Below are 55,896 nucleotides of genomic sequence, written 5' to 3'. Positions count from 1 at the left end.
ATCTCGCCGCGGCCGGCATCGTGGTCGCGGGTTCGGTGGTGACTGCGGCAGCTTGGTTCCGCGCGGACTCAACGCCAGTACCACCGGCAAAGACTCTCAAGCCCGCAAAGACGGACACCTTCGACGGTCCTTCAACGGGCCCTTTGCCTATTATCGAGCCAGGTGAACTGACACCGGCTGAACCGCTGGACAGCAAGCGCATGGTTGCCCGGGCCTGGCGCGAACGCCGTACCCTTATGCTCGGGCTGCTGGTCCTGGGACTGGCCCTGGCAGAAGGCGCAGCGGGGGACTGGGTGGCCTTGGCATTAGCCGACGGCCACGGTCAATCCGACGCCGCCGGAGCTGTGGGGTATGGAATCTTCGTGACGTTCATGACAATGGGCCGTTTTGCCGGGACCGTGGTCCTGGACCGCTTCGGCCGTGTTCCCGTGATGCGTTGGTGTTCCGCTACGGCTGTGGTCGGCCTGGCACTCTTTGTCTTCGCACCTGTGCCCTGGCTGGCCTTTGTTGCTCTCGCCATTTGGGGGCTTGGTGCTTCGTTGGGTTTCCCAGTGGGCATGTCCGCCGCTGCGGACGACCCCGCGCATGCTGCGGCCCGGGTTTCGGTGGTTGCCACAATCGGGTATGGGGCTTTCCTTTGCGGACCGCCCCTATTGGGTTTATTGGCGGAGCACTTCGGCATCCTCCACTCCTTGCTCGCCGTCCTGATCCTGCTCCTCGCGAGCTTTTTCCTGGCACCTGTCTCGCGGAAGCACACCCCGGAGTCCGTGGCAGCAGGCAATCCCCGCTAGGCTTGATTGGTGACCCAGACGATGCTCTCCGAACTGACCACGGCCGCCGTGGGTGGCCCTGCCGGCACCTTTGTGGAGGCCCGCACCGAGGCGGAAATCATCGACGCCGTCCGTTCGGCGGATGCCGCGGGCGAGAAGTTGCTCATCATCGGTGGAGGTTCCAATCTGCTGATTTCCGACGCCGGATACCCGGGCACCGTGCTCAAGATCGCTTCGCAGGGATTCACCGTCAACTCCGAAGACAGCTGCGGCGGAGTCTCGGTAGTGGTCCAAGCGGGGCACAACTGGGATGCCCTGGTCGAGCATTCCGTGTTGCACGCATGGTCCGGGCTGGAGGCGCTCTCGGGCATCCCGGGAGCCACGGGTGCCACTCCGGTACAGAACGTGGGCGCGTACGGTGCCGACGTCTCCCAGACCATCGCGGCCGTCCGTACCTGGGACCGCGAACGTAACGCCGTGCAGACCTTCACCAACTCCGAGCTCCGGTTCGGCTACCGGGATTCCATCCTCAAGCAGACCACGGTCGAGGGCTCGCCCCGCTACGTGGTTCTGACGGTTGAGTTCCAGTTGCCGCTCGGACGCATGAGCGCGCCTATCCGCTATGCAGAGCTTGCCCGGTCATTGGGAGTCGAGACGGGGAAGCGTGCGTATTCCAACGATGTCCGGCGTGAAGTCCTGCGGCTCCGCGCTTCCAAGGGCATGGTCCTGGACGCTACGGACAGGGATACGTACTCTACCGGTTCCTTTTTCACCAACCCGATTGTTCCGGCCGCTGCGGCTGCGTCCTTGCCGGAGGGGGCGCCGCAGTACCCGGCCGGGAGCGATGGCCTGGTCAAGCTTTCTGCGGCCTGGCTGATCGACCAGTCAGGATTCGGGAAGGGCTTCGGACTCGACCCCGCGAGCGTGTCAGGCGGCCGTGCCTCGCTGTCCACTAAACACACCCTGGCCATCACCAACAGGGGAGGGGCCCGCGCGGAGGACATCGTGGCGATCGCGCGCGAGGTGCGCCGCGGCGTCGTCGAACGTTTCGGCATTGAACTGCATCCGGAACCTCTGCTGATCGGCGTTTCGCTCTAGGGACTCGCGCGCTTCAGCGTTTTCCGGTGGGAAGCACTTTGTTGAGCAGTAGGAACGTTAGTCCGCAGCTGGATGCCCCCAGAAGGAAGATCTGGCTGAATGCGTTGCTCTGCGGGGATGGACCCCCGGGCGAAATCCAGCCCGCGGCGGCGAAGCCCATGACGCCGAGGAGCATGACGACGGCGGCAAGCAGGAAGCTGCGCACCTGATCCGACGCGCCTGTCTGGAAGGCTGATTCGGGATCGTCCACGTGCCGGTGGGATGACGGCTGGCATGCTGCAGCAAGGCCAAGGAGGATCGCAGCGGCGCCGGTTGCGAGCAGACCGACCGCTTGGACGGTCTGCATCGACGGGGACAATCGCACTCCCGCCCCGACTGCGATTGCCAAGCCGCAGACAAGCCCGACGGCGGCGGCGCACCAACCAGCGGCTGCTAACCGCCGGCTAAGCGGCCGCAGCAGCGGACCCAACTCACCGAACAGCATTCCCTTAGCGTAGGAGCACCTGCTGGAAGGCCCCTGTGAGCGGGATGGGAGTTCCGCTTGCCTGGCATTGAGGAGCAAAGCTGTGCGCTTTGCCGTCTTATGGTGGGCCCATGGGAGCCTCGGCAAAGATCCGTGTAACGCCCAAAGTCATGGGCAGACTGCGCGTTGCCAACCAGGGATTGCTCGGCGGCTTCAACAGCGTGGAGGAATACGTGTCCGCGATGGGAGCCATGCAGGCTCAGGACCTTGCATCGGCGTTCTGGGCGGTAGGGCAGCGTGTCCCTGGTGCTGCCTCTCGAAGGTGTTGGAAGCCTTGGAGAACGGGACGGTGGTCCGGTCATGGCCCATGCGAGGCACGTTGCACCTGGTTCCATCGCAAGATCTGCGTTGGATCCTGGCTATCACCACGGATCGGTCCATGCGTTCTGTTGCCACACGGCATCGGCTCAGCGACTTCGCGTGGTGGACGCAGATCCCCAAGGCCGAGGTCCGGGTGGCCCACGAGGCCATTCGCGGCCAACTCGTTGAGCTCGTCTTCCGGGGAACGTCCTATTGGCTTTCGCCCGCAACAGCGGCCCTGCTCGACGACGGCGTGCCGGGCTCCCGTACGGTCCTCGCCTTGCCGGGATTCGACGAATTCCTCCTGGGGTATACGGACCGCAGCCTCCTCCTCGCCGCCGAGCATTTCCAGAAGGTCGTTCCAGGCGGCAACGGTGTCTTCAAACGGATGATCGTGTCAGGCGGACAAGTGGTGGGCACGTGGTCCCGCAGCGGCACGTGGTCCCGCGGCACGGGGTCCCGCGGCATGGGCAGGGGGCCGGCGTCGAGCCCGAACCGTTCGCCCGGAAGGCCTGGCCCCGGCCGCTCGGCGGTCTTTCGAGCTGCAGGCGGCGAAGTACTTGAGGTTCATGGCGAGTTGACGGGTCCCCAACTGACTCGCATTTGTTGTCGTTATGAGCGCTCATAACGACAACAAATGCGAGTCATTTGATGAAAAGCAGGACGCCTAAAGGGTACCGGTAGCGATCTTCAACATGCGACGAAGTGGCTCGGCCGCGCCCCAGAGAAGCTGGTCGCCCACGGTGAAGGCGCTGATGTATTCCGGGCCCATCTCAAGCTTGCGGATGCGGCCCACGGGGATTTCCAAAGTGCCGGAGGCAGCCACCGGCGTGAGGAACGACATGGAGGCTTCCTTGGTATTGGGCACCACCTTGGCCCACTCGTTGTCAGCATCCAGGAGCTTCTCGATTTCGGCGACGGACAGGTCCTCGCGCAGCTTGAGCGTCAGTGCCTGGGAGTGGGAGCGCATAGCCCCGATGCGGACGCAGAGACCGTCCACGACCACATGGTCTTTGCCCGGCTTGCCGTTGCCGGTGCCGAGGATCTTGTTGGTTTCCACCCCGGCTTTCCACTCTTCCTTGGATTGGCCGTTGCCGAGGTCCGCGTCGATCCATGGGATCAGGGAACCGGCCAGCGGTACGCCGAACTGGGTGGCGTCGACGCCGGAGCGCTGCGTTGCCAGGACCTTGCGGTCGATTTCCAGGATCGCCGAGGCGGGATCGTCCAGTTCGCTGCTGACTTCGTTGTTGAGGGTGCCGAACTGCTTGAGTAGTTCGCGCATGTGGCGGGCACCGCCACCGGAGGCCGCCTGGTAGGTCATGGAGGTACCCCACTCCACCAGGTTGTTCTTGAACAGGCCGCCGAGGCCCATGAGCATGCAGGAGACCGTGCAATTGCCGCCGATGTAGTCCTTCACGCCGGCGGACAGGCCAGCGTCGATGACATCGCGGTTGATGGGGTCCAGCACGATGATGGAGTCGTCGTTCATGCGCAGCGTGGATGCTGCATCGATCCAGAGCCCGTCCCAGCCACGTTCACGGAGCTCGCCGTGGACCTGCTTGGTGTAGTCGCCGCCTTGGGCAGTGACGATGATCGGCAGCTTGGCAAGCGTCTCAAGATCGAACGCGTTCTCGAGCTTGCCCGCACTGCCTTCTGGCGTTCCAGCGAATGACGGCGAGGCACCTCCCGCGTTTGAGGTGGAGAAAAATACCGGGTTGATGTTGGCGAAGTCGCCTTCGTCCTGCATGCGCTGCATCAGGACGGAGCCGACCATGCCACGCCAACCGACCAGTCCAACGGACGGATTAGCTGCTGTAGTCATTGAACTAGTTTAGGCTTTCGCTGCTCCCAGCCGCTCTCGGTTACGTCACGGGGACCCAACTGACTCGCAGTTGTTGTCGTTTTGAGGGCTCATAACGACAACAACTGCGAGTTACTTGGGAAAGTTGTCGGGTTCTTGGAGGATCGCCGCTTTGCGGGCGCGAAGTGCGTAGAACGCGCCGAAAGCGAAGACCTGGGTCACCAGCACCAGGACGATGACCCCCAGGATCTTGTTGCCGCCCAAGATCATGGTGAGGCCGATGATCGCGGACAGCAGCGCGAAGAGCGGCAATAACATGTAGCCCAGTACGAACAGGGTCTCGGGTTTCTTCAGCATTCTCAGTCTTCCGTCCGGCGCCACGTGGCGATCCGGTAGTTGGTGCCGTTCTTGGAGGTCAGCCAGCCTTCCGCGGGCTGCGTCGACACAAGATTCCAGGCGTCGCTGAACTCCGGAGCGAAAGTGTCGCCGTCAATGTCCGCATCGATCACGGTGACTACTGCGACATTCGCGATGTCCATGGACTGCCCGTAGATTTCGCCGCCGCCAATGATCCAAACGTTCTGGCCGCCCGGGGCGAACTGGGACTCGAGAAGGGCGGCGTCAAGGGAGGAGACGACGACGGCGCCGCTCGCTTCGGGCGAGTCGGCCCAGCTCTGCTGCCGGGTCACCACGATATTGGTTCGGCCCGGCAGGGGACGGTACTTTGCAGGGAACGACTCCCAGGTCTTGCGGCCCATAATGACCGGATGCCCAGTTGTTAGCGTGCTGAAGTGCTTCAAGTCTTCGGGGACGTGCCAGGGCATGGTCCCGCCCTTGCCGATCACGCCGTTACCGGTCTGTGCCCACACCAAACCGATACCGTTGATTGCTTCCGCGGTCTCACCGGAGGACGCCGACTCCGGGGGAGTTTCGAGAGTGCTCATACTGCCACTGGTGCCTTGATGGAGGGATGGTGCCGGTACCCGACCACGTCGAAATCCTCGAAGGCGTAGTCGAAAATCGAGGAAGGCTTGCGGTTGATGCGCAACTGAGGGTACTCGTAGGGTTCCCGGGAAAGCTGCTCCGTGACTTGCTCGACGTGGTTGTCGTAGACGTGGACATCCCCGCCGGTCCAGACAAAGTCGCCAAGCTCAAGACCCAGCTGCTGGGCAACCATGCAGGTCAGCAATGCGTAGGAGGCGATATTGAAGGGGACGCCCAGGAACATGTCGGCGGAACGCTGGTACAACTGGCACGATAATCTGCCGTCGGCAACGTAGAACTGGAAGAACGCGTGGCACGGCGGCAAGGCCATGTCCTTGATCTCGGATACGTTCCATGCCGAGACGATGTGTCGTCGGGAGTCCGGGTTGGCGGCCAGGTTCTTCATGAGTTCGGCGATCTGGTCAATGTGCCCGCCGTCGGGTGTTGGCCAACTGCGCCACTGCACCCCGTACACCGGACCAAGCTCCCCATCGGCATCTGCCCATTCATCCCAGATGGTGACGCCCTGCTCCTGGAGCCACTTCACGTTGGATTCGCCACGGAGGAACCACAAGAGTTCCAGCGCCAGCGATTTGAAGTGCACTCGCTTCGTCGTCATGAGCGGGAAACCCTGGCTCAGATCGAAGCGCAGCTGGCGGCCGAAAACGCTCCGCGTGCCGGTACCCGTGCGGTCCGACTTGTGCGTGCCGTTGGCCATGACGTCACGCAGGAGGTCTTCATAGGGGGTTGGGATGCTCACGCAACCAGCTTACTGGAGTCAGTCGTCGAAGGGCTTGATCTGTTCCACAGCTACCACCCGATGGCCGTTTCCCTGGGCCACATGGCACACGATCATCTCGCCGGGGGCCAAGTACGGATCTTGCGCGGGCAGGGCCTCGCGAAGCTCCGGGCCCATGTGCTCGCCGAGTGTCTTGAAGATGGTGGGGAGTGCCGGCCTGTGGGTGCACAAGGCAACTCCCCGCTGCTTGTCGAACAAGCCGTCGATGACGGCGGACGTCTTCTTGGGGCTCCGCTGGTGATGGTGCTCCGTCAAGGCCTCCACGAGTTTCACCTTGGCCCCGGCCGCCTTGGCGTACGGGGCGATGGTGGAAACGCACCGTGCCCAAGGACTGCTCACGATCCGGAGGGGCTTCCACACACCCAGCAGCCGTTCCACCGCGAGGGCTTGCCGCAGGCCCGTCACTGCCAGAGGGCGGCTGCCTTCGGCTTTGGTCCAGGAGGACCGTGGCTTGGCTTTGGCGTGGCGCACCAGAATCAGGGGCCACGTCTCCAACTCATCGTTCAGGTGCGCCTTAGCCAGTGCCTGAAGCGGGGCTACATCGGTGGGGTTGCTCAGGAACCGTGCGGCTTTATCCGGAACTGCCCACATGTAGGCATCCACTTCCTGACCGTCGGGTTTGATGGTGGATCCGTTGACCTGGGTCGCCCAGTAGTGAACCACCTTCAACCCTGCCGCCACATGGTAATGGGTCGGCGGAAGGGGGATCCCCAAGACAGCCTCGAGGCCGATTTCTTCCCGGGTCTCCCGGACGGCGCACTCCGGGATGGTTTCCCCGGCGTCGAGCTTGCCCTTGGGCCAGGACCAATCGTCGTACTTGGGCCGGTGGATCAGCAGGACCTCGAGGGCACCCTTGGTGACGCGCCAAGGAACAACCCCGGCGGCCGTGACGGCGATCGGCTCCCCGGGATGGTCGGTTTGGTCCGCAACAGGTGTATCGCTCTTCACCTTTCGCTGCCTACCGCCGGGCCACTGCACGTTGGCGGGACCGGGATGCGAGAAGCCATGACTGTATGTCCAGCAGCGGCGTGCCGTCTTCGGCCTGGTGGAACCTGGTCCAGTGACCTTGGTTGTCCAGATGCCAGCTGGCCGTGCCCGGGTCCATGTAACGGCGCAGCAAGTCCACGACATCGGCGGTGTCTTCGCGGCTGGCGAGCTGCACCAGCGCTTCGACCCGCCGGTCGAGGTTGCGGTGCATCATGTCCGCGGAGCCGATGTACACCACGGGATCGTTGGCGTTGGCGAAGGCAAACACGCGCGAGTGCTCCAGGAAACGGCCCAAAATCGAGCGGACTGTGATGTTTTCGCTCAGTCCGGGTACTCCGGGACGCAGCGAGCAGATGCCACGCACTATGACATCCACCTTGACGCCCGCCTGCGACGCCCGGTAGAGGGCGTCGATGATGGCCTCGTCCACCATGGAGTTCACCTTGATTTGAACCCTGGCGGCGATTCCCGCGCGAGCGTTGCGGATCTCGGTCTCGATCCTGTCGATCAAGCCGGAACGCACCGAGCGCGGCGCCACGAGAAGGCGCTTGAAGGTGGACTTGGGCGCATATCCCGAGAGCTGATTGAAGAGCTTGGACAGGTCCTCGCCCACCTGCTCATTGGAGGTCAGCAGTCCCAGGTCCTCGTAGTAGCGAGCCGTCCGCGGATGGTAGTTGCCCGTACCGATATGGCAATACCGCCGGAGGCCATCCACTTCCTGGCGCACTACCAGGGACAACTTACAGTGTGTCTTGAGTCCCACGATGCCGTACACCACATGGACGCCGGCCTGCTCCAGCTTGCGGGCCCACGAGATGTTGGCCTGCTCGTCGAAACGCGCCTTGATTTCAACGAGGGCCAAGACTTGCTTGCCGGCCTCCGCGGCGTCGATCAGGGCGTCGACGATGGGGGAGTCACCGGACGTGCGGTACAGGGTCTGCTTGATGGCCTGGACTTTGGGGTCGGCCGCGGCTTGCTCCAGGAAGGCCTGGACCGACGTCGAGAACGAGTCGTACGGGTGATGCAGCAGGATGTCGCGGCGACGCATCGCCGCGAAGACGTTCGCGGCTTTGGACGTCTCGGATTCGTTCAAATACCGCGAGGTGTGCGGCACGTGCTTCGGGTAGTGCAGGTCAGCCCGGTCGATTCCGCTGATGACAGACAAGCCACGAAGGTCCAGCGGTGCGGGAACGGAGTAGACCTCGGATTCCTCGACCCCGAGTTCGCGGACCAGGAGGGCGCGGATGTTCGGGTTGATGTCGGTGGTGACCTCGAGCCTGACGGGCGGGCCGAAGCGCCGGCGCAGGAGTTCCTTTTCAAGCGCCTGCAGGAGGTTCTCGGCGTCGTCCTCTTCAACCTCCACGTCCTCGTTGCGGGTCACGCGGAAGCTGTGGTGCTCCATGACTTCCATGCCGGGGAACAGCTTGTCCAGGTGCACCGCGATGACCTCTTCGAGCGCGATGAAGCGCGCCACCCGGCCCGGGACGGCGCCGGCACGCGGGCCGTCGATCGAGATGAGCCGGGGGAGTTGGTCCGGAACCTTGAGGCGGGCGAACAGTTCTTTGTCGCTCACGGGGTTACGGACAATCACGGCCAAGTTCAGGGAAAGCCCGGAGATATACGGGAACGGGTGGGCGGGATCGACGGCGAGGGGGGTGAGGATCGGGAAGACCTTCTCGCCGAACATGACGCTCAAGCGGTTCTGGGCCTCGTCGTCGAGCTCGTCCCAGCGCATGAGGTGGATGTGCTCATAGGCCAGAGCGGGCCGGATCTGCTCGGCAAAAACGCGGGCGTGGCGTTCCTGCAGCTTGCGGGCGGCATCGCCGATTTGTTCCAGGACCTCTATGGGACTTAGCCCGGCAGGAGAGGGCACTGCGAGTCCGGTGGCAATGCGGCGTTTCAAACCGGCAACGCGCACCATGAAGAATTCATCCAGGTTCGAGGCAAAGATGGAGAGGAAGTTGACCCTCTCCAGCAGGAAAAGATCCGGATCTTCTGCGAGCTCAAGAACGCGGGAGTTGAAGGCAAGCCAGCTCAGTTCGCGGTCCAGGAAACGGTCCGGCGAGATGTCGCCTTCCGGCTCAAGGGACGGAGCAAATTCAGGGATGTCGATGCGGTCCTGAGTCGCCCGGGCCGCCGGGACTTCGGAGGAGCCGAAGCGGGGAGGCAAGGTTGCGCCCTTGACCTCGGTTTTGGTGGTTCCGACCGGGTCCGGATTCATCGGGCTCTCCTTTGTTCAGAGCGGGTTTGCTTCAACCCTACTAGGATTCCACGTGCCGGAATCCTGGACGACCTAGCCTTTCAGATGTGCCTTGGTTCCGGCCTATTTCCGGGTCAACGGCGCATACATGACATCTACGTCCCAACGCACGAATCCGAGCTTTTGGTAAAGGGCGACGGCGGCGGTGTTGTCAGAGTCCACGTACAACATCACGGAATGCAGTTCGTGGCCCTGGAGGTACCTGATCCCGGCGACAGTGAGCGCCTTGCCGAGGCCTGATCCTTGAGCCTCGGGGGTCACGCCTACCACGTAGACCTCTCCGATCGCCGGATGCGGCCCTTGCCGCGGGTGAACCTTTGTCCAGTGGAAGCCGAGCAGTTCCCCCTCTTGGTTCACGGCCAGCAGGAAGCCTGCGGGATCAAACCAGTCCTCGGCCATGCGGGCCTCCAGATCGGCCCGGGTCAGGGACCCCTGTTCGGGGTGATGCGCAAATGCGGCCCTGTTGGCAGCCAGCCAAGCGGACTCGTCCTGTCCCGGCACGAACGCGCGCAGCGAGACTCCCTCAGGCAGGCCGACGTCGGGCAGTTCCGCGCTGGAGGACATGAGCCGCATCTTCCACAGTTCACGCACCGGGCCGTAGCCGTAGCGGGCGGCGAGGTCCGCCGCGGCCTCATGGTTTCCATGGGACCAGGCGTTCAGCCCTGCGAGTCCGCGGCCGTCCCGGAGGGCGTCCAACAGCCGGCCCGCGGCACCTTGGTTGCGGTAGCTAGGGTGGACCGCCATTTCCAGGACGCCGGTCCCGTCGTCCGCTTCGACCACGACGGCGATTCCCGCCAGATCCTGGCCGCTTGCGGGATCGGACTGCTCGTCCGGGGCATACAGGGCCAGGGTAAGCACTGAGTGGTCGCCGGCATCGGCCCCGCGCAGCATGACCAGGGTCTGTTCGGACAGCGGGGGGTTGCCGTCAGACTCCTCGGCGGCTGCAGCGAGTGACTTGATGTCTCTCAACAACTCACCATCCGAGGCGCCTTTGACGACGAGGACAGGCCAATTCTCCGGGTGCGCAGGACTCATGCTGCAAGGTTATACTTCCGCAGCCGGTTTGGCGGGATGGATTTTGCAGGCACTCCCGTGGCCGTGTAAGGTCTATAACTCGTCCGGCTTTGCGAAGCGGGATGCAAGGGGGATCCACCAGTGGGGTGGCCGCGATACGTTCGACCCGTATGTCCTCCACTCAAGCCGAAAACGGCAAAGAGAAGGCCCGGACTCGGTGAGTCCGGGCCTTCCTGTCTCTCTTGGGGTTTCAGGGACCTAGGCCTCCGAGAGTTCGTCTTCCGGCAAGCGGACCAAGGTCAGCCGGTAGCCGACGTTGCGGACCGTGCTGATCAGGTTTTCGTGGTCCACGCCCAGCTTGGCTCGTAGGCGACGGACGTGGACGTCCACGGTACGCGTGCCGCCGTAGTAGTCGTAGCCCCACACCTCGGTGAGGAGCTGCTGACGGGTGAAGACCCTGCCCGGGTGCTGGGCCAGGTACTTCAAGAGCTCGAACTCCTTGAAGGTTAGGTTGAGCGGCTGCCCGTTCACGCGGGCTGTGTAGCTGGCCTCATCGATGATGACCCCGGCCGCGCGGATTTCGGTGTTGGATTCCTCTTCGCCGGGGACCGCGCGGGCCATGGCCAGGCGAATACGGGCTTCGACCTCAGCCGGCCCCGCCGAATCGAGGACGATGTCGTCCACGGACCACGCAGAAGAAACGGCAGCCATGCCGCCTTCAGTGAGGATGAGCATCAAGGGCGCGCTCAACCCCGTGGCCTTGAGCAGCTGGGTCAGGGAACGTGCCCCGACCAGGTCCTTGCGGGCATCGAGGAATACGACGTCGGTGGGATCGGTATCCAGCAAGGCCGTTGGCTCTGCCGGAAGGATGTGGACCCGATGGTTCAAGAGCTCCAAGGCAGGCAGGATGTCTACCGACGAGCCGGTGCTGTTCGTCAGGAGCAGGATGTGCGACATAGTTCCTCCAATGGGCGGTCCGCGCATCATCGGGCGTCTGAACCGGGTTTCCACCGGCCGGCAGCTGCTTATGGGGCGTGGTCCCGTTGTAACGGAAGCGTTGCAACAAGAAGCGCTGTTGACAACCGAGTATACCCAAAGGCCTCTGCAACGTCAGGGATTCGTGTCACCTTCAGCTCCTGTTTGCGACATATTTGTCTCGCATAAGGCAGGATTGGCAGGAGGTTAGAGGCATAGTGAGGTCAGGGGCGCAGTGAAGTCTTGGAGCATCGGGGTGGTCGGCCTCGTGGCGCTCGCGGTTTTCGTGGCCAGCTCGTACGGCCCCACGGAATGGTTGGTTGCCGTCGGGATCCTGGCGTCGGCCGTCGTCGGCGTCGGCTGGCCCCACTTTCTGGCGGTCCCCGCGAAGAAGACGCTCGCCACGGTGATCGGGCTCAGTGGCGCAGGTTCGGCGTTGGCTGCGGGCCTCATCCCGGCCCCCGGATTCCTCGACGCAACTCCCGCCTTCATCGGAGCAGGCGTGATCGCCGTGTTCGTCGTGCAATTGATTCGCGGAACCGGTCAAGCCCAGCGGCTCGAATCCACCCTCGGCAGCTGTGCGGGCGTCTTGCTGAGTTGCCTCGGCGCAGGGTGGATCGCTGGTGCGAGGTTCAACGGCATCAAGGAAATGGTGTTGGTTGCCGCGCTGAGTGCCGCAGTCGCCCTTCTCGCAGGCCTGTTGCGCTGGCCGGACCGGGTCGTGGCGCCTTTGGGCATCCTGGCCGCCGGCTTGATAGCGCCATTGGCAGGCTTGGTGTTCTCGGATATTTCGATCATTCCAGCGATCGTCGTGGGCGTCGTCGTCGGCTCGGTCTTGGTCAGCTTCCGTCGGATGGTGACGCTTCGGCTTGGCCGCCTGAATCTCCTGGCTGTCCTGGGAATGGGCGTCGCGCCCGTCTGGGCTGTCGGTGCCCTGTCCTACTTCATCGACAAACTACTCATCTACTAACAGTTAGGATGGCATCATGTCCGTACTTGCATTTGAAATCTTCTTCCTTGTCCTCCTCGGCTTGGCCAGCATCTCGATGGCGTGGTTTGCCGGTTTTGTCGTTTACCGTCTCTTCAAGGGCCAGAAGTAACGCTTCTGTTCCTTCTGGCCCACTGAGGTATCTGTCGTGCCCATCGAAATTCCTTCCGACCTGACTCCCGAACTGGTACCCCTTTCCTGGCTCATTGGTGAGTGGGAAGGCCGGGGACGGCTTGGAAGCGGTGAAGACGACTCGGAACACTTCATCCAACACGTTTCGTTTACCCACCACGGTCTGCCGTACTTGGAGTACCGCGCCGAAAGCTGGCTCAGCGACGAGGACGGCACCAAGTTGCGCCCACTCACCGTGGAGACGGGCTTCTGGGCGCTGGAGCGGAAAATGCTCGACGCCGACGGTGGCCCGGGCCTGATTCCCGCGGAGATTGTCCCGGTATTGAAAACCGCCGACGACGTCGAGGCCCACCGGAACGCCGATGGCGGGTTCGATATCACGGTGACGATTGCCCATCCGGGTGGTATCAGCGAGCTCTATTACGGCCAAATCAAGGGGCCGCAGATCCACATGACCACTGACATGGTGATGCGCGGGGGACACTCCAAGGAATACACTGCGGCCACACGTATTTTCGGCCTCGTGGATGGCAATCTGTTGTGGCGCTGGGATGTGTCCACGCCGGAAAAGTCGTTCGAGGCGCATGCTTCGGCTTTCCTGAACAAGCTTTCCTAGGAAGGCCGGCTTCAAGGTCTCGCTGAAGAGGTCTCACTAAGCGTCCCGTGTTCGCGGTTCGAACCACCAGCGGCTCGAACCACCAGCAGCTCAAACCACCGAGGGAGCAGCAAATGAACGGCGCAGCAAAACCTACCGGCTATGACGATCTCAAGGCGGTGTTCTTCAACGGGACGCTCAAGCCGTCCCCGCAAGTGAGCAACACCGACGGGCTCATCGCCATCAGTCGGCGGATCATGGAAAAGCAAGGCGTCAGTACCAGCGTCATCCGCACGGTGGACCACGACATCGCCGCCGGAGTGTATCCGGACATGCGAGAACACGGCTGGGCCACGGATGAATGGCCGGAGCTCTACCCGGCGGTGTTGGAGGCCGACATCGTGGTGGTGGCTGGCCCCATCTGGCTGGGCGACAATTCCTCCCAGACCAAGAAACTCATCGAGCGTCTCTACGCCCATTCGGGCCAGCTGAATAGCAAGGGCCAGTGGGCGTACTACCCAAAGGTCGGCGGCTGCCTGATTACCGGCAACGAGGACGGCATCAAGCACTGCGCAATGAACATCCTCTACAGCCTCCAGCACGTCGGTTTCACCATTCCGCCCCAGGCCGATGCCGGGTGGATCGGTGCAGTCGGTCCCGGCCCCAGCTATCTCGACGAAGGATCCGGCGGCCCGGAGAGCGACTTCACCAACCGGAACACCACCTTCATGACCTGGAACCTGCTCCACTACGCCCGGATGCTCAAGGACGCGGGTGGCATTCCGGCCTACGGCAATCTCCCGGATGAATGGAAAGCCGGTACGCGCTTCGATTTTGAAAACCCGGAATACCGCTGAGCCCCAAGGACTTCTACTACATATGACTTACAAGAGCCCCCTTTTGTTGCGCCCCGGAGCTGTAGAAGGCGGCGGCGAGGACTCCGGCGTTGCGGCCCACTACGGCGAGCCCTTGCGGGAGCAGCGCGCGCTCGCCGCTGGCACCGCCGTCGTCGATCTTTCCTACCGGGGCGTGGTCACGGTCACCGGGCCGGACCGCCTCAGCTGGCTCAACACCCTGTCCTCGCAGCAACTGACCAATCTCCAGCCAGGCGTCTCGAGCGAACTCCTGCTCCTCACCATTCAGGGCCGCATCGAGTTTGACGCCCGTGTGGTGGACGACGGCGGGACCACCTGGCTGCTGGTCGAGGCAGCTGAGGCTGCCCCGTTGGCGGAGTGGCTCAACAAGATGAAGTTCATGCTGCGCGTCGAGGTGGCTGACGTTTCTGCTGACTGGGCGGTCATCGGCTCAACCAAGGCGGTTGACGCGTGGTCCGGGAGGATTGTCTGGGAGGATCCTTGGCCCCATGTCGGCGTCGGCGGCTACTCCTACAGTGTGGTGAAGGAGGGCTCCCACCCCGGTCTTGAGCGCCCGTGGTTCGAGTACCTCATTCCCGCCTCCGAGCTTGAAGCGGCCGTGGATGGCATGCCACTTGCCGGTTCTTTGGCCGCGGAGGCGCTCCGCATCGCCGCTTGGCGTCCCCGGCTCGGCGCGGAGACGGACGAGAAGACCATTCCGCACGAGCTCGATCTCCTGCGGACCTCGGTCCACTTGTCCAAGGGCTGTTACAAGGGCCAGGAGACCATCGCCCGCGTTCACAACCTGGGGCATCCGCCCCGGCGGCTCGTCTTCCTGCAACTGGACGGCTCGCAGCACACCCTCCCCGCGGCAGGCAGCTCTGTGCTTTCCGGGGAGCGCAAGGTGGGTACGCTGACGTCCGTGGCTCAGCATTACGAAATGGGAGCTGTGGGCTTGGCGTTGATCAAACGGTCCGTCGATCCGCAGGAAGTGCTGACGGTGCTGGACGGTGAGGAGCCTTATCCGGCCGCCCAGGAAATAATCGTAGCGCCCGACGCCGGCCAGGTGGTGGGGCGTCAGTCCGGATTCCTGAAGGGACCCCACCGATGAGCGAAACTACGGGCGCTGAAACCCGGACAGGTGCCGACGACGAGGCCGTTGCTTTGGCGCACACGTTGTTCGATGCCGCCCGCGAGGGCAACTCCGAGCTCTTGCGCAGCTACCTCCAGGCAGGTGCTCCTGCGGGAATGCGCAATGCTGCCGGCGATTCGCTCCTGATGCTGTCCGCGTACCACGGCCACGCTGAAACCGTTCAGTTGCTGCTTCACCACGGTGCCGAGGCAAACGTTGCCAACGATCGTGGCCAGACGCCTTTGGCCGGCGCGGTTTTCAAGGGTTACACCGAAGTGGCCCGGGTGCTGCTTGACGCCGGGGCCGATCCCGACGCCGGAGCGCCCACTGCGCGTGAGGCCGCCCAAATGTTTGCCCGTACGGAGATTCTCGAACTGCTCGGATAGGCCAGCCAAGGGCCGCCGGGCTTTGCTTGGCGCGGTCGCTGGCTGGTAGCTTGCCGTCATATATTCCATGTGGAATAGTTGTTGTGGAATAGTTCGCACGGAAGATCGGGACATGGCACGAACCGCACTGACCCCCCTTGGCGTCGCCGCACTGGCCCTCCTTGTCGAGGCGCCGATGCATCCCTACGAGATGTACCAGCTCCTGATGGCCCGCCATGAAGACCGCTTGGTCAAGGTACGGCCGGGTACCCTTTACCACGCGGTGGGTCGCCTTGAAGAAGCAGCTTTGGTTGAGGCGACAGGAATTGACCGCGCCGGCAACCGGCCCGAGCGAACCACCTACCGAATCACCGAAATCGGCCGCGAAGCATTGACCGAGCGCCTGCAGAACATGCTGGCGGAACCCGTCAACGAATACCCGAGCTTCCCCCACGCGATCGCCGAGGCACATAACCTGCCGTCCGGCGTCGTACTTGAACTACTGGACCACCGCGTGGCGAACCTGGAAAAGCAACTCGACTTCCTGCTGAGGGGTGAAGAAGCTGTCGCTGCCAAAGGCATCGAGCCGAAATTCTGGATCGACGTCAGATACCAACAATCCATGCTGCGGACGGAAATCGACTGGATACGCAGCTTCCAAAATGATCTCCGCAGCGGGCAGTTGCCATGGTGACCGCCCATCCAACGCATCGTTGCTCAATAAATCTTGCAAAAAATTCAGCACAGTCAAAGGAATCCCATGGAAAACGTAGCTAAACCGTGGCCCGCACTGTGGTCCCTCGTGGTCGGGTTCTTCATGATCCTGATCGACACCACCATTGTTTCCGTCGCGAACCCGCGGATCATGGAGGGCCTGCACACCGACATCAACTCCGTCATCTGGGTGACGAGCGCCTACCTCCTCGCGTACGCCGTGCCCTTGCTGATCACCGGAAGGCTGGGTGACCGCTTCGGGCCCAAGAACCTCTACCTGATCGGCCTCGTAGTCTTCACGCTTGCGTCGTTGTGGTGCGGCCTGTCGGCTGACATCGGAATGCTGATCGGGGCCAGGGTGGTGCAGGGAATCGGCGCAGCGATGATGACGCCCCAGACCATGGCCGTCATCACCCGGATCTTCCCGCCGGACCGCCGCGGTGCAGCCATGGGCCTCTGGGGAGCCACTGCAGGCATGGCCGTGCTCGTGGGCCCGATCCTCGGTGGTGTGCTGGTTGACGGTCTCGGGTGGGAATGGATCTTCTTCGTCAACGTTCCCATCGGCATTGTCGCGTTCGTCCTTGTGACCCGGCTTGTACCGAAGCTGACCACGCACAGCCATAAGTTTGACGTCCCCGGTGTGCTGCTGTCTGCAGCCGGCATGTTCCTGCTGGTGTTCGGCATACAAGAAGGCCAAAGCTACAAGTGGGGCACCGTGACCGGTCCCGTTACCGTGTGGGGCCTGATTATCTCGGGCTTGGTTGTCTTGGCTGTGTTTGTCTGGTGGCAGTGGCTGTTGGAGCGCCGCGGCGGCGAGCCCTTGCTGCCGCTGGGCCTGTTCAAGGATCGCAACTTCTCCCTGGGCAACACCACCATCATGGCGATGGGCTTCACCATCACCGCGTTTCCGCTGCCCACGATCTTCTACTACCAAGTGGTGCGTGGGTTGTCCCCAACCCAGTCCGCGTTGCTCATGATCCCCATGGCCGTGATCTCCGGCGCGCTGGCCCCTTTCGTGGGCCGGCTGATCGACCGCATCAACCCGCGCTGGTTCGCCGCTTTCGGACTTCTCTGCCTGTCCGGGGCACTGTTCTGGACCGCGACGCTCCTGAAACCGGACACTCCCATCTGGATGTTCCTGCTCCCCAGCGCCCTCCAGGGTGTGGCCAACGGCTTCATCTGGGGTCCGGTCTCCAACGCCACCACTCGCAACCTCCCACCGCGCCAAGCCGGTGCCGGCTCGGGTGTCTTCAATACGACACGCCAGATCGGGGCGGTGCTGGGATCGGCAGCGATTGCTGCCCTGATCCAGTCCCGGCTTGCCGCTGAGCTGCCCGCGGCTCCCCCTGGGGCCGCCCCGGCTGGCGAAGGGGGATTCACGGGCCAGTTGCCTGAATTCCTGCATGCGGGTTTTTCGACGGCGATGAGCCAGTCGGTCTTGCTGCCTGCTTTCGCGATTTTGCTGGGAGCAGTAGCGGCGTTGATGTTTGGCAAGCCCAAAGCGGTCCAGGGTTGGGGCTCCCCGGCGGCTGCCGGCGAGGTCAAGCCGGAGACCGTTTCGCAAGACGGCTAGCCCGCGCGAACTGGCAGACGATGCCCCCAAAATACGATTTTGGGGGCATCGTCTGCCAACTCGCGGCGGCCAAGGGAGCCTTAGCGGAGCAATACAGAGGTCTGGACGCCGCCGTCGACGAATCCCAGCCTCCGGGCAAGCGCGAGAGATCCCCGGTTATCCAGGGCCGTCTGCCACTGGAGCGTCAAACCGGAGGCAAGAGCCTCATGGGCCGCAATCGAAGCAGCTAAGGTTCCGAGCCCTTGCCGGCGCAATTCCGGTGGCACCAGGACGCCCATATCCGCGAGGATCCCTTGCCACTCGGCATAGGCGCCGCAGGCCACGGGTTTGCGGTCCGGTTCGTTGCCATCCATGACCGTGAAAAGGTGGTCCATCCTGGAGAGATGGACTTCATTGACATCGTCCGGAGGGCATCTGCCCTCCAATTCAATCGCCTCCGGATGACCGTGGGAGACGGTGACTTCACCGCCCGGCTGGAAGAGGGGAAGATCGTCGGCGAACAGCAGCGCGGACGTTCCCAAGCCATGGCCGCCATGCTCCCGGCTGATCCGCAGGAGCGCGGAATGCTCGCTTAGTTGATCATCTGAGAGCCCGACGGCGGCAGCCACCGCCCATTCCGGGGCCACCAGGGCGGAGCGGCCAAAGAGCCTCACGAACGTGATGGACGGGGCGTCGTTGTCTTCCCGGACGAGCCGCTCGCCAGCGCGGGCTGCCGGTGAGCCGGAGACAAAACTGAAGGCCTCGTCGTCGAACCCCAAATGACGAGCCCAGGCCAGCAACACAATTTCGGCCGATCCCGCATCAAGTTCCATGACATCGAGTCTATGCAGTCCGTGGAGAAGGAAGGGGCAAGCAGGCGCCGGAGAGCACCTGTTTGCCCCTTGAAGAACGGCTTAGCCGAACAACACCGCGGCTTCGTCGTACCGGTTCTGCGGGACGGTCTTGAGTTTGCCCAAGGCGGCTTCGAAGCCCACATGTTCGATGTCCGTGCCTTTGAGGGCCACCATGGTTCCCCAGCGGCCTTCGACGACGGAATCGATGGCGGCCATGCCCAGGCGGGTGGCCAGGACCCGATCGAAGGCTGAGGGCACGCCGCCGCGCTGGATGTGGCCCAGGATGGTGGCACGGGTCTCGATGCCGGTGCGGGCTTCGATTTCCGGAGCGAGCTGGTCCGCGATGCCACCCAGACGGGGACGGCCGAAGGTGTCGAGGCCGCGTTCGGAATGCGGAGCCTCCATGTGGTCCGGGACGAAACCTTCGGCAACAACAATCAACGGCGCCCGGCCACGGTCGTGGGCCTCCTGAACCCACTCGGTGACCTGCTCGATGCTGACCTTTTGCTCGGGGATCAGGATGGCGTGTGCGCCAGCTGCCATCCCGGCGTGCAGGGCGATCCAGCCTACGTGCCGGCCCATGACCTCGGCGATCATGCAGCGGTGGTGCGATTCTCCGGTGGTGCGTAGCCGATCGATGGCCTCGGTGGCGATTTGGACGGCGGTGTCGAAACCGAAGGTGTAGTCGGTGGCGTCGAGGTCGTTGTCCACTGTCTTGGGAACGCCGACGATTTTCAGCCCGGCGTCGGTGAGGCGCTTCGCGGCGGCCAGGGTGCCTTCCCCTCCGATGGCAATGATGGCATCGATGCCCAGACGGTCCATGTGGCCCTTGATGACCTCCGGGCCGCCGCCGTTCTCAAACGGGTTGGTGCGGGAGGTGCCAAGGATGGTTCCGCCCTGTTTGGCGATGCCGCGGACCATGGTGCGGGGAATGTCGATGACGTCACCCTCCACGACGCCGCGCCACCCATCCCGGAAACCGACGAATTCCTGGCCGTGGATGGCAATTCCCTTGAGCACGGCGCCACGGATGACGGCGTTTAGTCCGGGGCAGTCGCCACCGCTGGTAAGGATTCCAATTTTCATGAGGGCTCAAATCCTGGTTAGGAGGTATACGTGTAGAGCGCCACGCTGAGCTCACAATGATTGTAGGCAGCAATGTGGGGTGGGACACAAACCATGACCGGTGCCTGGAGTGAAGCTCATGAAACACCATGGACATATCACGCGAAGAGCCGGCCCAGTGAACCTGCCGGGCCGGCTTGCCCTGATTCTTGCCTTACGAGCGGCGGTTGAGGAAAGATTCCAGCGCAATGGTGCCGTTCTGGTTGGGAAGCAGAAGCCACGCCACCACGTAGATCACCACGGCAGGACCGGGTAGAAGGCAGAAGAGCAGGTAGCCGACGCGGACATAGGCTACGTCTACATTCAGTTTGGCGGCAACGCCACCGCAAACTCCTCCGAGCCAACGCTGCGGTCCGCGCTTCAGGCCCATGCCCCGTACGATGCTGAAGAACTTGTTCATGGCTAGAGCCTTCCCTGTTGTGGCCGCTTTGTCACGTGCCGGTTGCTAGTGATGGTCAGGATTGGTGGTGCTGGACCCGGGCTCCGGGGCAGACCCGCTGCCCTTGCGGGAGCGGGCTGACATCAAGCCTCCGATCACAAGTGCCGCGCCCGCCCCGATCATTAGCCCGATCAGCACGTAGTTGCTGTTGAGGGCCACGAGGCCGAGTTTCGAAATGATGATGAGGGCTGCGAGGGCCAGGATAATCAGTCCCCAGACCACGGTGCCGACCCTGGCCCGGGCAGACTGCGCCAAGGGCTCAGGTGGGGACGCGGGTACCGGTTCAAACGCCCGTGTGGGCTCGTGCGTGCTCATGTCAGTTTCCTTCCTGGACGGTGACGTTGCTGAAGGCGCCGTTGAGCCTGACGATCAGCTTGGCGCCGGGTTTATCCGTGTTGAAGCTGTCCCGGGTAACGCCGTTGCTTTGGGTCACTGCGCTACCGTCCTGCTTGAGGTTCGCGAAGGTCATGTCTGCTTGGACCTCCACCGGCACGGTCGTCGGGATGAGGAGCCTGATGTTGCTTACCGTCACATCCATCGGAACCACGACGTCGGAGCTCAGCGGTGCCGTCAGGTTGAGTTTGCTCAGGTCGACCGTCCCATTGGCTCCGGTGAGGTCGAAACCCTTGCGGGCATCGTCGATGCTCACGGGGTTCCATTGACCGGACTGCAAGTGGAATTGGTTCGGGTTGGGGGCGATATTGAAGATTCCGCCGATGACCAGCGTCGCAACGGCGAGGAATCCCAGCAGCCCGGAAGTTCGGCCACGAAGCCCCGCAACCAGGATGCCCAGTCCGAGGACTCCGGCGCCCGTGGCCCAGACCACCGCGTTGGCGGCGTCGCCGAGTTGGATGACGTTGCCGACGTCGAGCAGTTTGAGGGTTCCGCCGGCCAGCAGGGCTGCCCCCGCGGAGACGGTAACGATTGCTGCGCCCGGTCCCTGCCGTTTCGGCCGTGCGGGCCTGTGATGTGCGCCGGCCGGTAGGTATGGGTCAGCCCCGTATGCACTACTCGTGCCGTACTGTCCGGTGGTGGGCGGCGCTGAATAGCCAGCGCCCGACGGCGGCACTGCACCGTAGCCCATCCCGCTGGGTTCGTAGGAGGTGCTCTGCGCTCCGTAGCTTCCGCCGTGGGAACCTGGAGCGGGCGCATAAGGGTGGGTGCTCATGGTCTGTCTTCCATTGCGGGACTTGTTGCGCTGGACCAGGAAATAGACCAGGTAGATGATGCCGCCTACCCAGAACAGCGCCCAGAACAGACCCGGAAGGCCGTTCCATCCCCATCCCCAGAAACCGTGGCCAAGGCTTGGCAATCCGACGATGGTGGTGATGACGGCTCCAGTCATGCCTGCGGACCACCTGCCAGCCCCGGCCTCTTGGGCGTGGATGCGGCCATCGGGTTCGGGCAGGAGAGCCCAAGCGAGGCCGTAGAGCAGGATGCCGATGCCGGCGAAGAGGGTCAGGACGATGAAGATGCCGCGGACGATCAAAGGATCGATACCAAATCGGTGCGCGATTCCGCTCGCCACACCGCCTATCCACCGGTCCTGACCGCGGCTGATCCCTTGGCTGCGAATCCAGGTGAAAAAGTTCTGCGGCGGAGCGGGCGCGGCATAGTCCGGAGCGGGCACGGCGTAGTCCGGTGCGGCGCCGCCGGTATTGCCTTCGCTTGGCTGGGCCGGTTCTTCCGGTACGCCTGTCCCGGCCGGCTGGCTGGATTCTGCAGCTTGGTCGGGCCCCGGGGCTTGTCCGGGGTCCTCTGGATTCATGCTGTTCGCGTTCATACTTCGATCTTGCCGCCTGGCGACGTGCTCCCTCTATTGGGGGATACCCTGAACGTTCCCTGAGTGCCCCCCTGAGATGCTCTTCTTCCAGCGCCGAAGGCCCCTGATACGTGTTTGGATGGATTCATGACAACCGCCACGCAACGCCCGGCACTGGTCCGCAGCAGCGACCGGATGATTGCGGGCGTCTGCAGCGGCCTGGCCGATCACCTTGGCTGGCCCGTGAAGTACATCCGGCTCGGCATGGTCCTTGCCTCGTTCGCCGGGGGCGCAGGCCTGGCCCTCTACGCCTGGCTCTGGGTCATGGTACCCACTGTCGACGAAAGTGCCCGCCGCAATAGCCGCCGGCCGACGTCGCCCATTGCTCCTTCGGTGAGCATCCCCCCATACGGTGGCCGTGCGCCGGGTGCCGGTCCGGCGCCGCAACCGTTGGCCACCCCCGCTCCCGTCTTCGCCTCGTGGTTCAGGACGCGGCGCATCCAGTACTGGAAGGAGTTCCTCTTGGGAGCCGGCCTCCTCTTGGTGGCCGCAATCCTTATCGCCCGGCAGTTCGGCGTCGATGTCCCTCTCGGCACTCTGATCCCGGCGGCAGCCATTCTCGGTGGGGCCGCGATCGCCTGGATGCAGCTGGACGAGTCGCGCCGGGCCGGATTGGTGGACAAGACCAAAGCGGACCAAGCCGGTGGCTGGGTCCGCCTCGCCGCAGGCCTGGCCCTGGTGGTTGCTGGCGTGTTGGTCATGGTGTCCGGGTCCGGCTCGTGGGAGCAGACATGGCTCGCGCTGTTGGCTTCGATTGCCGTGTTGGGTGGCGTCGCCTTGGTGTTGCTGCCGTGGGGCTTGAAATTCTGGAAAGACCTTGAAACCGAGCGCGCAGCGCGTGTTCGCGAGACTGAGCGGGCGGAGATTGCTGCCCATCTGCACGACTCTGTGCTGCAGACGCTTGCCTTGATCCAGCGCCGGGCAGGCTCCGAACAGGACGTGGTCCGCCTCGCCCGGGCTCAGGAGCGCGAACTGCGTACGTGGTTGTACCGGGATGCCGCCAAGGATGCAGGACTCTTGGCTGAGCGGATCGCGGCGGCCGCAGCCGAAGTGGAGGACGCCCACGGACACCCTGTCGACGTTGTCAGCGTGGGAGACGCCGCCATGACGGACCGGCACGAAGCGCTGGTCCTGGCGGCCCGTGAGGCCATGCACAATGCTGCCCGGCACGGCGGCGGAGCCGTGTCGGTCTATCTCGAGAGCTCGGATGCCGGTAGCGAAGTCTTTGTCAGGGACCGCGGACCAGGCTTCGACCCGGACGCCGTCCCGGAGGACAGGCTCGGAGTCAAGGAATCAATCATCGGACGGATGAAGCGCCACGGCGGCACTGCGGTCATCAACAGCAGCTCCGAGGGCACTGAGGTCCACCTCAAACTGCCCGCCGAGAACGCGGACAAAGCAGAGAACCGAAACGGAGAAACCAGATGATGAGTGGCCCCGCGGAGCACATTCAGCCAGAACCCGCACAGAGGACCGTCCGGGTGGTGATCGTGGACGACCACGCCATCTTCCGTTCCGGCCTCAAGGCCGATCTCGATTCGAGAATCGACGTGGTGGGCGAAGCCGGAACGGTGGAGCAAGCCATTGCCGTGATTTCCGAGGTACGTCCGGAAGTGGTGTTGCTTGACGTTCATTTGCCCGGCGGCCTTGGCGGTGGCGGTCGGGAAGTCATCGGTGCATGCTCTCAGTTGATCGGGAGCACGAGCTTCCTGGCATTGAGCGTTTCAGATGCCGCCGAGGACGTCGTGGCCGTCATCCGGGCCGGGGCCCGTGGCTATGTCACGAAGACCATTTCCGGCCCCGAAATCTCCGACGCCGTGATCCGGGTAGCCGACGGTGACGCCGTTTTCTCGCCGCGGCTGGCGGGTTTCGTCCTGGACGCGTTCGGGACCTCCCCGGCGGAGATCGCCGACGACGAACTCGACCGCCTCTCCGCGCGGGAACTGGAAGTCATGCGCCTCATCGCCCGTGGCTACAGCTACAAGGAGGTGGCCAAGGAACTGTTCATCTCGATCAAGACCGTGGAAACCCATGTCTCCGCGGTTCTCCGCAAACTGCAGCTCTCCAGCCGCCACGAATTGACAAGATGGGCTGCCGAGCGCCGCCTCCTCTGACGCTCTCTCACCTATGGTGCCTTAAACCCAAACGCACGCTCACCTACATCCCAAGGTGAGCGTGCGTTTGCGCAGTCGAAAGGCTACTTGGCCCGGCCCAGGAATTCCTGGAGGCGCCGGACACCTTCGGCGAGGTCTTCGTCGCCCAAAGCGTAGGAGAGGCGCAAGTAACCCGAGGGGCCGAAGGCCTCGCCCGGAACTACGGCAACCTCCACTTCGTCGAGGATCAGCGAGGCAAGCTCGGCCGACGTCGATGGGCGGACCGGGCCGTTCGACGTCGGGAATTCCTTGCCCAGCAGCGCGCGGACGTCCGCGTACACGTAGAAGGCGCCGGTCGGCGTCGGGCACTTCACGCCCTCGATCGCGTTCAGTCCGGCAACAATCGCCTTGCGGCGGCGGTCGAAGGCGACCTTCATCTCGTCGACGGCGGTCAGCGGCCCGGACACTGCTGCCAGGGCTGCGATCTGCATGATGTTGGAGACGTTGGAGGTCGAGTGCGACTGGAGATTGGTGGCGGCCTTGATGACGTCAACCGGGCCGATCATCCATCCGACGCGCCATCCTGTCATGGCGTAGGTCTTGGCGACACCGTTGAGGATGACCACCTTGTCCCCGAGCTCGGGGGCGGCAGTGGCAATCGAGGTGAAAGGTACGCCGTCGTACGTGAGGTGCTCATAGATTTCGTCGGTGACAACCCAGAGGCCCTTCGCTGCCGCCCACTTTCCGATCTCTGCTACCTGTTCGGCGCTGTAGACGGCGCCGGTCGGGTTGGACGGGGAAACGAAAAGCAGGATCTTGGACCTGTCCGTGACGGCGGCCTCGAGCTGCTCGACCGTGACCAGGTAACCCTGCTCCGGGCCGGCGAAGACCTCGACAGGGACGCCTCCGGCCAAGCGGATTGCCTCGGGGTAGGTGGTCCAGAACGGCGTGGGGATAATGACTTCATCGCCCGGGTCAATCAGGGTGGCGAAGGTGTTGTAGACCGCTTGCTTGCCGCCATTGGTCACCAGGACCTGGGAAGCGTCGACCTTGTAGCCGGAGTCGCGGAACGTCTTCTCCGCGATGGCTTGCCTCAGTTCCGGCAGGCCCGCTGCCGGGGAGTAGCGGTGGTACTTCGGCTGAGGGGCGGCCTCGACGGCGGCCTTGACGATATAGTCCGGTGTCGGGAAGTCGGGCTCCCCGGCGCCGAAACCAATCACGGGGCGACCCGCCGCCTTGAGGGCCTTTGCCTTGGCGTCAACGGCAAGGGTGGCGGATTCGGCGATGGCGGAAATTCGCTGTGAAATGCGGGCGGCAGGTATTCCGGCAGACATTTAAAGCACCGTTCTTCGCGGGCAGCTCAGGAGCTGGATGATGGGATTCGACGGAATCTACTTTATGCTGTTCTGCGGAGCTATCGGGCTAAGCTCGGGAAAGTGACAGTGCAGGTTGATCAAGCAGGCTGATCAAACGAAGCGCTGATCACACGAGCGGGCCGGCCCGAACACTCCGGAATGAGCCGGTTCGACTATCGCGACGTTGTTGCGTAGACTGGTTCACCGGTGTTGAAAAACATCACAATGGTTCGCGCCCCAGACTGGGTTCGGAGAATCCTGTTGCCAGGGATTTCTCGGGTTCTACGGTGCGTGGCCAAAAATGTGGATTCGTTCCATAGGGTAGTGGCGCAATTGGTAGCGCAGCGGTCTCCAAAACCGCAGGTTGCAGGTTCGAGTCCTGTCTGCCCTGCGCAAGCTGTTCCGGAATAATCGTCGGAACAAGCGCAGCAACCATGGCTCTGATCAGAGTCGGGTCAACGACGTTTGCATAGATGAGTGAGGATCAGGTGACCGAAACAGCTGCGAGCAGCTCGAAGGGCCGCCCTGCCAAGAAGTCCGATTCCGGCTTCTTCGCTCGAATTGCACTTTTTGTTCGCCAGGTAATTGGCGAGCTCAAGAAGGTTGTTGCGCCCACCCGTAAGGAACTGGTCAATTACACGGTCGTGGTGCTGGTGTTCGTGGCAATCATGATGCTCGTCGTCACCATCCTGGACCTGGCTTTCGGTACGGGAATCAAATGGGTCTTCGGCGCTACTGGTAGCACGAACCACTAAGCGGATCGCTCCGTAAACCGCGTGAAATCCCCGGAAATCAAGGGATTTTGCAGGGTTTGCGGAATTGAGCCATTTAAATAGGCATGTTAGGCAATGAGGAAGCAGGAGACCAAGTGTCTGAGCAGGAGCTCGAGGTAACTGAGACTGAGCTGGATGGGTCCGCTGAAAGCACGGCGCACGCCACGGCTGACGCCGTGGAAGGGTCCGAGGTCGATTCTGCTGCGCCCGAAACTGCCGACGACGCCGACGGTGAGTCTGTCGAATCCGACGAGGCAGAGTCCGACGACGCCGAGTCTGCCGACGGTGAGTCCGACGAGGCCGAGTCCGCTGACGCGCTGGCTGCCGCTGCCGCCGTAGCGCCCGCCGACCCCGCTGAGGAGTTCAAGGCCAAGCTTCGCCGCCAGGAGGGTGACTGGTACGTCATCCACTCCTACGCCGGCTACGAAAACCGCGTCAAGGCCAACCTTGAGACCCGCATCCAGACCCTGGACATGGAAGATTACATCTTCGAAATCCAGGTGCCCATGGAGGAAGTGGTTGAGATCAAGAACGCCCAGCGCAAGATCATCAACCGCGTGCGGATTCCGGGTTACGTTCTAGTCCGCATGGACCTCACCGACGCGTCTTGGGGCGCCGTCCGCCACACTCCTGGTGTTACCGGCTTCGTGGGCAATGCCCACAACCCGGTCCCGTTGCGCCTCGACGAGGTCTTCTCCATGCTGGCACCGATCTTCGAAGAGCAGCAGGCCGAGAAGGGCAAACCGGTCAACAAGCAGCACCAGACGCCGGTGGACGTCGACTTCGAAGTCGGAGAGTCCGTCATTGTCAAGGAAGGTCCGTTCGAGACCCTCCCCGCCACGATCTCCGAGATCAAGGTCGAATCCCAGACCCTTGTGGTCCTCGTGTCGATCTTCGAACGCGAAACCCCGGTTACGCTCGCATTCAACCAGGTCACCAAAATCTAGTTGTTCCCAGAATTTCGCTCCGCGGCTGCCCGCTTAGCAGCAACGGAGCGGTCGGTCGCCTTGCCATGGCGGCCACAAACCTGAGGCACGCTCCTGTGTCCTAGGAAGTTATTGAGAGAAGGACCTACATTGGCTCCCAAGAAGAAGGTCACCGGCCTCATCAAGCTGCAGATCCAGGCAGGTGCCGCCAACCCGGCCCCGCCGATCGGTCCTGCGCTTGGCCAGCACGGTGTCAACATCATGGAATTCTGCAAGGCGTACAACGCTGCAACGGAAGCCCAGCGCGGAAACGTTATCCCGGTTGAAATCACGGTTTACGAAGACCGTTCCTTCACCTTCATCACCAAGACCCCGCCGGCTGCAGAGCTCATCAAGAAGGCTGCAGGCGTTGCCAAGGGTTCGGCCACGCCGCACACCGTCAAGGTTGCCAAGCTGACCCAGGCCCAGGTCAACGAGATTGCCACCACCAAGATGGAAGACCTCAACGCCACGAGCCTCGAGGGTGCTGCCAAGATCATTGCTGGCACCGCACGCTCCATGGGTATCACTGTCGAATAGTCGAGGAATGAACGGACGGTGAGGGCTGAGGAATGAAGCACTCGCCGGAAGTGAGTCCCGGAGACTTTCGACAATCAGATACAGTCGAGGGCTAACCACCTCCCGCCGGGAAACCGGCACCATTGAATTATTGAGATGTTGGGAATCCACGCCGGATCTCCAACTGTGGCAGGGCCCAGCGCGGTCCGCAGACCACAACTGCACAAGGAGAATAAGCAGCATGGCAAAGCGCAGCAAAGCATATGAGGCAGCCGCAGCCAAGATCGAGGCAGACAAGTTCTACGCCCCGTTCGAGGCCATCAAGCTCGCCAAGGACACCAACCCGTCCAAGTTCGACGCAACCGTTGAGGTCGCTTTCCGTTTGGGCGTTGACCCGCGTAAGGCCGACCAGATGGTGCGCGGCACCGTCAACCTGCCGCACGGTACCGGCAAGACTGCCCGCGTCTTGGTTTTCGCTACGGGTGACAAGGCCGAAGCAGCAATCGCTGCAGGCGCCGATTTCGTTGGTTCCGATGACCTGATCGAAAAGATCGCAGCGGGCTGGACCGACTTCGACGCCGCCGTGGCAACCCCTGACCTCATGGGCAAGGTCGGCCGCCTCGGTAAGGTCCTCGGCCCGCGTAACCTCATGCCGAACCCGAAGACCGGCACCGTGACCGCAGACGTCACCAAGGCTGTCAACGACATCAAGGGTGGCAAGATCGACTTCCGCGTCGACAAGCACTCGAACCTGCACTTCATCATCGGCAAGGTTTCCTTCGACGAGCTGAAGCTGGCCGAAAACTACGCAGCCGCCTTGGAAGAGGTGCTTCGTTTGAAGCCGTCCGCTTCCAAGGGCCGTTACATCCAGAAGGCTACGGTCGCCACCACGTTCGGCCCGGGCATCTCCGTTGACCCGAACGTCACCAAGGTTCTCACCGAGGCGTAAGCCTCAGGGCGCATCGACTCTGAAAGGACCGTCCGGCATGTGCCGGGCGGTCCTTTCGTGTATCTGCGCCACTGTGGCAGGCAGGTACCTATCGTGGCTCGCCGGCGCTGATTAGGCTGGGGCATGACGTGCCGATGAGCATGGACACTCCGGCAGTCGAGCGCGTCATGACTTTAACGCCGAGGAAAACGAACATATGCTGGCCCTCAACGTACAGCTCGGCTTCCGAGCGGTGGGATGAGACGGCCAATGGCAAAAGAGGATCAAATGACGAGCACCGTGGAGATCGGCCAACTCTGGATCCCGGATTCCCTCGACGCCGCTGACGCGAAGGACTTTCTGGCAGCCGTGGAAGTCAGTCGCAAGGTCCGGATGCAGATCTGGGGCAGCGATGATCTCGCTTACACGCCGTTGGAAAAATTGCTCGAACTCGCAGATCCCTACGAACGCCAGGTCATTCTTGTGGCTCGGGTTGACGGCCGCATTGTCGGTACCGTCGATATCGCGCTGCCTCTTGCCGACAACATGGACCTGGCGGAATTCACCCTCGACATTCTTCCCGAGTTTCAGCGCAGGGGTATCGGGCGCCAACTTCTGGAAGCCGCCGAACACTTCGCCAAGAGCGAGGGCCGGACGATGATCATGGTGGACACCAACCACCCTGCCGCGTCCCTGCACGGCGGTGCCGAGGGACAGCTAGTGCCGGGCAGCGGCCTTGGGTTCGTCCCCCTCGCCAGTCGCGAGGTGGACTTTGCCCGGCGTACGGGATACACCCTCCAGCACATCGAGCAGTTCAGTTCCTGTGCTCTCCCGCTTGATTCGAAACTCGTCGCCGAGCTGGAGGCCGAAGCGGAAGACGCGAACGCCGGCCGCTACCGGGTCCACCACTGGACCGACCGATGCCCGCAACAGTGGCTTGAAGCCGTGGCAGCACTGGAAAACGCCGCCGGGGAAGTTGTGACCGAGGACAACGGGACGACGAACGCCGAGCAGCAGCAGTTAGTGTTCGACGCCGGTGTGTTGCGTCAGGCGGAAGAAGCCGCCGTCGCGCAGGGGCGCCGAACGGTGGTCACCGCCGTCGAGCATATTGCCAGCGGGCGCATCGTTGGACTCACCACCATCGGCGTCCTCGCGCAGCGCCAGGATGTCGTCTTCCAGGACGACACGATCGTCCTGCAGGAGCACCGGGGAAACAAGCTCGGACTCCTCATCAAGGTTGCCAATATGCAGCGACTCAGCGAGCAGTTCCCCGATGCCCGGGTGATCTACACCTGGAATGCCCCGGAAAACCGGTATTTGCTCACGGTGAATAAGCAATTGGGATTCACCACGGCCGGAGTGACGGGGCTGTGGCAGAAGGAGCTTCCGGACATGGGCCCGAAGGTTACTTCCTCCGAGTGAGGCCGCGCGATTTGGCGATGCACTTCCGCGTCCCGTAAGCTTGAACTACCAAAGACCGTCGGTTGATGGGAATCCACTCTTCCGGGCTCAGCTCAACTCTGCAGCTGCGCGCGGAAGATCAAAGTGGGTTCCTTGACGAAGGACCCTGACAAAGGGCGGCCGGCGCAGGTGAACGAAGCAAGTCTCCACGATCGTTGGATCGTGTCGAGCCAAGCCCCGTGCATCTGCGCGGGGCGTTTTTTAGTTGTAGCTCTTTTGAGTGGGGACCCGGAAAACCGGCTTTATTCCCCGGAAGGAGGGTTATGGCAACGCCTAGCAAGATCTCCGCAGTAGCTGAGATCACCAACGATTTCAAGGAATCGAACGCCGCTGTCCTGACCGAATACCGCGGGCTCTCTGTCGCACAGCTCAAGGAGCTGCGTGTTTCTCTCGGCCTGGACACCAAGTTCTCGGTCGTCAAGAACACCCTGACCGCCATTGCAGCCAAGGAAGCTGGTGTCGAAGCATTCGACGGTCAGCTCGCCGGCCCTACTGCAATTGCATTCATCAAGGGTGACGCGGTTGCTGCCGCCAAGAGCCTGACGGACTTTGCCAAGGCCCACAAGCAGCTGGTCATCAAGACCGGTTACTTCGAAGGCAAGGCACTGAACGCAGCAGAGGTTGCCGCGCTGGCAGCCCTCGAGTCCCGTGAGCTGCAGCTCGCCAAGGTCGCAGGCATCCTCAAGGCACCTGCTGCCGCTGCTGCACGCATCATTGACGCTCTGCGCCTCAAGCTTGAAGAAGAGGGCGGCGCTGTAGCACCGGCCGCTGAAGAAACACCGGCTGCCGAAGAGGCTCCCGCCGAGGCTGCTGCAGAAGAGGCTGCCGCTCCGGCTGAAGCCGCTGAAGCAGCAACCGAAGAGAACTAAGTTCTCACCCATCAAACTGCGGTGCAGTAACGGATTATGTTCGTCGCGGCACCACCTAAAGGAAGGACGCCAAACATGGCGAAGCTCAGCAACGAAGAGCTCATTGAAGCTTTCAAGGAACTGACCATCATCGAGCTCTCCGAGTTCGTCAAGCTCTTCGAAGAGACCTTCGAAGTTACTGCTGCTGCTGTTGCAGTTGCAGGCCCGGCTGCGGGCGGCGCTGGCGAAGAGGTCGAAGAGAAGACTGAATTTGATGTCATCCTCGAAGGTGCCGGCGAGAAGAAGATCGCAGTGATCAAGGAAGTTCGCGCCATCACCTCCCTCGGCCTCAAGGAAGCCAAGGACCTGGTTGACAGCGCACCGAAGGCTGTCCTCGAAGGTGCAACCAAGGAAGCAGCAGAGAAGGCCAAGGAGCAGCTCGAAGCTGCTGGCGCCTCGGTTACTGTCAAGTAATTCGCGTTTTCCGGTAATTCACTTTACCCGGGAAGCCCCGTCCGGATTCGTCCGGGCGGGGCTTCCCGCATTTAACCCAACTGACTCGCAGTTGTTGTCGTTTTAACGCCTCAGAACGACATCTATTGCGAGTCAGATGGGGTCACTGATGTCGGCAACGACCGCATGCAGGGCGGCAGTCAACTCATCAGCCTCCACGAAGGCGCTGAATCCGTGTTCGCCCGCACCAATGGAAATCCTGCGTCCGGTGATGCTGGCATCCGCATAGACCGGCCACGGCTTTGAACTTCCCAAGGGGGTGATGGTGCCGCGCTCATAGCCGGTGGCCTCGAGCGCGGTATCGGCAGGCGGCATGGACAGCTTGTTGACGCCGAGGAGGGTGCGCAGCTTCGGCCAGGAAATCTGCCGGTCTCCGGGGATCAGAGCAAACAGGAAAGTTCCGTCCCGATGCTTGACCACCAAGGACTTCACAATGTCCGACGGCGTGATCCCCATAATGCAGGCAGCTTCCTCGAGGCTGCGTGCCGGTGCCCGCTTGACGAGATGGACTTCAAGCCCACGGGCGGCCGCGTCAGCGAGGAATCGCTCAGTGCCCCGCATTCACACCTCAATTCTGGCCGTAGCCATGCAGCCGTCGAATCTAGTCGCGGTAGAGGAGCAGTGCCTCGCCTTGGCCGCCACCACCACACAGGGCGACCGCCGCTTTGCCCTTCCCGCGCCGCTTCAGCTCGTGGGCTGCATGGAGGGCGAGCCGCGCTCCCGAAGCGCCGATCGGATGTCCAATCGCAATTGCTCCGCCGTGGATATTGCACTTCTCCAAGGGATAGTCCAAGTCCTTCAAGGACTGCACCGCAACCGAACCGAAGGCTTCGTTGATTTCGATGAAGTCCAGATCGGCTGTTGTCCACCCTGCACGGTCCAAAGCGTGGCGGATGGCGTTGGACGGCTGCGAGTGCAGGCTGTTGTCAGGACCGGCTACCTGCCCTGGCTTACCAAGTACGGCAAGGTACTCAAGGCCGTTCTCCTCGGCAAAACGGCGGCTCGTGAGCACCAGTGCGGAGGCGCCGTCGGACAGGGGTGAGGAGTTGCCTGCCGTGATGGTTCCGTCAGTGGCAAAAGCGCCCTTCAAAGGTGCCAAGGTTTCGAGCGTGGTCTGGGGACGGATGCCTTCGTCGCTCTTCAGCACCAAGGGTTCTCCTTTGCGCTGCTTGACACTGATAGGTGCGATCTCGGCGTCGAACACTCCTTGTTCGGCGGCCGCGGCCGCGCGCTGGTGCGAAGCGGCTGCCACTTCGTCCTGGGAACGGCGGTCGATGCCCAACGAGAGGTTCTTGATCTCCGTGGACAGGCCCATCGACTGCCCGTCAAAGGCGTCGGTGAGACCGTCGTGGGCCGCGACGTCGAGGGCTTGAATCGCCCCGTAGCTCCAGCCTTGCCGGGAGCCTGGGAGCAAGTGGGGTGCGCGGCTCATCGATTCCTGACCACCGGCGACTACGACGGCGGCGTCCCCGCTGCGGATCATTCGAGCCGCATCGATCACGGCTGTCAGCCCGGAGAGGCAGACCTTGTTGATGGTCACCGCCGGGATGTTCCAGCCGATGCCGGCGGCGATGGCGCTTTGCCGGGCCGGGTTCTGGCCAGCACCCGCCTGCAGGACCTGGCCCATGATCACTGCATCCACTTTGTCAGCGCTGATTCCGCTCGCCGCGATGGCACCTGATATGGCGTGTGAACCGAGCTCGACGGCGGTGAGCCCAGCTAGTTGACCGTTCAACCGTCCCTGTGGGGTGCGGATGGCGGAAAGGATGACAACGTCGTTGTTGTTGTCCCTTTTTTCTGAAGGGGTGCTCATTTTCTCTCTTCCGATCAAGGATGGTGAGCCAAGGCTACCGTGGGGCTTATCACCTCTCCATTCAACAGTTGAGACCGGGACAACATTCCGTTCCGGGGGGAGTATAGGTGCTGGTCCGGATTGGTGCCCGCGGCAACGGTGCTTGCATTCGGGCGGGATGTGGGGTAGACAGGTGGGTTGATTTGCCGTAGTGTGGATATTTGCGTCTTCCCTGTTAACCTTCAGCCTTCATATAGCGGTGGGCTTTACCTCTCAGCTGCGTCATCGACGTGCCGTTTAGAACGAGCATCGTCTTGGCCGGCCGGGGTCCCGGGTCATATAGCGGAACCGGAAAGGTACACTGCGGATTCAATCTGCAGGGTGCAAGCGGGGGAGAACTGAAAACGCCTGAAGGTCTGTGGAAGGATCCCTCTTGGTCGCCTCGAGCACCTCTAATAACGAAACCGCTAATACGGCAAGCACCGATGGTGCAACTCGCCGGCTCTCATTCGCAAAGATTCACGAACCGCTGGACGTTCCAAATCTGCTCGCACTGCAGACAGACAGCTTTGATTGGCTGGTCGGAAACGAACGCTGGCAGGCGCGGGTAGCGAAGGCTGTCGAGGAAGGCGACCTGAGCGTCGCCACCACTTCTGGTCTTGCCGACATCTTCGAAGAGATCTCCCCTATCGAGGACTTCCAGGGCACTATGTCCCTGAGCTTCTCCGAGCCGGAGTTCGCTGATCCGAAGTACACCATGGCCGAATGCAAGGACCGTGACGCCACTTACTCGGCACCGCTGTATGTCAAGGCCGAGTTCATGAACAACAACACGGGTGAGATCAAGCAGCAGACCGTGTTCATGGGCGATTTCCCTCTCATGACCGAGAAGGGAACGTTCGTTGTCAACGGCACCGAGCGTGTCGTCGTCTCCCAGCTGGTCCGTTCGCCGGGCGCCTACTTTGAGCGCACCGCCGACAAGACCAGTGACAAGGACATCTTCACGGCAAAGATCATCCCGTCCCGCGGTGCATGGTTCGAGCTCGAGATCGACAAGCGCGACCAGGTCGGCGTCCGCCTCGACCGGAAGCGCAAGCAGTCCGTCACGGTTCTGCTGAAGGCCCTTGGTTGGACCGAAGGCCAGATCCTTGAAGAGTTCGGCCAGTACGACTCCATGCGCGCAACGCTGGAGAAGGACGCCACAGAAACCCGCGAAGATGCCCTCCTGGACATCTACCGCAAGCTGCGTCCGGGCGAGCCGCCCACAGTCGAGGCTGCCCAGTCCCTGCTGGACAACCTGTACTTCAACGCCAAGCGCTACGATCTGGCCAAGGTTGGCCGTTACAAGATCAACCGCAAGCTCGGCATCGACCGCTCCCTTGGCGACAAGGAAGCTTCGGTCCTGCACGTTGAAGACATCGTTGCCATGATCAAGTTCCTCGTCGCGCTTCACGCCGGCGAGAAAACCCTCATGGGCAAGCGGGACGGCGAAGACCACGAGCTCCGCGTCGAGATCGACGACATCGACCACTTCGGCAACCGCCGCATCCGCGCCGTCGGCGAACTGATCGAAAACCAGGTCCGCACCGGCCTGTCGCGTATGGAACGCGTTGTCCGCGAACGCATGACCACGCAGGACGTCGAAGCGATCACGCCGCAGACCCTGATCAACATCCGCCCTGTCGTGGCAGCCATCAAGGAGTTCTTCGGAACGTCCCAGCTGTCGCAGTTCATGGACCAGAACAACCCGTTGTCGGGTCTGACCCACAAGCGCCGCCTGTCGGCCCTTGGCCCGGGTGGTCTGTCCCGTGACCGCGCAGGCATGGAAGTTCGAGACGTCCACCCGTCTCACTACGGACGTATGTGCCCCATCGAAACTCCTGAAGGCCCGAACATTGGTCTGATCGGTTCGTTGGCTTCCTACGGCCGCATCAACCCGTTCGGTTTCATCGAGACTCCGTACCGCCTGGTTTCCGAGGGTGTCGTTTCCGATGAGGTCCAGTACCTCACCGCCGACGACGAAGCAGAGGTTCTGATTGCACAGGCCAACGCTCCTTTGGACGCAGACAAGAAGTTTGCGGAAGAGACCGTGCTTGTCCGTGCCCGTGGTGGTGGAGGCGAGCCCGTGCTGGTTCCGGCCGGCGAAGTTCAGTTCATGGACGTCTCCCCGCGCCAGATGGTGTCCGTTGCTACCGCGTTGATTCCGTTCCTCGAGCATGACGATGCAAACCGCGCACTCATGGGTGCCAACATGCAGCGCCAGGCCGTGCCGCTGGTCCGTTCCGAAGCCCCGTTCGTGGGTACCGGCATGGAACGCGCAGCCGCCGTCGACGCCGGTGACGTTGTCATCGCGAAGAAGGCCGGTGTGGTCAACGAAGTTTCCGCTGACCTCGTCACCATGCTTAACGACGACGGCACGGAAACCAGCTACCGCATCAACAAGTTCGCCCGTTCCAACCAGGGCAACTGCTACAACCACCGTGTTCTCGTCAACGAAGGCCAGCGCCTCGAAGTCGGCGGCATCATCGCCGACGGCCCGGCAACGGACCAGGGTGAACTCGCCCTCGGCAAGAACCTCCTCGTGGCATTCATGTCGTGGGAAGGCCACAACTTCGAGGACGCCATCATCCTGTCGCAGCGCATCGTCGCTGAGGACGTCCTTTCCTCCATCCACATCGAGGAGCACGAGATCGATGCCCGCGACACCAAGCTTGGTGCCGAGGAAATCACCCGTGACATCCCCAACGTGTCCGAGGAAGTCCTCGCAGGACTGGACGAACGCGGCATCATCCACATCGGTGCCGAGGTTGAAGCCGGCGACATCCTGGTAGGTAAAGTCACCCCGAAGGGTGAAACCGAACTGACCCCGGAAGAGCGCCTGCTCCGTGCGATCTTCGGCGAGAAGTCCCGCGAAGTGCGTGACACCTCCCTGAAGGTTCCCCACGGCGAGTCCGGCACGGTCATCGGCGTGCGCGTCTTCGATCGCGACAACGACGACGAGCTGCCCCCTGGCGTCAACCAGCTGGTCCGCGTCTACGTTGCTGCCAAGCGCAAGATCACCGACGGCGACAAGCTCGCCGGCCGCCACGGCAACAAGGGCGTCATCTCCAAGATCTTGCCGATCGAAGACATGCCGTTCCTCGCAGACGGTACCCCCGTGGACATCGTCCTGAACCCCTTGGGTGTTCCGGGCCGAATGAACGTCGGCCAGGTGCTGGAAACGCACCTCGGTTGGGTTGCCAAGACTGGTTGGAAGATCGAAGGCGAGCCGGAGTGGGTCAAGAACCTCCCGAACCTGCCTCGTGAAACCGGCCAGACGACGGTGGCCACGCCGGTGTTCGACGGTGCACGTGAAGAGGAAATCACAGGTCTGCTGGATTCCACCAACGTGACCCGCGACGGCGACCGCCTGATCGGCTCCTCCGGCAAGACGCGTCTGTTTGACGGCCGTTCCGGCGAGCCGTTCCCGGACCCGATCTCCGTGGGCTACATGTACATCCTGAAGCTCCACCACCTGGTGGACGACAAGATCCACGCTCGCTCCACCGGCCCGTACTCCATGATCACGCAGCAGCCGCTGGGTGGTAAGGCACAGTTCGGTGGCCAGCGCTTCGGTGAAATGGAAGTGTGGGCGCTCGAAGCATACGGCGCTGCCTACACCCTCCAGGAACTGCTCACGATCAAGTCGGATGATATCCACGGCCGCGTGAAGGTTTACGAAGCCATCGTCAAGGGCGAGAACATCCCCGAGCCTGGCGTTCCGGAATCCTTCAAGGTCTTGATCAAGGAAATGCAGTCGCTGTGCCTGAATGTGGAAGTCCTTTCCACGGACGGTACGACGATCGAAATGCGTGACTCTGATGACGCAGTCTTTACGGCTGCGGAAGAACTGGGCATTGATCTGTCTCGCGCAGAGCCCAGCTCCGTAGAAGAGGTCTAAACAGCGCTTTTGGCTGGCGGCGCGAGCCGCCAGCCAAGGCAGCTGCCTCTTTCCGCAAACCCAAGACTTCAGAATTTAGAGAACAAGAGAGAACAGGGACCATATGTCCAGCGAATCCTCCTTCGGCCTCATGCAGATCGGCCTCGCCACCGCGGAAGACATCCGCGGCTGGTCTTACGGTGAGGTCAAGAAGCCGGAAACCATCAACTACCGTACGCTCAAGCCCGAGAAGGACGGCCTCTTCTGCGAGAAGATCTTCGGCCCGTCCCGGGACTGGGAATGCTACTGCGGCAAGTACAAGCGCGTGCGCTTCAAGGGCATCATCTGCGAGCGTTGTGGCGTTGAAGTCACTCGCGCCAAGGTGCGCCGCGAGCGCATGGGCCACATCGAGCTGGCCGCTCCCGTCACGCACATCTGGTACTTCAAGGGTGTTCCCTCCCGCTTGGGTTACCTCCTTGACCTGGCGCCGAAGGACCTTGAAAAGGTCATCTACTTCGCCGCCTACATGATCACCAGCGTCGACACCGAGAGCCGTCACGCGGAACTGCCGAACCTTCAGGTGGAGCACGACCTCGAGAAGAAGCAGCTCGTCGACAACCGCGACAGCGACATCGCCACTATTGCCCGCGACCTCGAGGACGAGCTTGCCCGTCTCGAAGGTGAAGGCGCCAAGGCTGCCGATAAGAAGAAGGCCCGCGACTCCGCGGACCGTCAGATGGCCAACGTCCGCAAGCGTGCGGATGCTGAGATTGAGCGCCTGGAGCAGGTCTGGGACCGCTTCAAGAACCTCAAGGTCGCCGACCTCGAAGGTGACGAAGGACTGTACCGCGAGCTGCGCGACCGCTATGGCATGTACTTCGAAGGCTCCATGGGTGCCGAAGCCATCAAGAAGCGTCTTGAGAACTTCGACATGCAGGCAGAGTCGGAGTCCTTGCGCGACACCATCCAGAACGGCAAAGGCCAGCGCAAGACCCGTGCCCTCAAGCGCCTCAAGGTGGTCAACGCGTTCTTGACCACCACCAACAGCCCGCTCGGCATGGTGCTGGACGCCGTCCCGGTGATCCCGCCGGAACTGCGCCCGATGGTCCAGCTGGACGGTGGCCGCTTCGCGACCTCCGACCTTAACGACCTCTACCGTCGCGTGATCAACCGCAACAACCGACTCAAGCGACTGCTTGACCTCGGTGCTCCGGAGATCATCGTCAACAACGAGAAGCGCATGCTTCAGGAAGCTGTTGACAGCCTCTTCGACAACGGCCGTCGTGGCCGCCCCGTCACGGGCCCGGGCAACCGTCCGCTGAAGTCCTTGAGCGACATGCTCAAGGGCAAGCAAGGCCGTTTCCGCCAGAACCTCCTCGGCAAGCGCGTCGACTACTCCGGCCGTTCGGTCATCGTCGTCGGCCCGCAGCTGAAGCTGCACCAGTGTGGTCTGCCCAAGCAGATGGCGCTGGAGCTCTTCAAGCCGTTCGTGATGAAGCGACTGGTGGACCTCAACCACGCGCAGAACATCAAGTCGGCAAAGCGCATGGTCGAGCGTTACCGCCCGCAGGTCTGGGACGTGCTGGAAGAGATCATCACCGAACACCCGGTGCTGCTCAACCGTGCACCTACCCTGCACCGCCTGGGCATCCAGGCGTTCGAGCCGCAGCTTGTTGAAGGCAAGGCCATCCAGCTTCACCCGCTGGTTTGTGGCGCCTTCAACGCCGACTTCGACGGCGACCAGATGGCAGTCCACCTGCCGCTGAGCCCCGAAGCCCAGGCTGAAGCCCGGATCCTGATGCTCTCCTCCAACAACATCTTGAAGCCGTCTGATGGCCGTCCGGTGACCCTGCCTTCGCAGGACATGATCATCGGTCTGTACCACCTGACCACCAAGCGTGTTGGATCCGCCGGCGAAGGCCGGATCTTCTCCTCGGTTGCGGAAGCCATCATGGCTTACGACGCCCGGGAGCTGCACTTGAACTCCCAGGTCAAGATCCGTCTTGAGGGCTTTGTTCCTTACGCCGGCTGGGAAGCTCCGGAAGGCTGGGAGCCGGGTCAGACCGCACTGGTCCAGACCTCCCTCGGCCAGGTTCTCTTCAACGAGACCCTTCCGGAGGACTACCCGTGGGTTGAGGCTGTTGCCGACAAGGGCGAGCTTTCCAGGATCGTCAACGACCTGGCAGAGCGCTACCCGAAGGTTGTCACCGCCGCAACGCTGGACAACCTGAAGGACGCCGGTTTCTACTGGGCCACCCGCTCGGGCGTCACCGTGGCAATCTCCGATATCGAGGTGCCTACCTCCAAGCCCGCCATCCTGGCTGGTTACGAGACCATGGCTGCCAAGATCCAGGGCCAGTACGACAAGGGCCTGATCGACGACGACGAGCGTCGCCAGGAACTGATCGAGATCTGGAACAAGGCCACGAACGAGATCGCCCAGGCGATGCGCGACAGCCTGTCCCCGATGAACACCATCAACCGCATGGTGTCCTCCGGTGCACGTGGTAACTGGATGCAGGTCCGCCAGATCGCGGGTATCCGTGGTCTTGTGGCCAACCCGAAGGGTGAAATCATCCCGCGTCCGATCAAGTCCTCGTACCGCGAGGGCCTGTCGGTGCTGGAATACTTCATCGCCACCCACGGTGCCCGTAAGGGCCTGGCCGACACCGCCCTGCGTACAGCCAACTCGGGTTACTTGACCCGTCGTCTGGTGGACGTTTCGCAGGACGTCATCGTCCGTGAAGAGGACTGTGGCACCGAGCGTGGTCTCATGACCGCAATCGCCGTGCCGGACTCCAACGGTGAGCTGGTCCTTGACGAGAACGTCGAGAACAGCGCCTACGCACGTACCCTCGCCGTCGACGTCGTCGACTCCAAGGGTGCCGTGCTGGCAGCTGCCGGCACCGACTGCGGCGACGTCGTCATTGCCGAGCTGCTCGCAGCGGGCATCACCGAGGTCAAGGTCCGTTCCGTGCTCACGTGTGAGTCGAAGGTCGGCACTTGTGCGCTTTGCTACGGCCGTTCGCTGGCCACCGGCAAGACCGTGGACATCGGAGAGGCCGTCGGTATCATCGCCGCACAGTCCATCGGTGAACCCGGTACGCAGCTGACCATGCGTACGTTCCACACCGGTGGTGCTGTTTCCGCCAGCGGTGGCGACGACATCACCCAGGGTCTGCCCCGTATCCAGGAGCTCTTCGAAGCCCGTACTCCGAAGGGTGTCGCACCGATTGCTGAGGCAGCCGGCCGCATCGCCATCGAAGAGTCCGAGCGCCAGATGCGCCTCATCATCACCCCGGACGATGGCTCGGAGGAGATCGCCTACCCGGTGCTCCGCCGTTCCCGCCTCCTCATTGAGGATGGCGAGCACGTGAGCGTCGGCCAGAAGCTGATCAACGGTCCTGTGGACCCGAAGCAGGTTCTGCGCATCATGGGTCCGCGTGCCGCCCAGAAGTTCCTGGTGGACGAGGTCCAGGGCGTTTACCGCAGCCAGGGCATTGGCATCCACGACAAGCACGTGGAAGTCATCGTCCGTCAGATGCTGCGCCGCGTGACCGTCATCGAATCCGGCGACTCCGAGCTGCTTCCGGGCGAGCTCGCTGAGCGCAGCCGCTTCGAAGACGAGAACCGTCGCGTGGTGTCCGAGGGCCGTACCCCGGCTTCCGGTCGCCCGGAACTCATGGGTATCACCAAGGCATCTCTGGCAACCGAGTCCTGGCTGTCGGCTGCTTCCTTCCAGGAGACCACCCGCGTCCTGACGCAGGCTGCCATGGAAGGCAAGAGCGATCCGCTGCTCGGCCTCAAGGAGAACGTCATCATCGGTAAGCTCATCCCGGCCGGTACGGGTCTTCCCCGTTACACCGAGGTCACCGTGGAGCCGACTGAAGAAGCGAAGGCAAGCCTGTTCACGGGCCCCAGCGCCTTCACCGACTTCTCGTACGACGCCCTGGGCGGCGACGGAGCTCCCGAGTTCCACGCCATCCCGTTGGATGACTACGATCTCGGCAACGACTTCCGCTAAGAACGGGCACGGCGGGCCCTTTCGTGTCGCGTTCCGCGCCACGTAGGGACCCTGCCGCCCTGCCCTTAGTATTCAAGTCAAGGTAGGACCCCGCACTCGATGAGTGCGGGGTCCTTCCCGTTTGGTGCCCGACGACGGCGGAAGGGGGCCGCCGTCGTCGTTCGACCCCATACACCCGATTAAGCCCTCCGATCAAGCCATGCTAGAATTTGTGTAATTGTTCTGTGTGGCAGTGGATGAAGGCCGCCGCGGCATCATTTTGGTTTTGTTCTCATGATGTTGGGTGGAGCCTGTTTCCGGGTTGCGGGCTACGTGCGCAACGAATGCCGCACTTTTGCACGCCCTTCGGGTCCTCGGGCCCAGGCCGCAGGGACAACGCCAAAGCTCTCACGTAAACCCAGGCTGACGCCCGGGCGTGGGGGCAGAGATCAAACCAACGGAGAACACGAAAGTGCCTACGATTAACCAGCTGGTCCGCAAGGGCCGCACGCCTAAGGTCTCCAAGACCAAGGCTCCCGCGCTTAAGGGCAGCCCGATGCGCCGCGGTGTTTGCACCCGCGTTTACACGACCACCCCGAAGAAGCCGAACTCGGCTCTGCGTAAGGTTGCACGTGTGCGCCTCAACGGTGGCGTTGAAGTTACCGCCTACATCCCCGGTGTTGGCCACAACCTTCAGGAGCACTCCATCGTGCTCGTCCGTGGTGGTCGCGTGAAGGACCTTCCCGGTGTCCGTTACAAGATCGTCCGTGGTGCCCTCGATACCCAGGGTGTCAAGAACCGCAAGCAGGCCCGCAGCCGCTACGGCGCAAAGATGGAGAAGAAGTAATATGCCTCGCAAGGGTCCGGCCCCGAAGCGGCCGCTAGTTTCCGATCCCGTTTACGGTTCCCCGTTGGTCACCCAGCTGATCAACAAGGTTCTGGTCGACGGCAAGAAGTCCACCGCAGAGCGCATCGTTTACGGTGCCCTCGAAGGTGCACGCGCCAAGTCCGGTGGCGACCCCGTCGCCGCCCTCAAGAAGGCCATGGATAACGTCAAGCCTTCCCTTGAGGTTCGCTCCCGCCGTGTCGGTGGCGCTACCTATCAGGTTCCCGTTGAGGTCAAGCCGGGCCGCTCCACCGCCCTCGCCCTCCGCTGGCTCGTTGGCTACTCCAAGGCACGCCGCGAGAAGACGATGACCGAGCGCCTCCAGAACGAAATCCTGGATGCGTCCAACGGTCTCGGTGCCGCTGTGAAGCGTCGCGAAGACACCCACAAGATGGCCGAGTCGAACAAGGCCTTCGCACACTACCGCTGGTAAAACTTCCCGGACGCCGCCGGCTCTTTGAGCTGGCGGCGAACGTGTAGTCCATCCGAAAGGGAGACACCGTGGCACAGGACGTGCTTACCGACCTTAGCAAGGTCCGCAACATCGGCATCATGGCCCACATCGATGCCGGCAAGACCACTACCACCGAGCGCATTCTGTTTTACACAGGTGTGAACCACAAGATCGGCGAAACGCACGACGGCGCTTCGACGACCGACTGGATGGAACAGGAAAAGGAACGCGGCATTACCATCACGTCTGCCGCCGTCACCTGCTTCTGGGACAAGAACCAGATCAACATCATCGACACCCCGGGCCACGTGGACTTCACGGTTGAGGTCGAGCGCTCGCTGCGCGTCCTCGACGGTGCAGTTGCTGTCTTCGACGGCAAGGAAGGCGTCGAGCCGCAGTCCGAGACTGTGTGGCGTCAGGCTGACAAGTACAACGTGCCGCGTATCTGCTTCGTCAACAAGATGGACAAGCTCGGCGCTGACTTCTACTTCACCGTAGACACCATCATCAGCCGCCTCGGCGCCAAGCCGCTGGTTATCCAGCTGCCGATCGGTGCTGAGAACGACTTCATCGGCGTCGTGGATCTCCTTGAGATGCGCGCCCTGGTGTGGCCGGGCGATGCCAAGGGTGACGTCACCATGGGCGCCAAGTACGAGGTCCAGGAGATCCCCGCTGATCTCCAGGCCAAGGCTGAGGAATACCGTGCGCAGCTCGTCGAGACTGTTGCCGAGGCTTCCGAAGAACTCATGGAGAAGTACCTCGAAGGTGAAGAACTCACTGTCGAGGAGCTCAAGGCCGGCATCCGCAAGATGACCATCAACTCCGAGCTCTACCCGGTTCTCTGTGGTTCTGCCTTCAAGAACCGCGGCGTGCAGCCGATGCTGGATGCTGTTGTTGACTTCCTGCCGAACCCGCTCGACGTCCCGCCCATGGTCGGTCACGACCCGCGCGACGAAGAGAAGGAGCTCACCCGCAAGCCTTCTGCCGACGAGCCGTTCTCGGCCCTGGCGTTCAAGATTGCCGCGCACCCGTTCTTCGGCCAGCTCACCTTCATCCGCGTGTACTCCGGTCACGTAGAAGCAGGTGCCCAGGTGGTCAACTCCACCAAGGGCAAGAAGGAGCGCATCGGCAAGCTGTTCCAGATGCACGCCAACAAGGAAATGCCTGTTGAAGGCGCTACCGCTGGCCACATCTACGCAGCTATCGGTCTGAAGGACACCACCACGGGCGACACCCTGTGCGACCCGAACAACCAGATTGTCCTCGAGTCCATGAGCTTCCCGGAGCCCGTGATCTCGGTTGCGATCGAGCCGAACACCAAGGGTGACCAGGAGAAGCTCTCCACGGCTATCCAGAAACTCTCCGCTGAGGACCCGACCTTCCAGGTTTCCCTCAACGAGGACACCGGTCAGACCATCATCGCCGGCATGGGCGAGCTCCACCTGGACATCCTGGTGGACCGCATGCGCCGCGAATTCAAGGTCGAGGCAAACGTTGGCAAGCCGCAGGTTGCTTACCGCGAAACCATCAAGCGCGCTGTAGAGCGTCACGACTACACGCACAAGAAGCAGACCGGTGGTTCGGGTCAGTTCGCGAAGATCCAGATCGCTATTGAGCCGATGGACACCTCCGACGGCGAACTCTACGCGTTCGAGAACAAGGTCACGGGTGGCCGCGTGCCCCGCGAGTACATCCCGTCCGTTGACGCGGGCATCCAGGATGCGCTCAACGACGGCGTTCTGGCCGGCTACCCGGTTGTCGGCATCAAGGCCACGCTGATCGACGGCGCGTACCACGATGTTGACTCCTCGGAAATGGCATTCAAGATCGCCGGCCGTATGGCTTTCAAGGAAGCTGCACGCAAGGCTAACCCCGTTCTGCTCGAACCGCTGATGGATGTTGAGGTCCGCACCCCTGAGGAATACATGGGTGAAGTAATCGGTGACCTCAACTCCCGCCGTGGCCAGATGCAGTCCATGGAAGATGCCGCTGGTGTCAAGGTGATCCGTGCGCACGTTCCGTTGTCCGGCATGTTCGGATACATCGGTGACCTGCGTTCGAAGACCCAGGGCCGTGCTGTGTACTCCATGACGTTCAACAGCTACGCCGAGGTCCCGAAGGCAGTTGCCGACGAGATCATCCAGAAGAACCGCGGCGAGTAATCACCGACGGATTAACCAGGATGCTGGCCCGTTCCGGGAAGGCATTCAGTGCGGGTGGCCGGGCTTTGGCCCAGGCTGCAGTCCGGTCCCTGCACGAACAGACTCCAGGTACCAGCATTGGCCCCTGAATCTGCAATTTCACCAAATCCAAAGCCCCCAAGTAGACTTGCTGGAGTTTCTGCCGCGAAAAGCGCGGCCGAGGAGCAACTCACTTGAAATCGTTCTAGGAGGAACCTGTGGCAAAGGCAAAGTTCGAGCGGACTAAGCCGCACGTCAACATCGGCACCATTGGTCACGTTGACCACGGTAAGACGACGCTGACTGCCGCCATTTCCAAGGTGCTGTACGACAAGTACCCCACTCTCAACGAGCAGCGCGACTTCGCGTCGATTGACTCTGCTCCGGAAGAGCGCCAGCGTGGTATTACCATCAACATCTCCCACGTTGAGTACCAGACCGAGAAGCGCCACTACGCACACGTAGACGCTCCGGGTCACGCTGACTACATCAAGAACATGATCACCGGTGCTGCCCAGATGGACGGTGCGATCCTCGTGGTTGCCGCCACTGACGGCCCGATGGCTCAGACCCGCGAGCACGTTCTGCTCGCCCGCCAGGTTGGTGTTCCCTACCTGCTGGTCGCGCTGAACAAGTCCGACATGGTCGACGACGAAGAGCTTCTCGACCTCGTTGAAATGGAAGTTCGCGAGCTGCTCAGCGCTCAGGGCTTTGATGGCGACGACGCTCCGGTTGTCCGCGTTTCCGGCCTCAAGGCACTCGAAGGCGACCCGGTTTGGGTCAAGTCCGTCGAGGACCTCATGGAAGCTGTCGACAACTCGGTTCCGGACCCCGTTCGTGACCGCGACAAGCCGTTCCTGATGCCGATCGAAGACGTCTTCACGATCACCGGTCGTGGCACCGTTGTTACGGGTCGCGCCGAGCGTGGTACCCTCGCGATCAACTCTGAAGTTGAAATCGTTGGTATCCGTCCGGTCCAGAAGACCACCGTTACCGGTATCGAGATGTTCCACAAGCAGCTCGACGAAGCATGGGCCGGCGAGAACTGTGGCCTCCTGCTCCGCGGTCTGAAGCGCGACGACGTCGAGCGTGGCCAGGTTGTCGTCAAGCCGGGTTCCATCACCCCGCACACCGACTTCGAGGCCAACGTCTACATCCTTTCCAAGGACGAAGGCGGACGTCACAACCCGTTCTACTCGAACTACCGCCCGCAGTTCTACTTCCGTACCACGGACGTAACCGGCGTTATCACCCTGCCGGAAGGCACGGAAATGGTTATGCCTGGCGACAACACTGAGATGACCGTTGAGCTCATCCAGCCGATCGCTATGGAAGAGGGCCTCGGCTTCGCAATCCGTGAAGGTGGCCGCACCGTTGGTTCGGGACGTGTCACCAAGATCCTCAAGTAGCTCCTACTTGTAGATCGGTGAAGTGCCGGCCGCTTGTCGGCCGGCAGCAAACCAAAGAATAACCCCGTCACTGTGTGGCGGGGTTATTCTTTGTCGTCTTTTTCGCTGAGCGGCTCGGATCGCGCAAAATGCCTACAGACGGCTGTCAGGCACGATCCATTGCGGCTTCTTGTGCCTCAACGATGAATCCGTCGGAGGTAGTCTCGCTGCAAACGTTACTTCGGCTGTACGAGCGTCCGGCGGGGGCGGCATAAGTGAGCGCGCGTCTGGGCCCGGGAGTGCACGTCTGCACTGCCGGATGCGGACTGCGCCCTGATAGCGTTGGCCCAAAGGAGGAATGCGGAATGGGATGGCTCATTTTTCTGCTCGTGGTTGTGGTGATAGCGGTCGGGGTCTCGTGGGGGAGGAAGTACTTCCGCCGCGAAATCGATCGTGCCAAGCGAATCAACAGGGCGAATAAGAAAGAGTGATTTAGCACGCTCGGTCCATCAAGGACTTTGCGTCAGCTCCGGCGCGCCCTGCTGAGGGACTTGTACCAGTAGAAGGAGTCCTTGGGGGTTCTCTCGAGGGTGTCGAAGTCCACGTGAACCAGCCCGAATCGCTGCGAATAGCCGGCGGCCCATTCGAAGTTGTCCAGCAGGGTCCAGACATAGTAGCCCAGTAGTTCCACGTCGTGGGCGATCCCGCCCGGTGCCGTGGCACGCAATGCGTGGCCGAGGTGCGAAGCAAGGTAATCGATGCGGTCGGAGTCATGGACTGGACCCGCGGTGTGGTCCGGCTCCGGGAAGCTCGCACCGCTCTCTGTGATGAACAGTGGAGGCAGCGCAGCTCCGTAGCGGTCTTTGAGCTCACGCAGCAGGATACCTAGATGTTCGGGAGCCACGGGCCAGCCGAATCCCGTGGATTGGTATTCGGGAAAGGCCGCCAGATGGAACGGCAGCTTGGTCATCATGTCGGCATGGTTGCCCGGTGTGGTTCCGTCCCCACGGCCCGAAGCTATCTTGACGGGGTAGTAGTAGTTGACGCCATAGAAATCCAGCGGCTGGTGGATAGTCTTGAGATCCTCGTCCGAGACGTTTCCCAGAGCGCGGAACCACGGCCTCACCTGCAGTGGCGGCTTCGGATAGTGCCCGAGCAGGATCGGATCCGCATAAACGCGGTTGAAAACGAGGTCGAAGGCTTTCGACATGAGGCCGTCCGTGAGGCGCTTGCTCGCGGGCCGGACCGGCGAATGCATGTTGGCAACGCCGATGGCGCCCGCAACGCCTTCCGCCCGCAAGGCCTGGACAGCCAAACCATGCCCCAACAATTGGTGGTGCGCGGCAGGCAACGCGTCGAAAAGCAAGCGCCTACCTGGAGCATGGACGCCCAAGGCATAACCTTGCAATGCGACGGAAACCGGTTCGTTCAGCGTGACCCATTGCGCCACCCGGTCGCCGAAGCGGCCGGCGGCCGCAGCGGAGTATTCGGCGAAACGTTCCGCCGTCGAACGCGTCAGCCAACCGCCGTCGTGTTCCAGTGGCAGGGGGGTGTCCCAGTGGAAGAGGGTCACCATGGGGGAGATGCCGGCCTTCAAGAGCTTGTCGATCAGCCGATCGTAGAAGTCCAGGCCCTGCTGGTTGATCGGTCCCTTGCCGCTCGGCTGGATCCGCGGCCAGGAGAGGGAGAGTCGGTAGGAATCCACGCCCAGGTCCTGCATGAGGGCGATGTCCTCGTCAGCCCGGTTGTAGTGGTCGCAGGCAACTGCGGGGGAGTGGCCGTCGACGATTGCGCCCGGCTTCTCGGCAAACGCATCCCAACTGGACGGTCCGCGTCCATCGGCTGTGAGCGATCCCTCGATCTGGAAGGCTGCTGAAGCGACGCCCAAGGTGAAGCCCGGCCGGATGCGCTCCGCGAGCTCCCCCACCGTGGCAGCATCTTGGACAGTCATGCCCCTATCATCCTGACGGCAAGAGTCGATGGCAATGGTCCACGGGCCTCAATTGGCTTCTGCCGAGGAATTCGGGCATACTAGGTGAGTTGTTCAAGCGCTTCTTCGTGTCCCGATCCGGATAATGCCGGATGTCAGGGTCCAAGCTGAAGCCCAAACATAACCCAGATCCCCCAAGGAATTCGGACGCGTGTGCGTGGAAATCGCGACACGCCCGACCGCGGGGGTCGGTTACACCGGCAAGTTGAGGAACCCGGATCCCTCCGGATTCAGCTTGTGCGGCGGGTGGTAGTACTGCTTCAAATGCTTCGGCAGCCACATACAACACGTAAGTGAACAGGGCAGCCTTTAATCGAGGGCAGCACAGACTGAAAGAGAGTCAGGCGACATGGCGGGACAAAAAATCCGCATCCGGCTGAAGTCATATGACCACGAGGTCATTGATGTTTCAGCGCGGAAGATCGTTGAGACGGTCACGCGCGCAGGCGCAACGGTAGTCGGCCCCGTGCCGCTGCCGACGGAGAAGAACGTGTACTGCGTTATCCGCTCTCCCCACAAGTACAAGGACAGCCGTGAGCACTTTGAAATGCGTACTCACAAGCGTCTGATCGACATCATCGACCCCACGCCCAAGGCTGTCGACTCGCTTATGCGTCTCGACCTGCCGGCCGACGTGAACATCGAAATCAAGCTGTAGGGAGGTGCTGAGAAAACTATGACCGCAACCCGTAACGTAAAGGGCCTGCTGGGCACGAAGCTCGGCATGACCCAGGTCTGGGACGAGAACAACAAGCTCATCCCCGTCACTGTCGTCCAGGCTGACTCGAACGTCATCACCCAGCTGCGCAACGCAGAGACTGATGGCTATGTCGCCGTTCAGATCGGCTACGGCCAGATCGATCCCCGCAAGGTCACCAAGCCCTTGGCTGGTCACTTTGAAAAGGCTGGCGTAACCCCCCGCCGCCACGTCGTCGAACTGCGCACTGCAGACGCCGCATCTTACGAACTGGGTCAGGAGCTTTCTGTGGAGCTCTTCGAAGCCGGTCAGAAGATCGACGTCGTCGGCACCAGCAAGGGTAAAGGCTTCGCCGGTGTTATGAAGCGTCACGGCTTCCACGGCGTTGGAGCCTCCCACGGTGCGCACAAGAACCACCGCAAGCCCGGTTCCATCGGTGGCGCATCCACCCCGAGCCGCGTCTTCAAGGGTCTGAAAATGGCCGGCCGCATGGGCGCAGAACGTCACACCACGCTGAACCTCACGGTTCACGCCGTTGACGTTGAGAAGTCGCTGCTCCTTATCAAGGGTGCCGTTCCCGGCGCCCGCGGCCAGGTCGTCCTCGTACGCACCGCCGTGAAGGGAGCCTAGTTCAATGACTAGCACTGTCAAGGTAGACCTGCCTGCAGAGATCTTCGATGTCCAGACCAACGTGCCGTTGCTGCACCAGGTCGTCGTCGCACAGCTCGCTGCTGCTCGCCAGGGTACCCACAAGACCAAGACCCGCGCCGAAGTCTCCGGTGCAGGCCGCAAGCCGTTCAAGCAGAAGGGCACCGGGCGCGCCCGTCAGGGTTCCATCCGTGCTCCTCACATGACCGGTGGTGGCATCGTCCACGGCCCGACGCCGCGTGACTACAGCCAGCGCACCCCCAAGAAGATGAAGGCTGCCGCACTGCGTGGCGCCCTCTCTGACCGCGCACGTAACGGACGCATCCACGTCGTTGCTGAACTGGTCGAGGGCACCAAGCCGTCCTCCAAGGCAGCATTGGCCGCACTGCGTGCAGTCTCTGAGCGCAGGAACCTGCTCGTTGTGATCGAGCGCGCAAACGACGTCGCAGCACTGTCCGTGCGCAACCTCGCAGATGTTCACGTTCTGTACGCAGACCAGCTGAACACCTACGACGTGCTGGTTTCCGACGACGTGGTCTTCACCAAGGCTGCGTTCGAGGCTTTCATCGCTGACAAGGCAAAGAACGAGGAGGATGCCAAGTGAGTGCAGCCACCATCAAAGACCCGCGCGACGTCGTCATTGCACCCGTCGTTTCGGAAAAGAGCTACGGCCTGATCGACGAGGGTAAGTACACCTTCCTGGTGGACCCCCGCTCGAACAAGGCTGAGATCAAGCTGGCCGTGGAGAAGATTTTCTCCGTCAAGGTCGAATCGATCAACACCATCAACCGTGCCGGTAAGCGCAAGCGCACCAAATTCGGCTGGGGACAGCGCAAGAGCACCAAGCGTGCAATTGTCACCCTCAAAGAAGGCACAATCGACATCTTCGGCGGTCCGCTCGCGTAGCGGAGACCACTTTAACGAGGAAATGAATTATGGGAATCCGTAAATACAAGCCGACTACCCCGGGCCGTCGCGGCTCGAGCGTAGCCGACTTCTCCGAAATCACGCGATCGACTCCGGAAAAGTCGTTGCTGCGTCCGCTGCACAAGACTGGCGGCCGTAACAACACCGGTAAGATCACCACCCGTCACAAGGGTGGTGGGCACAAGCGCCAGTACCGTCTGATCGACTTCCGTCGTCACGACAAGGACGGCGTCAACGCCCGCGTTGCCGAAATCGAGTACGATCCGAACCGCACGGCTCGCATCGCCCTCCTGCACTACGTTGATGGCACCAAGCGTTACATCATCGCCCCGAACAAGCTGTCCCAGGGTGACTTCGTCGAGGCTGGCCCCGACGCTGACATCAAGCCGGGCAACAACCTGCCGCTGCGCAACATCCCGGTTGGTACCACCATCCACGCAGTTGAACTGCGTCCGGGTGGCGGCGCCAAGATGGCCCGTTCCGCAGGTGCTTCGGTTCAGCTCGTCGCCAAGGAAGGCCGTTTCGCCCAGCTGCGTCTGCCTTCCGGTGAAATCCGCAACGTCGACGTGCGCTGCCGCGCAACCGTCGGCGAGGTTGGCAACGCCGAGCAGTCGAACATCAACTGGGGCAAGGCCGGCCGTATGCGTTGGAAGGGCGTTCGCCCGACCGTCCGTGGTGTCGCCATGAACCCGGTCGATCACCCGCACGGTGGTGGTGAAGGTAAGACTTCCGGTGGACGTCACCCGGTCAACCCGAACGGTAAGCGTGAAGGCCGCACCCGCCGCCCCAACAAAGAGAGCGACAAGCTTATTGTTCGTCGCCGCCGTACTGGCAAGAACAAGCGATAGGAGCCTGGACACATGCCACGCAGCCTGAAAAAAGGTCCTTTCGTAGACCAGCACCTCTTTGTGAAGGTCGCCAGGGAAAACGAAAAGGGCACCAAGAACGTCATCAAGACCTGGTCCCGCCGTTCGATGATCGTCCCGGACATGCTGGGTCACACGATTGCCGTTCACGATGGACGCAAGCACATTCCGGTGTTTGTCACTGAGTCGATGGTCGGGCACAAGCTCGGCGAATTCGCTCCCACGCGGACATTCCGCGGCCATGTCAAGGACGACCGTAAGGGCAAGCGCCGCTAAGGCGCTCGCTCTACGGCTTAGACGAGAGAAGGAAAGCAATGGAAGCCAAGGCTATTGCGCGTCACATCCGCGTAACGCCTATGAAGGCCCGGCGCGTCGTCAACCTTGTTCGTGGTAAGCAAGCGAATGAGGCTCTGGCAATTCTGAAGTTTGCCGAACAGGCAGCTTCGGAGCCGGTATTCAAGGTAGTTCAGTCGGCAATGGCGAATGCCCGGGTCCTCGCGGACCGCGATGGCGTTGCCTTTGACGAAGGAGACCTCTACATCAGCGAAGCGTTTGTTGATGAAGGCCCGACCATGAAGCGGTTCCAGCCGCGTGCTCAGGGTCGCGCATTTCAGATCAAGAAGCGCACGAGCCACATCACCGTGGTAGTCGCTACCCCGGAGAAAGAGGAGGCTCGCTAAGTGGGACAGAAAGTAAACCCGCACGGGTTCCGACTCGGCATCACCACCGATCACGTATCGCACTGGTTTGCTGACAGCACCAAGGCGGGCCAGCGGTACAAGGACTTCGTTCGCGAAGACATCCGCATCCGCCAGCTCATGTCCACGGGCATGGAACGCGCCGGTATCGCCAAGGTCGAAATCGAACGTACCCGTGACCGTGTCCGCGTGGACATCCACACGGCCCGCCCGGGTATCGTCATCGGCCGCCGCGGTGCAGAAGCAGACCGCATCCGCGGCGAGCTCGAAAAGCTCACCGGCAAGCAGGTCCAGCTGAACATCCTCGAGGTCAAGAACCCCGAGATGGAAGCCCAGCTTGTTGCCCAGGGCGTTGCCGAGCAGCTGACTTCCCGCGTGGCTTTCCGCCGTGCGATGAAGAAGGCCATGCAGTCCGCACAGCGCGCGGGTGCCAAGGGCATCCGTATCGCTTGCTCCGGTCGACTGGGTGGCGCAGAAATGTCCCGCTCGGAGTTCTACCGCGAAGGCCGTGTGCCCCTGCACACCCTGCGTGCGAACATCGACTACGGCTTCTACGAAGCCAAGACCACCTTCGGCCGCATCGGCGTGAAGGTCTGGATCTACAAGGGCGACGTCACTGCCAAGGAACTGGCTCAGCAGGCAGCTGCTGCTCCGTCCCGCGGCCGCGGTCCGAGCGACCGTCCGGGGCGCCCGGGTGGCGCTGACCGTGGTGACCGCCGTCGTCGTACCGACCGCCCGGCAGCTGACGCAGCACCTGTTGCTGCAGAGGCTCCGGCAGCTGAAGCTGCTGCTCCCGCAGCAGAAGGAGGACAGGCTTAAATGCTTATCCCACGTCGAGTCAAGCACCGTAAGCAGCACCACCCGGGTCGTTCCGGCGCTGCAACGGGCGGCACCAAGGTCACTTTCGGTGAGTACGGCATCCAGGCTCTGAGCCCGGCCTACGTCACGAACCGTCAGATCGAGTCTGCCCGTATCGCGATGACCCGCCACATCAAGCGTGGCGGCAAGGTTTGGATCAACATCTATCCGGACCGTCCGCTGACGAAGAAGCCGGCCGAAACCCGCATGGGTTCCGGTAAGGGTTCTCCGGAATGGTGGGTCGCAAACGTCAAGCCGGGCCGTGTTCTCTTCGAACTCGCCGGTGTCAATGAAGAGGTAGCTCGCGAGGCACTGCGCCTGGCAATCCACAAGCTGCCGTTGAAGGCACGCATTGTGCGTCGCGAAGGTGGTGAATAGAAATGGCAGTAGGGTCGAAGGATCTCGCACCCGCACAGCTGGACGGTTTCGACAACGAGCGTCTCGTTGAAGAACTCCGCAAGTCCAAGGAAGAGCTGTTCAACCTGCGTTTCCAGTCCGCCACCGGACAGCTGGAGAACCACGGTCGTCTGCGCGCGGTAAAGAAGGACATCGCACGTATCTACACCGTTCTCCGTGAGCGTGAGCTGGGCATTCGTGCCGAGGTTGCCGCACCGGTTGTGGAAGCCAAGGAAGAAAAGAAGTCCAAGAAGGCAGCAGCCAAGGCTGAAAAGGCCGAAGCTGAGGCTGGGGAGGACGACAAGTGAGCGAACAGAAGGAAACTGTGACGGAAGCAGCAGCCAGCGCTGAACAGCGCGGTTACCGTAAGACGCGTCGCGGCTACGTTGTCTCTGACAAGATGGAAAAGACCATCGTTGTTCAGGTTGAAGACCGCGTGAAGCACGCTCTGTACGGCAAGGTCATTCGCCGCACCTCGAAGGTCAAGGCTCACGATGAGCAGAATGCCGCCGGTATCGGCGACCTCGTTCTGATCTCTGAGACTCGCCCACTCTCCGCTACCAAGCGGTGGCGCCTGGTCGAGATCCTCGAAAAGGCTAAGTAATCCCGCGCCGGGCCCTGTCCGGCAGCGACATGGATTGGTAGGAAGGCCCGTATTCCGGAAGGAATGCGGGCCTTTCTGCGTTTCAGTCCATAGCGTAAAACGTGCTAGGATATTGAGTTTGTATGGCGCCAGTTGTGCGTCAACAACCACCTCGTAAACAATCGTGCCGCGGCATACTGCCCCGCGCAGTTATTTCCGCAAGGGAAGCTGATGCTGGCGGCACGGGAGTTTAGGCCTGTACTGGCAAAATCCAGGCAGGTCAAGAGACACCCCGATCAACCGTTCCGCAAGGCTCATTCCGTATGCTTCATTTCGGTCTGAGAACCGGCGCGACGCAAGGAGTAAAAATTGATTCAGCAGGAGTCGCGACTTAAGGTCGCCGACAACACGGGTGCTAAGGAAATCCTTACCATTCGCGTTCTCGGTGGGTCCGGTCGTCGCTACGCAGGCATTGGCGACGTCATCGTCGCAACCGTCAAGGACGCTATCCCGGGCGGCAACGTAAAGAAGGGTGACGTCGTCAAGGCTGTCATCGTTCGCACTAAGAAGGAACGCCGCCGTGCGGATGGTTCCTACATCAAGTTTGACGAGAACGCAGCTGTGATTCTGAAGAACGACGGCGACCCTCGCGGTACCCGTATCTTCGGCCCGGTTGGTCGTGAACTCCGTGACAAGAAGTTCATGAAGATCGTCTCGCTGGCCCCGGAGGTGCTTTAGTCCATGGCTAAAATCAAGAAGGGTGACCTCGTTCAGGTCATCACCGGAGCCAAGCAGGAGCGCGGCGGCGACCGCGGCAAGCAAGGCAAGGTCTTGCGCGTCTACCCGGAAGCCAACCGCATCCTGGTAGAAGGCATCAACCGCGTCACCAAGCACACCAAGGTCGGTCAGTCGCAGCGCGGCACCAAGACCGGTGGCATCGAGGTCGTTGAGGCCCCGATCCACGTCTCTAACGTTGCTCTTGTTGACCCCTCGACCAAGAAGCCGACCCGCGTTGGTTTCCGTCTCGAGACCGTTGAGAAGGACGGCGTCTCCAAGACCGTCCGTGTCCGCGTGTCCAAGGCATCCGGGAAGGACATCTGATGAGTGAGACACTGTCTGAGACTTCGGTCGAAACGAAGATCGTTCCGCGTCTGAAGACGAAGTACGCCGATTCCATCAAGCAGACCCTGGTTGAGGAATTCAAGTACGCGAACGTGAACCAGGTTCCCCGCCTCGTGAAGGTTGTTGTGAACATGGGTGTTGGAGATGCCGCCAAGGACTCCAAGCTGATCGACGGCGCCGTCCGCGACCTCACCCTGATCACCGGCCAGAAGCCGCAGGTAACCAAGGCCCGCAAGTCCATCGCCCAGTTCAAGCTGCGCGAAGGCATGCCCATCGGTGCACACGCAACCCTGCGTGGAGACCGTATGTGGGAATTCGTGGACCGCCTCGTGTCCCTCGCCCTGCCCCGTATCCGCGACTTCCGCGGTCTCAACGGCAAGCAGTTCGACGGTAACGGCAACTACACCTTCGGTCTGACCGAGCAGGTTATGTTCCACGAAATCGACCAGGACTCCATCGACCGCGTACGCGGCATGGACATCACGGTCGTTACCACTGCAAAGACCGATGACGAAGGCCGCGCGCTGCTCAAGGCGCTTGGTTTCCCGTTCAAATCCGAAGACTAATAACTACGTAGTAGGTCCGGCCGCGGCTGCCTAAGAGCCAACGCGGAAACCATTACGAGGAAGGGCAAGAGCCCAAATGACTATGACAGATCCTGTCGCAGACATGCTTACGCGTCTGCGCAACGCCAACTCGGCATACCACGACACCGTGAGCATGCCGTACAGCAAGCTCAAGGCACGCGTTGCCGACATCCTGAAGGCAGAAGGCTACATCGCTGCCTGGAAGGAAGAGGAAGCCGAGGTCGGCAAGAAGCTGACCATCGACCTCAAGTTCGGTCCGAACCGCGAGCGTTCGATTGCTGGTGTCCGCCGTATTTCCAAGCCTGGTCTCCGCGTTTACGCGAAGTCCACCAACCTGCCTCACGTGCTGGGTGGCCTGGGTATC

Annotated in this window: 58 protein-coding genes and 1 tRNA gene (2 of these 59 only partly in view); 41 read left to right on the top strand and 18 right to left on the bottom strand. The window is 62.1% G+C overall.

What is annotated here, in order from left to right; all coding sequences use genetic code 11:
• Together A3M3_RS0103315 and A3M3_RS0103310 are read left to right on the top strand one after the other, a co-directional pair.
• Positions 1-791, top strand: the 3' portion of a protein-coding gene (locus A3M3_RS0103315; RefSeq protein WP_028265145.1) for an MFS transporter. Its footprint begins 532 nt before the window's first position; 791 of the gene's 1,323 nt are visible here — the last part of the coding sequence; the start codon falls outside the window, past its left edge; its stop codon occupies positions 789-791.
• A 9-nt stretch (positions 792-800) separates the two neighbouring features.
• Positions 801-1,868, top strand: coding sequence for a UDP-N-acetylmuramate dehydrogenase (locus A3M3_RS0103310; RefSeq protein ID WP_028265144.1), 1,068 nt, complete (start codon positions 801-803; stop codon positions 1,866-1,868).
• Positions 1,869-1,881: 13 nt separating this feature from the next.
• Here the strand turns inward: A3M3_RS0103310 and A3M3_RS0103305 are convergent, their stop codons facing one another.
• Positions 1,882-2,352: a hypothetical protein gene (locus A3M3_RS0103305; RefSeq protein WP_028265143.1), complete on the bottom strand. Its 471-nt coding sequence runs from the start codon at positions 2,350-2,352 to the stop codon at positions 1,882-1,884.
• Between the two features lie 418 nt (positions 2,353-2,770).
• Here A3M3_RS0103305 and A3M3_RS29355 point away from each other — a divergent pair, with 418 nt between their 5' ends.
• Positions 2,771-3,319 (top strand): DNA glycosylase AlkZ-like family protein, encoded by a 549-nt coding sequence (locus tag A3M3_RS29355; RefSeq protein ID WP_331280369.1) that lies wholly within the window; start codon positions 2,771-2,773, stop codon positions 3,317-3,319.
• 39 nt (positions 3,320-3,358) lie between these two features.
• Here A3M3_RS29355 and asd read toward each other — a convergent pair whose 3' ends face one another.
• The 8 genes from asd to A3M3_RS0103260 all read right to left on the bottom strand — a co-directional run bounded on the left by asd (position 3,359) and on the right by A3M3_RS0103260 (position 11,493).
• The gene (gene asd / locus A3M3_RS0103295) at positions 3,359-4,513 is read right to left on the bottom strand and encodes an aspartate-semialdehyde dehydrogenase (protein ID WP_028265142.1); all 1,155 of its coding nucleotides are present in this window, start codon (positions 4,511-4,513) and stop codon (positions 3,359-3,361) included.
• 111 nt (positions 4,514-4,624) lie between these two features.
• Positions 4,625-4,849 carry an NF038396 family protein gene (locus tag A3M3_RS0103290; protein WP_028265141.1) on the bottom strand — a complete coding sequence of 75 codons (225 nt, stop codon included), beginning with the start codon at positions 4,847-4,849 and terminating at the stop codon, positions 4,625-4,627.
• A gap of 2 nt (positions 4,850-4,851) precedes the next feature.
• Positions 4,852-5,436 (bottom strand): dihydrofolate reductase, encoded by a 585-nt coding sequence (locus tag A3M3_RS0103285; RefSeq protein ID WP_028265140.1) that lies wholly within the window; start codon positions 5,434-5,436, stop codon positions 4,852-4,854.
• Positions 5,433-6,236 carry a thymidylate synthase gene (locus tag A3M3_RS0103280; RefSeq protein WP_028265139.1) on the bottom strand — a complete coding sequence of 268 codons (804 nt, stop codon included), beginning with the start codon at positions 6,234-6,236 and terminating at the stop codon, positions 5,433-5,435. The genes A3M3_RS0103285 and A3M3_RS0103280 overlap by 4 nt, the downstream gene beginning before the upstream one ends.
• An 18-nt stretch (positions 6,237-6,254) precedes the next feature.
• Positions 6,255-7,223, bottom strand: a complete 969-nt coding sequence (locus A3M3_RS0103275) for an NUDIX hydrolase (protein ID WP_028265138.1) — start codon at positions 7,221-7,223, stop codon at positions 6,255-6,257.
• A gap of 10 nt (positions 7,224-7,233) precedes the next feature.
• Entirely contained in the window at positions 7,234-9,483 is a 2,250-nt protein-coding gene (locus tag A3M3_RS0103270) for an RNA degradosome polyphosphate kinase (protein ID WP_028265137.1), read from the bottom strand.
• A gap of 102 nt (positions 9,484-9,585) precedes the next feature.
• Positions 9,586-10,557 (bottom strand): mycothiol synthase, encoded by a 972-nt coding sequence (gene mshD, locus A3M3_RS0103265; protein WP_028265136.1) that lies wholly within the window; start codon positions 10,555-10,557, stop codon positions 9,586-9,588.
• Between the two features lie 237 nt (positions 10,558-10,794).
• The gene (locus tag A3M3_RS0103260; protein ID WP_028265135.1) at positions 10,795-11,493 is read right to left on the bottom strand and encodes a winged helix-turn-helix transcriptional regulator; all 699 of its coding nucleotides are present in this window, start codon (positions 11,491-11,493) and stop codon (positions 10,795-10,797) included.
• A 253-nt stretch (positions 11,494-11,746) separates the two neighbouring features.
• On the opposite strand from A3M3_RS0103260, the gene A3M3_RS0103255 reads away from it, so the two are divergent.
• The 7 genes from A3M3_RS0103255 to A3M3_RS23630 all read left to right on the top strand — a co-directional run bounded on the left by A3M3_RS0103255 (position 11,747) and on the right by A3M3_RS23630 (position 17,864).
• Positions 11,747-12,481, top strand: a complete 735-nt coding sequence (locus A3M3_RS0103255) for a hypothetical protein (RefSeq protein ID WP_028265134.1) — start codon at positions 11,747-11,749, stop codon at positions 12,479-12,481.
• A gap of 166 nt (positions 12,482-12,647) precedes the next feature.
• Positions 12,648-13,247: an FABP family protein gene (locus tag A3M3_RS0103245; protein ID WP_028265133.1), complete on the top strand. Its 600-nt coding sequence runs from the start codon at positions 12,648-12,650 to the stop codon at positions 13,245-13,247.
• A 113-nt stretch (positions 13,248-13,360) separates the two neighbouring features.
• On the top strand, positions 13,361-14,083 hold the full coding sequence (locus A3M3_RS0103240) for a flavodoxin family protein (protein ID WP_028265132.1): 723 nt from the start codon (positions 13,361-13,363) through the stop codon (positions 14,081-14,083).
• 22 nt (positions 14,084-14,105) lie between these two features.
• Positions 14,106-15,191 (top strand): CAF17-like 4Fe-4S cluster assembly/insertion protein YgfZ, encoded by a 1,086-nt coding sequence (ygfZ, locus tag A3M3_RS0103235; RefSeq protein WP_028265131.1) that lies wholly within the window; start codon positions 14,106-14,108, stop codon positions 15,189-15,191.
• Positions 15,188-15,598 carry an ankyrin repeat domain-containing protein gene (locus A3M3_RS0103230; protein ID WP_028265130.1) on the top strand — a complete coding sequence of 137 codons (411 nt, stop codon included), beginning with the start codon at positions 15,188-15,190 and terminating at the stop codon, positions 15,596-15,598. Before ygfZ ends, A3M3_RS0103230 begins: the two co-directional genes overlap by 4 nt.
• 112 nt (positions 15,599-15,710) lie before the next feature.
• Complete coding sequence (locus A3M3_RS0103225; protein ID WP_028265129.1) at positions 15,711-16,271, top strand: PadR family transcriptional regulator; 561 nt, start codon at positions 15,711-15,713, stop codon at positions 16,269-16,271.
• Positions 16,272-16,337: 66 nt separating this feature from the next.
• Positions 16,338-17,864, top strand: coding sequence for a DHA2 family efflux MFS transporter permease subunit (locus tag A3M3_RS23630; protein ID WP_035741297.1), 1,527 nt, complete (start codon positions 16,338-16,340; stop codon positions 17,862-17,864).
• 80 nt (positions 17,865-17,944) lie between these two features.
• On the opposite strand, the gene A3M3_RS0103215 is transcribed toward A3M3_RS23630, so the two are convergent.
• The 5 genes from A3M3_RS0103215 to A3M3_RS0103195 all read right to left on the bottom strand — a co-directional run bounded on the left by A3M3_RS0103215 (position 17,945) and on the right by A3M3_RS0103195 (position 22,044).
• A complete protein-coding gene (locus A3M3_RS0103215) occupies positions 17,945-18,676 on the bottom strand; it encodes a GNAT family N-acetyltransferase (RefSeq protein ID WP_028265128.1) in 732 nt (243 codons plus the stop codon).
• A gap of 81 nt (positions 18,677-18,757) precedes the next feature.
• Positions 18,758-19,783, bottom strand: a complete 1,026-nt coding sequence (locus A3M3_RS0103210; protein WP_028265127.1) for an ATP-dependent 6-phosphofructokinase — start codon at positions 19,781-19,783, stop codon at positions 18,758-18,760.
• 193 nt (positions 19,784-19,976) lie between these two features.
• Entirely contained in the window at positions 19,977-20,222 is a 246-nt protein-coding gene (locus A3M3_RS0103205) for a PspC domain-containing protein (protein WP_028265126.1), read from the bottom strand.
• 45 nt (positions 20,223-20,267) lie between these two features.
• Positions 20,268-20,576: a hypothetical protein gene (locus A3M3_RS23625; protein ID WP_051422908.1), complete on the bottom strand. Its 309-nt coding sequence runs from the start codon at positions 20,574-20,576 to the stop codon at positions 20,268-20,270.
• Position 20,577: 1 nt separating this feature from the next.
• Positions 20,578-22,044, bottom strand: a complete 1,467-nt coding sequence (locus A3M3_RS0103195) for a PspC domain-containing protein (RefSeq protein WP_028265125.1) — start codon at positions 22,042-22,044, stop codon at positions 20,578-20,580.
• 126 nt (positions 22,045-22,170) lie between these two features.
• On the opposite strand from A3M3_RS0103195, the gene A3M3_RS0103190 reads away from it, so the two are divergent.
• Together A3M3_RS0103190 and A3M3_RS0103185 are read left to right on the top strand one after the other, a co-directional pair.
• On the top strand, positions 22,171-23,511 hold the full coding sequence (locus A3M3_RS0103190; protein WP_028265124.1) for an ATP-binding protein: 1,341 nt from the start codon (positions 22,171-22,173) through the stop codon (positions 23,509-23,511).
• Complete coding sequence (locus A3M3_RS0103185; RefSeq protein WP_197023295.1) at positions 23,511-24,197, top strand: LuxR C-terminal-related transcriptional regulator; 687 nt, start codon at positions 23,511-23,513, stop codon at positions 24,195-24,197. Before A3M3_RS0103190 ends, A3M3_RS0103185 begins: the two co-directional genes overlap by 1 nt.
• 83 nt (positions 24,198-24,280) lie before the next feature.
• Here the strand turns inward: A3M3_RS0103185 and A3M3_RS0103180 are convergent, their stop codons facing one another.
• On the bottom strand, positions 24,281-25,510 hold the full coding sequence (locus A3M3_RS0103180; RefSeq protein WP_197023105.1) for a pyridoxal phosphate-dependent aminotransferase: 1,230 nt from the start codon (positions 25,508-25,510) through the stop codon (positions 24,281-24,283).
• Between the two features lie 339 nt (positions 25,511-25,849).
• Here A3M3_RS0103180 and A3M3_RS0103175 point away from each other — a divergent pair.
• The 8 genes from A3M3_RS0103175 (at position 25,850) to rplL (ending at position 31,499) form a co-directional block, all read left to right on the top strand.
• Positions 25,850-25,922, top strand: a tRNA-Trp gene (locus tag A3M3_RS0103175).
• A gap of 82 nt (positions 25,923-26,004) precedes the next feature.
• Positions 26,005-26,286: a preprotein translocase subunit SecE gene (secE, locus tag A3M3_RS0103170; RefSeq protein WP_028265121.1), complete on the top strand. Its 282-nt coding sequence runs from the start codon at positions 26,005-26,007 to the stop codon at positions 26,284-26,286.
• A 113-nt stretch (positions 26,287-26,399) separates the two neighbouring features.
• On the top strand, positions 26,400-27,251 hold the full coding sequence (nusG, locus tag A3M3_RS0103165; RefSeq protein WP_028265120.1) for a transcription termination/antitermination protein NusG: 852 nt from the start codon (positions 26,400-26,402) through the stop codon (positions 27,249-27,251).
• Positions 27,252-27,380: 129 nt separating this feature from the next.
• Positions 27,381-27,809, top strand: coding sequence for a 50S ribosomal protein L11 (rplK, locus tag A3M3_RS0103160; protein ID WP_028265119.1), 429 nt, complete (start codon positions 27,381-27,383; stop codon positions 27,807-27,809).
• 220 nt (positions 27,810-28,029) lie between these two features.
• A complete protein-coding gene (rplA, locus tag A3M3_RS0103155; protein WP_028265118.1) occupies positions 28,030-28,737 on the top strand; it encodes a 50S ribosomal protein L1 in 708 nt (235 codons plus the stop codon).
• A 249-nt stretch (positions 28,738-28,986) separates the two neighbouring features.
• Positions 28,987-30,138, top strand: a complete 1,152-nt coding sequence (locus tag A3M3_RS0103150; protein ID WP_442853094.1) for a GNAT family N-acetyltransferase — start codon at positions 28,987-28,989, stop codon at positions 30,136-30,138.
• Positions 30,139-30,440: 302 nt separating this feature from the next.
• A complete protein-coding gene (gene rplJ, locus A3M3_RS0103145) occupies positions 30,441-31,046 on the top strand; it encodes a 50S ribosomal protein L10 (protein WP_028265116.1) in 606 nt (201 codons plus the stop codon).
• 75 nt (positions 31,047-31,121) lie between these two features.
• Positions 31,122-31,499 (top strand): 50S ribosomal protein L7/L12, encoded by a 378-nt coding sequence (gene rplL, locus A3M3_RS0103140; protein WP_028265115.1) that lies wholly within the window; start codon positions 31,122-31,124, stop codon positions 31,497-31,499.
• Between the two features lie 132 nt (positions 31,500-31,631).
• On the opposite strand, the gene A3M3_RS0103135 is transcribed toward rplL, so the two are convergent.
• Positions 31,632-32,099: an aminoacyl-tRNA deacylase gene (locus A3M3_RS0103135; protein ID WP_028265114.1), complete on the bottom strand. Its 468-nt coding sequence runs from the start codon at positions 32,097-32,099 to the stop codon at positions 31,632-31,634.
• A 40-nt stretch (positions 32,100-32,139) separates the two neighbouring features.
• Positions 32,140-33,351, bottom strand: coding sequence for an acetyl-CoA C-acetyltransferase (locus A3M3_RS0103130; protein WP_028265113.1), 1,212 nt, complete (start codon positions 33,349-33,351; stop codon positions 32,140-32,142).
• Between the two features lie 412 nt (positions 33,352-33,763).
• On the opposite strand from A3M3_RS0103130, the gene rpoB reads away from it, so the two are divergent.
• The 6 genes from rpoB (at position 33,764) to tuf (ending at position 46,181) form a co-directional block, all read left to right on the top strand.
• Positions 33,764-37,270, top strand: coding sequence for a DNA-directed RNA polymerase subunit beta (gene rpoB / locus A3M3_RS0103125; RefSeq protein ID WP_028265112.1), 3,507 nt, complete (start codon positions 33,764-33,766; stop codon positions 37,268-37,270).
• Between the two features lie 103 nt (positions 37,271-37,373).
• Positions 37,374-41,273: a DNA-directed RNA polymerase subunit beta' gene (locus tag A3M3_RS0103120; protein WP_028265111.1), complete on the top strand. Its 3,900-nt coding sequence runs from the start codon at positions 37,374-37,376 to the stop codon at positions 41,271-41,273.
• 451 nt (positions 41,274-41,724) lie between these two features.
• Positions 41,725-42,099, top strand: a complete 375-nt coding sequence (rpsL, locus tag A3M3_RS0103115; RefSeq protein ID WP_009358312.1) for a 30S ribosomal protein S12 — start codon at positions 41,725-41,727, stop codon at positions 42,097-42,099.
• 1 nt (position 42,100) lies between these two features.
• A complete protein-coding gene (gene rpsG / locus A3M3_RS0103110) occupies positions 42,101-42,571 on the top strand; it encodes a 30S ribosomal protein S7 (RefSeq protein WP_003803829.1) in 471 nt (156 codons plus the stop codon).
• 68 nt (positions 42,572-42,639) lie between these two features.
• Positions 42,640-44,754: an elongation factor G gene (gene fusA, locus A3M3_RS0103105; RefSeq protein ID WP_028265110.1), complete on the top strand. Its 2,115-nt coding sequence runs from the start codon at positions 42,640-42,642 to the stop codon at positions 44,752-44,754.
• Positions 44,755-44,990: 236 nt separating this feature from the next.
• Positions 44,991-46,181: an elongation factor Tu gene (gene tuf, locus A3M3_RS0103100; RefSeq protein ID WP_028265109.1), complete on the top strand. Its 1,191-nt coding sequence runs from the start codon at positions 44,991-44,993 to the stop codon at positions 46,179-46,181.
• Between the two features lie 502 nt (positions 46,182-46,683).
• Here tuf and A3M3_RS0103090 read toward each other — a convergent pair.
• Positions 46,684-48,111, bottom strand: coding sequence for a GH1 family beta-glucosidase (locus tag A3M3_RS0103090; RefSeq protein WP_028265108.1), 1,428 nt, complete (start codon positions 48,109-48,111; stop codon positions 46,684-46,686).
• A gap of 388 nt (positions 48,112-48,499) precedes the next feature.
• On the opposite strand from A3M3_RS0103090, the gene rpsJ reads away from it, so the two are divergent.
• The 15 genes from rpsJ to rpsH all read left to right on the top strand — a co-directional run.
• Positions 48,500-48,808 carry a 30S ribosomal protein S10 gene (gene rpsJ / locus A3M3_RS0103080; RefSeq protein WP_003803825.1) on the top strand — a complete coding sequence of 103 codons (309 nt, stop codon included), beginning with the start codon at positions 48,500-48,502 and terminating at the stop codon, positions 48,806-48,808.
• Between the two features lie 18 nt (positions 48,809-48,826).
• On the top strand, positions 48,827-49,477 hold the full coding sequence (rplC, locus tag A3M3_RS0103075) for a 50S ribosomal protein L3 (RefSeq protein ID WP_028265107.1): 651 nt from the start codon (positions 48,827-48,829) through the stop codon (positions 49,475-49,477).
• Positions 49,478-49,481: 4 nt separating this feature from the next.
• A complete protein-coding gene (gene rplD, locus A3M3_RS0103070) occupies positions 49,482-50,099 on the top strand; it encodes a 50S ribosomal protein L4 (RefSeq protein WP_028265106.1) in 618 nt (205 codons plus the stop codon).
• Positions 50,096-50,401, top strand: a complete 306-nt coding sequence (rplW, locus tag A3M3_RS0103065) for a 50S ribosomal protein L23 (protein ID WP_028265105.1) — start codon at positions 50,096-50,098, stop codon at positions 50,399-50,401. Before rplD ends, rplW begins: the two co-directional genes overlap by 4 nt.
• 29 nt (positions 50,402-50,430) lie before the next feature.
• The gene (rplB, locus tag A3M3_RS0103060; protein ID WP_028265104.1) at positions 50,431-51,270 is read left to right on the top strand and encodes a 50S ribosomal protein L2; all 840 of its coding nucleotides are present in this window, start codon (positions 50,431-50,433) and stop codon (positions 51,268-51,270) included.
• Between the two features lie 12 nt (positions 51,271-51,282).
• Positions 51,283-51,564 (top strand): 30S ribosomal protein S19, encoded by a 282-nt coding sequence (gene rpsS, locus A3M3_RS0103055; RefSeq protein WP_018773666.1) that lies wholly within the window; start codon positions 51,283-51,285, stop codon positions 51,562-51,564.
• 38 nt (positions 51,565-51,602) lie between these two features.
• Entirely contained in the window at positions 51,603-51,968 is a 366-nt protein-coding gene (gene rplV, locus A3M3_RS0103050) for a 50S ribosomal protein L22 (RefSeq protein ID WP_028265103.1), read from the top strand.
• The gene (rpsC, locus tag A3M3_RS0103045) at positions 51,969-52,805 is read left to right on the top strand and encodes a 30S ribosomal protein S3 (protein WP_028265102.1); all 837 of its coding nucleotides are present in this window, start codon (positions 51,969-51,971) and stop codon (positions 52,803-52,805) included.
• Positions 52,806-53,222, top strand: coding sequence for a 50S ribosomal protein L16 (gene rplP, locus A3M3_RS0103040; RefSeq protein ID WP_028265101.1), 417 nt, complete (start codon positions 52,806-52,808; stop codon positions 53,220-53,222).
• 2 nt (positions 53,223-53,224) lie between these two features.
• Positions 53,225-53,548 (top strand): 50S ribosomal protein L29, encoded by a 324-nt coding sequence (gene rpmC, locus A3M3_RS29220; protein ID WP_028265100.1) that lies wholly within the window; start codon positions 53,225-53,227, stop codon positions 53,546-53,548.
• Complete coding sequence (rpsQ, locus tag A3M3_RS0103030) at positions 53,545-53,844, top strand: 30S ribosomal protein S17 (RefSeq protein ID WP_035741282.1); 300 nt, start codon at positions 53,545-53,547, stop codon at positions 53,842-53,844. The genes rpmC and rpsQ overlap by 4 nt, the downstream gene beginning before the upstream one ends.
• 348 nt (positions 53,845-54,192) lie before the next feature.
• Positions 54,193-54,561 (top strand): 50S ribosomal protein L14, encoded by a 369-nt coding sequence (gene rplN / locus A3M3_RS0103025; protein ID WP_003803789.1) that lies wholly within the window; start codon positions 54,193-54,195, stop codon positions 54,559-54,561.
• Between the two features lie 3 nt (positions 54,562-54,564).
• Positions 54,565-54,924 (top strand): 50S ribosomal protein L24, encoded by a 360-nt coding sequence (rplX, locus tag A3M3_RS0103020; protein WP_028265098.1) that lies wholly within the window; start codon positions 54,565-54,567, stop codon positions 54,922-54,924.
• Entirely contained in the window at positions 54,924-55,511 is a 588-nt protein-coding gene (rplE, locus tag A3M3_RS0103015) for a 50S ribosomal protein L5 (RefSeq protein ID WP_051422907.1), read from the top strand. The genes rplX and rplE overlap by 1 nt, the downstream gene beginning before the upstream one ends.
• Positions 55,512-55,587: 76 nt before the next feature.
• Positions 55,588-55,896, top strand: the 5' portion of a protein-coding gene (rpsH, locus tag A3M3_RS0103010; protein WP_028265096.1) for a 30S ribosomal protein S8. The gene runs 90 nt beyond the window's last position; the window shows 309 of its 399 coding nt (coding positions 1-309); the start codon lies at positions 55,588-55,590; its stop codon lies off the right edge, out of view.

Origin of the sequence: Arthrobacter sp. MA-N2 (assembly GCF_000517125.1) — a bacterium.
Lineage (GTDB): Bacteria > Actinomycetota > Actinomycetes > Actinomycetales > Micrococcaceae > Arthrobacter > Arthrobacter methylotrophus.
Note: the sequence above shows the minus strand (reverse complement) of the source record. Positions and strands in the feature narration are given on the sequence as shown.

Coding starts and splice junctions, on each gene's coding strand:
- A3M3_RS0103230 (WP_028265130.1), top strand. CDS start 15,188: ATGAGCGAAACTACGGGCGCTGAAACCCGGACAGGTGCCGACGACGAG.
- rplD (WP_028265106.1), top strand. CDS start 49,482: ATGACTAGCACTGTCAAGGTAGACCTGCCTGCAGAGATCTTCGATGTC.
- A3M3_RS0103270 (WP_028265137.1), bottom strand. CDS start 9,483: ATGAATCCGGACCCGGTCGGAACCACCAAAACCGAGGTCAAGGGCGCA.
- rplB (WP_028265104.1), top strand. CDS start 50,431: ATGGGAATCCGTAAATACAAGCCGACTACCCCGGGCCGTCGCGGCTCG.
- A3M3_RS0103090 (WP_028265108.1), bottom strand. CDS start 48,111: ATGACTGTCCAAGATGCTGCCACGGTGGGGGAGCTCGCGGAGCGCATC.
- A3M3_RS0103215 (WP_028265128.1), bottom strand. CDS start 18,676: ATGGAACTTGATGCGGGATCGGCCGAAATTGTGTTGCTGGCCTGGGCT.
- rpsJ (WP_003803825.1), top strand. CDS start 48,500: ATGGCGGGACAAAAAATCCGCATCCGGCTGAAGTCATATGACCACGAG.
- rplP (WP_028265101.1), top strand. CDS start 52,806: ATGCTTATCCCACGTCGAGTCAAGCACCGTAAGCAGCACCACCCGGGT.
- A3M3_RS0103195 (WP_028265125.1), bottom strand. CDS start 22,044: ATGAACGCGAACAGCATGAATCCAGAGGACCCCGGACAAGCCCCGGGG.
- A3M3_RS0103205 (WP_028265126.1), bottom strand. CDS start 20,222: ATGAACAAGTTCTTCAGCATCGTACGGGGCATGGGCCTGAAGCGCGGA.
- A3M3_RS23625 (WP_051422908.1), bottom strand. CDS start 20,576: ATGAGCACGCACGAGCCCACACGGGCGTTTGAACCGGTACCCGCGTCC.
- A3M3_RS29355 (WP_331280369.1), top strand. CDS start 2,771: ATGCGTTCTGTTGCCACACGGCATCGGCTCAGCGACTTCGCGTGGTGG.
- A3M3_RS0103185 (WP_197023295.1), top strand. CDS start 23,511: ATGAGTGGCCCCGCGGAGCACATTCAGCCAGAACCCGCACAGAGGACC.
- rpsG (WP_003803829.1), top strand. CDS start 42,101: ATGCCTCGCAAGGGTCCGGCCCCGAAGCGGCCGCTAGTTTCCGATCCC.
- A3M3_RS0103130 (WP_028265113.1), bottom strand. CDS start 33,351: ATGAGCACCCCTTCAGAAAAAAGGGACAACAACAACGACGTTGTCATC.
- ygfZ (WP_028265131.1), top strand. CDS start 14,106: ATGACTTACAAGAGCCCCCTTTTGTTGCGCCCCGGAGCTGTAGAAGGC.
- rplE (WP_051422907.1), top strand. CDS start 54,924: ATGAGTGAGACACTGTCTGAGACTTCGGTCGAAACGAAGATCGTTCCG.
- asd (WP_028265142.1), bottom strand. CDS start 4,513: ATGACTACAGCAGCTAATCCGTCCGTTGGACTGGTCGGTTGGCGTGGC.
- secE (WP_028265121.1), top strand. CDS start 26,005: ATGAGTGAGGATCAGGTGACCGAAACAGCTGCGAGCAGCTCGAAGGGC.
- rplX (WP_028265098.1), top strand. CDS start 54,565: ATGGCTAAAATCAAGAAGGGTGACCTCGTTCAGGTCATCACCGGAGCC.
- rpsS (WP_018773666.1), top strand. CDS start 51,283: ATGCCACGCAGCCTGAAAAAAGGTCCTTTCGTAGACCAGCACCTCTTT.
- A3M3_RS0103290 (WP_028265141.1), bottom strand. CDS start 4,849: ATGCTGAAGAAACCCGAGACCCTGTTCGTACTGGGCTACATGTTATTG.
- A3M3_RS0103305 (WP_028265143.1), bottom strand. CDS start 2,352: ATGCTGTTCGGTGAGTTGGGTCCGCTGCTGCGGCCGCTTAGCCGGCGG.
- A3M3_RS0103180 (WP_197023105.1), bottom strand. CDS start 25,510: ATGTCTGCCGGAATACCTGCCGCCCGCATTTCACAGCGAATTTCCGCC.
- A3M3_RS0103225 (WP_028265129.1), top strand. CDS start 15,711: ATGGCACGAACCGCACTGACCCCCCTTGGCGTCGCCGCACTGGCCCTC.
- rpmC (WP_028265100.1), top strand. CDS start 53,225: ATGGCAGTAGGGTCGAAGGATCTCGCACCCGCACAGCTGGACGGTTTC.
- A3M3_RS0103120 (WP_028265111.1), top strand. CDS start 37,374: ATGTCCAGCGAATCCTCCTTCGGCCTCATGCAGATCGGCCTCGCCACC.
- mshD (WP_028265136.1), bottom strand. CDS start 10,557: ATGAGTCCTGCGCACCCGGAGAATTGGCCTGTCCTCGTCGTCAAAGGC.
- A3M3_RS0103150 (WP_442853094.1), top strand. CDS start 28,987: ATGGCAAAAGAGGATCAAATGACGAGCACCGTGGAGATCGGCCAACTC.
- A3M3_RS0103240 (WP_028265132.1), top strand. CDS start 13,361: ATGAACGGCGCAGCAAAACCTACCGGCTATGACGATCTCAAGGCGGTG.
- rplL (WP_028265115.1), top strand. CDS start 31,122: ATGGCGAAGCTCAGCAACGAAGAGCTCATTGAAGCTTTCAAGGAACTG.
- A3M3_RS0103135 (WP_028265114.1), bottom strand. CDS start 32,099: ATGCGGGGCACTGAGCGATTCCTCGCTGACGCGGCCGCCCGTGGGCTT.
- A3M3_RS0103285 (WP_028265140.1), bottom strand. CDS start 5,436: ATGAGCACTCTCGAAACTCCCCCGGAGTCGGCGTCCTCCGGTGAGACC.
- rplC (WP_028265107.1), top strand. CDS start 48,827: ATGACCGCAACCCGTAACGTAAAGGGCCTGCTGGGCACGAAGCTCGGC.
- rplA (WP_028265118.1), top strand. CDS start 28,030: ATGGCAAAGCGCAGCAAAGCATATGAGGCAGCCGCAGCCAAGATCGAG.
- A3M3_RS0103190 (WP_028265124.1), top strand. CDS start 22,171: ATGACAACCGCCACGCAACGCCCGGCACTGGTCCGCAGCAGCGACCGG.
- A3M3_RS0103210 (WP_028265127.1), bottom strand. CDS start 19,783: ATGAAAATTGGAATCCTTACCAGCGGTGGCGACTGCCCCGGACTAAAC.
- A3M3_RS0103260 (WP_028265135.1), bottom strand. CDS start 11,493: ATGTCGCACATCCTGCTCCTGACGAACAGCACCGGCTCGTCGGTAGAC.
- A3M3_RS23630 (WP_035741297.1), top strand. CDS start 16,338: ATGGAAAACGTAGCTAAACCGTGGCCCGCACTGTGGTCCCTCGTGGTC.
- rplJ (WP_028265116.1), top strand. CDS start 30,441: ATGGCAACGCCTAGCAAGATCTCCGCAGTAGCTGAGATCACCAACGAT.
- rplV (WP_028265103.1), top strand. CDS start 51,603: ATGGAAGCCAAGGCTATTGCGCGTCACATCCGCGTAACGCCTATGAAG.